Annotated in this window: 52 protein-coding genes and 1 tRNA gene (2 of these 53 only partly in view); 43 read left to right on the top strand and 10 right to left on the bottom strand. The window is 70.8% G+C overall.

Annotated elements, in window-relative coordinates; translation table 11 throughout:
* Positions 1-77, top strand: partial view of a DEAD/DEAH box helicase gene (locus AC3DE3_RS02485; RefSeq protein WP_488368839.1) — the 3' portion only. Its footprint begins 1,975 nt before the window's first position; 77 of the gene's 2,052 nt are visible here — the last part of the coding sequence; its start codon lies off the left edge, out of view; the stop codon is at positions 75-77.
* A gap of 12 nt (positions 78-89) precedes the next feature.
* Here the strand turns inward: AC3DE3_RS02485 and AC3DE3_RS02480 are convergent, their stop codons facing one another.
* On the bottom strand, positions 90-851 hold the full coding sequence (locus tag AC3DE3_RS02480) for an HNH endonuclease family protein (RefSeq protein ID WP_488368838.1): 762 nt from the start codon (positions 849-851) through the stop codon (positions 90-92).
* Positions 852-1,006: 155 nt separating this feature from the next.
* On the opposite strand from AC3DE3_RS02480, the gene AC3DE3_RS02475 reads away from it, so the two are divergent.
* The 5 genes from AC3DE3_RS02475 (at position 1,007) to AC3DE3_RS02455 (ending at position 9,075) form a co-directional block, all read left to right on the top strand.
* A complete protein-coding gene (locus AC3DE3_RS02475) occupies positions 1,007-3,895 on the top strand; it encodes a DEAD/DEAH box helicase (RefSeq protein WP_488368837.1) in 2,889 nt (962 codons plus the stop codon).
* Positions 3,892-4,647: a hypothetical protein gene (locus AC3DE3_RS02470; protein WP_488368836.1), complete on the top strand. Its 756-nt coding sequence runs from the start codon at positions 3,892-3,894 to the stop codon at positions 4,645-4,647. The genes AC3DE3_RS02475 and AC3DE3_RS02470 overlap by 4 nt, the downstream gene beginning before the upstream one ends.
* 50 nt (positions 4,648-4,697) lie before the next feature.
* On the top strand, positions 4,698-5,885 hold the full coding sequence (locus tag AC3DE3_RS02465; protein WP_488368835.1) for a metallophosphoesterase family protein: 1,188 nt from the start codon (positions 4,698-4,700) through the stop codon (positions 5,883-5,885).
* Positions 5,882-8,518, top strand: a complete 2,637-nt coding sequence (locus AC3DE3_RS02460) for an AAA family ATPase (RefSeq protein WP_488368834.1) — start codon at positions 5,882-5,884, stop codon at positions 8,516-8,518. The genes AC3DE3_RS02465 and AC3DE3_RS02460 overlap by 4 nt, the downstream gene beginning before the upstream one ends.
* Positions 8,519-8,595: 77 nt before the next feature.
* Positions 8,596-9,075, top strand: a complete 480-nt coding sequence (locus AC3DE3_RS02455) for a MarR family winged helix-turn-helix transcriptional regulator (RefSeq protein ID WP_260487823.1) — start codon at positions 8,596-8,598, stop codon at positions 9,073-9,075.
* A gap of 65 nt (positions 9,076-9,140) precedes the next feature.
* Here the strand turns inward: AC3DE3_RS02455 and AC3DE3_RS02450 are convergent.
* A tRNA-Arg gene (locus AC3DE3_RS02450) sits at positions 9,141-9,213 on the bottom strand.
* Positions 9,214-9,405: 192 nt separating this feature from the next.
* Here AC3DE3_RS02450 and argS point away from each other — a divergent pair.
* Genes argS through thrB form a run of 5 tightly spaced genes read left to right on the top strand, consistent with a single transcriptional unit; the run spans position 9,406 to position 15,860 of the window.
* A complete protein-coding gene (gene argS / locus AC3DE3_RS02445; RefSeq protein WP_488368833.1) occupies positions 9,406-11,058 on the top strand; it encodes an arginine--tRNA ligase in 1,653 nt (550 codons plus the stop codon).
* Positions 11,055-12,473, top strand: coding sequence for a diaminopimelate decarboxylase (lysA, locus tag AC3DE3_RS02440; protein ID WP_260487821.1), 1,419 nt, complete (start codon positions 11,055-11,057; stop codon positions 12,471-12,473). The genes argS and lysA overlap by 4 nt, the downstream gene beginning before the upstream one ends.
* A complete protein-coding gene (locus AC3DE3_RS02435; protein ID WP_260487820.1) occupies positions 12,470-13,822 on the top strand; it encodes a homoserine dehydrogenase in 1,353 nt (450 codons plus the stop codon). The genes lysA and AC3DE3_RS02435 overlap by 4 nt, the downstream gene beginning before the upstream one ends.
* Positions 13,819-14,901, top strand: a complete 1,083-nt coding sequence (thrC, locus tag AC3DE3_RS02430) for a threonine synthase (protein ID WP_260487819.1) — start codon at positions 13,819-13,821, stop codon at positions 14,899-14,901. The genes AC3DE3_RS02435 and thrC overlap by 4 nt, the downstream gene beginning before the upstream one ends.
* A complete protein-coding gene (thrB, locus tag AC3DE3_RS02425) occupies positions 14,898-15,860 on the top strand; it encodes a homoserine kinase (RefSeq protein WP_260487818.1) in 963 nt (320 codons plus the stop codon). Before thrC ends, thrB begins: the two co-directional genes overlap by 4 nt.
* A 97-nt stretch (positions 15,861-15,957) precedes the next feature.
* On the opposite strand, the gene AC3DE3_RS02420 is transcribed toward thrB, so the two are convergent.
* The gene (locus AC3DE3_RS02420; RefSeq protein ID WP_260487817.1) at positions 15,958-17,619 is read right to left on the bottom strand and encodes an AMP-binding protein; all 1,662 of its coding nucleotides are present in this window, start codon (positions 17,617-17,619) and stop codon (positions 15,958-15,960) included.
* 436 nt (positions 17,620-18,055) lie between these two features.
* On the opposite strand from AC3DE3_RS02420, the gene rho reads away from it, so the two are divergent.
* The 17 genes from rho (at position 18,056) to AC3DE3_RS02335 (ending at position 33,380) form a co-directional block, all read left to right on the top strand.
* Positions 18,056-20,086, top strand: coding sequence for a transcription termination factor Rho (gene rho, locus AC3DE3_RS02415; RefSeq protein ID WP_488368832.1), 2,031 nt, complete (start codon positions 18,056-18,058; stop codon positions 20,084-20,086).
* The gene (prfA, locus tag AC3DE3_RS02410) at positions 20,083-21,168 is read left to right on the top strand and encodes a peptide chain release factor 1 (protein ID WP_488368831.1); all 1,086 of its coding nucleotides are present in this window, start codon (positions 20,083-20,085) and stop codon (positions 21,166-21,168) included. The genes rho and prfA overlap by 4 nt, the downstream gene beginning before the upstream one ends.
* Positions 21,169-21,171: 3 nt before the next feature.
* A complete protein-coding gene (prmC, locus tag AC3DE3_RS02405) occupies positions 21,172-22,164 on the top strand; it encodes a peptide chain release factor N(5)-glutamine methyltransferase (protein ID WP_488368830.1) in 993 nt (330 codons plus the stop codon).
* On the top strand, positions 22,161-22,814 hold the full coding sequence (locus AC3DE3_RS02400; RefSeq protein WP_260487813.1) for an L-threonylcarbamoyladenylate synthase: 654 nt from the start codon (positions 22,161-22,163) through the stop codon (positions 22,812-22,814). The genes prmC and AC3DE3_RS02400 overlap by 4 nt, the downstream gene beginning before the upstream one ends.
* 3 nt (positions 22,815-22,817) lie before the next feature.
* Positions 22,818-23,978 carry a glycosyltransferase family 4 protein gene (locus AC3DE3_RS02395; RefSeq protein ID WP_488368829.1) on the top strand — a complete coding sequence of 387 codons (1,161 nt, stop codon included), beginning with the start codon at positions 22,818-22,820 and terminating at the stop codon, positions 23,976-23,978.
* Between the two features lie 10 nt (positions 23,979-23,988).
* The gene (locus tag AC3DE3_RS02390) at positions 23,989-24,435 is read left to right on the top strand and encodes a Cg1360 family ATP-synthase-associated protein (protein ID WP_260487811.1); all 447 of its coding nucleotides are present in this window, start codon (positions 23,989-23,991) and stop codon (positions 24,433-24,435) included.
* A gap of 209 nt (positions 24,436-24,644) precedes the next feature.
* Complete coding sequence (gene atpB / locus AC3DE3_RS02385; RefSeq protein ID WP_260487810.1) at positions 24,645-25,430, top strand: F0F1 ATP synthase subunit A; 786 nt, start codon at positions 24,645-24,647, stop codon at positions 25,428-25,430.
* Positions 25,431-25,531: 101 nt separating this feature from the next.
* Positions 25,532-25,771, top strand: coding sequence for an ATP synthase F0 subunit C (locus AC3DE3_RS02380; RefSeq protein ID WP_106386252.1), 240 nt, complete (start codon positions 25,532-25,534; stop codon positions 25,769-25,771).
* Positions 25,772-25,802: 31 nt separating this feature from the next.
* Positions 25,803-26,375: a F0F1 ATP synthase subunit B gene (locus tag AC3DE3_RS02375; protein ID WP_132060949.1), complete on the top strand. Its 573-nt coding sequence runs from the start codon at positions 25,803-25,805 to the stop codon at positions 26,373-26,375.
* A gap of 14 nt (positions 26,376-26,389) precedes the next feature.
* Positions 26,390-27,208 carry a F0F1 ATP synthase subunit delta gene (locus AC3DE3_RS02370; RefSeq protein WP_488368828.1) on the top strand — a complete coding sequence of 273 codons (819 nt, stop codon included), beginning with the start codon at positions 26,390-26,392 and terminating at the stop codon, positions 27,206-27,208.
* Positions 27,209-27,313: 105 nt separating this feature from the next.
* Positions 27,314-28,954: a F0F1 ATP synthase subunit alpha gene (gene atpA / locus AC3DE3_RS02365; RefSeq protein WP_488368827.1), complete on the top strand. Its 1,641-nt coding sequence runs from the start codon at positions 27,314-27,316 to the stop codon at positions 28,952-28,954.
* A gap of 55 nt (positions 28,955-29,009) precedes the next feature.
* The gene (locus AC3DE3_RS02360) at positions 29,010-29,996 is read left to right on the top strand and encodes a F0F1 ATP synthase subunit gamma (RefSeq protein WP_260487807.1); all 987 of its coding nucleotides are present in this window, start codon (positions 29,010-29,012) and stop codon (positions 29,994-29,996) included.
* Positions 29,997-29,999: 3 nt separating this feature from the next.
* Complete coding sequence (gene atpD / locus AC3DE3_RS02355; RefSeq protein ID WP_132060961.1) at positions 30,000-31,448, top strand: F0F1 ATP synthase subunit beta; 1,449 nt, start codon at positions 30,000-30,002, stop codon at positions 31,446-31,448.
* 9 nt (positions 31,449-31,457) lie between these two features.
* Positions 31,458-31,829 (top strand): F0F1 ATP synthase subunit epsilon, encoded by a 372-nt coding sequence (locus tag AC3DE3_RS02350; RefSeq protein ID WP_259822485.1) that lies wholly within the window; start codon positions 31,458-31,460, stop codon positions 31,827-31,829.
* Positions 31,830-31,877: 48 nt separating this feature from the next.
* Positions 31,878-32,336 carry a DUF2550 domain-containing protein gene (locus AC3DE3_RS02345; RefSeq protein ID WP_259822487.1) on the top strand — a complete coding sequence of 153 codons (459 nt, stop codon included), beginning with the start codon at positions 31,878-31,880 and terminating at the stop codon, positions 32,334-32,336.
* Between the two features lie 46 nt (positions 32,337-32,382).
* Positions 32,383-33,063, top strand: coding sequence for an endonuclease NucS (gene nucS / locus AC3DE3_RS02340; RefSeq protein WP_260487806.1), 681 nt, complete (start codon positions 32,383-32,385; stop codon positions 33,061-33,063).
* Between the two features lie 14 nt (positions 33,064-33,077).
* Positions 33,078-33,380, top strand: coding sequence for an ATP/GTP-binding protein (locus tag AC3DE3_RS02335; RefSeq protein WP_488368826.1), 303 nt, complete (start codon positions 33,078-33,080; stop codon positions 33,378-33,380).
* On the opposite strand, the gene AC3DE3_RS02330 is transcribed toward AC3DE3_RS02335, so the two are convergent.
* Together AC3DE3_RS02330 and mce are read right to left on the bottom strand one after the other, a co-directional pair.
* On the bottom strand, positions 33,361-34,239 hold the full coding sequence (locus AC3DE3_RS02330; RefSeq protein WP_260487804.1) for a hypothetical protein: 879 nt from the start codon (positions 34,237-34,239) through the stop codon (positions 33,361-33,363). The two genes, AC3DE3_RS02335 and AC3DE3_RS02330, sit on opposite strands and share 20 nt — an antisense overlap.
* 35 nt (positions 34,240-34,274) lie before the next feature.
* Positions 34,275-34,745 carry a methylmalonyl-CoA epimerase gene (mce, locus tag AC3DE3_RS02325; protein ID WP_260487803.1) on the bottom strand — a complete coding sequence of 157 codons (471 nt, stop codon included), beginning with the start codon at positions 34,743-34,745 and terminating at the stop codon, positions 34,275-34,277.
* 76 nt (positions 34,746-34,821) lie between these two features.
* On the opposite strand from mce, the gene AC3DE3_RS02320 reads away from it, so the two are divergent.
* Positions 34,822-36,021, top strand: a complete 1,200-nt coding sequence (locus AC3DE3_RS02320; RefSeq protein ID WP_260487802.1) for an acetyl-CoA C-acetyltransferase — start codon at positions 34,822-34,824, stop codon at positions 36,019-36,021.
* Between the two features lie 35 nt (positions 36,022-36,056).
* On the top strand, positions 36,057-37,016 hold the full coding sequence (locus tag AC3DE3_RS02315; RefSeq protein ID WP_488368825.1) for a tetratricopeptide repeat protein: 960 nt from the start codon (positions 36,057-36,059) through the stop codon (positions 37,014-37,016).
* Between the two features lie 87 nt (positions 37,017-37,103).
* Here the strand turns inward: AC3DE3_RS02315 and glgB are convergent, their stop codons facing one another.
* Together glgB and AC3DE3_RS02305 are read right to left on the bottom strand one after the other, a co-directional pair.
* Positions 37,104-39,467 (bottom strand): 1,4-alpha-glucan branching protein GlgB, encoded by a 2,364-nt coding sequence (glgB, locus tag AC3DE3_RS02310; protein WP_488368824.1) that lies wholly within the window; start codon positions 39,465-39,467, stop codon positions 37,104-37,106.
* An 11-nt stretch (positions 39,468-39,478) separates the two neighbouring features.
* Positions 39,479-41,497, bottom strand: a complete 2,019-nt coding sequence (locus AC3DE3_RS02305) for a maltotransferase domain-containing protein (RefSeq protein WP_488368823.1) — start codon at positions 41,495-41,497, stop codon at positions 39,479-39,481.
* Between the two features lie 151 nt (positions 41,498-41,648).
* On the opposite strand from AC3DE3_RS02305, the gene AC3DE3_RS02300 reads away from it, so the two are divergent.
* From AC3DE3_RS02300 to AC3DE3_RS02290, 3 genes are read left to right on the top strand one after another with little or no spacing between them, the layout of a single operon-like run.
* Positions 41,649-42,500, top strand: a complete 852-nt coding sequence (locus AC3DE3_RS02300) for an ABC transporter ATP-binding protein (protein ID WP_260487798.1) — start codon at positions 41,649-41,651, stop codon at positions 42,498-42,500.
* A complete protein-coding gene (locus AC3DE3_RS02295) occupies positions 42,497-43,279 on the top strand; it encodes an NUDIX hydrolase (RefSeq protein WP_488368822.1) in 783 nt (260 codons plus the stop codon). The genes AC3DE3_RS02300 and AC3DE3_RS02295 overlap by 4 nt, the downstream gene beginning before the upstream one ends.
* 10 nt (positions 43,280-43,289) lie before the next feature.
* Complete coding sequence (locus AC3DE3_RS02290) at positions 43,290-44,504, top strand: THUMP-like domain-containing protein (protein WP_488368821.1); 1,215 nt, start codon at positions 43,290-43,292, stop codon at positions 44,502-44,504.
* 16 nt (positions 44,505-44,520) lie between these two features.
* On the opposite strand, the gene AC3DE3_RS02285 is transcribed toward AC3DE3_RS02290, so the two are convergent.
* On the bottom strand, positions 44,521-45,891 hold the full coding sequence (locus AC3DE3_RS02285) for an outer membrane protein assembly factor BamB family protein (protein ID WP_260487795.1): 1,371 nt from the start codon (positions 45,889-45,891) through the stop codon (positions 44,521-44,523).
* Positions 45,892-46,076: 185 nt separating this feature from the next.
* Between AC3DE3_RS02285 and AC3DE3_RS02280 the strand changes: the two genes are divergently transcribed.
* From AC3DE3_RS02280 to AC3DE3_RS02255, 6 genes are all read left to right on the top strand, one after another.
* Positions 46,077-47,708 (top strand): AMP-binding protein, encoded by a 1,632-nt coding sequence (locus AC3DE3_RS02280; RefSeq protein WP_488368819.1) that lies wholly within the window; start codon positions 46,077-46,079, stop codon positions 47,706-47,708.
* Positions 47,709-47,870: 162 nt separating this feature from the next.
* The gene (locus AC3DE3_RS02275) at positions 47,871-48,656 is read left to right on the top strand and encodes an electron transfer flavoprotein subunit beta/FixA family protein (protein WP_260487793.1); all 786 of its coding nucleotides are present in this window, start codon (positions 47,871-47,873) and stop codon (positions 48,654-48,656) included.
* Between the two features lie 52 nt (positions 48,657-48,708).
* Positions 48,709-49,659 carry an electron transfer flavoprotein subunit alpha/FixB family protein gene (locus AC3DE3_RS02270; RefSeq protein ID WP_260487792.1) on the top strand — a complete coding sequence of 317 codons (951 nt, stop codon included), beginning with the start codon at positions 48,709-48,711 and terminating at the stop codon, positions 49,657-49,659.
* A gap of 94 nt (positions 49,660-49,753) precedes the next feature.
* Positions 49,754-50,950, top strand: a complete 1,197-nt coding sequence (locus tag AC3DE3_RS02265; protein ID WP_260487791.1) for a cysteine desulfurase family protein — start codon at positions 49,754-49,756, stop codon at positions 50,948-50,950.
* On the top strand, positions 50,947-52,077 hold the full coding sequence (gene mnmA / locus AC3DE3_RS02260) for a tRNA 2-thiouridine(34) synthase MnmA (protein WP_488368818.1): 1,131 nt from the start codon (positions 50,947-50,949) through the stop codon (positions 52,075-52,077). Before AC3DE3_RS02265 ends, mnmA begins: the two co-directional genes overlap by 4 nt.
* Positions 52,074-53,156, top strand: coding sequence for a cobalamin-independent methionine synthase (locus AC3DE3_RS02255; RefSeq protein ID WP_488368817.1), 1,083 nt, complete (start codon positions 52,074-52,076; stop codon positions 53,154-53,156). Before mnmA ends, AC3DE3_RS02255 begins: the two co-directional genes overlap by 4 nt.
* Before the next feature lie 28 nt (positions 53,157-53,184).
* On the opposite strand, the gene AC3DE3_RS02250 is transcribed toward AC3DE3_RS02255, so the two are convergent.
* Positions 53,185-53,880 carry an exonuclease domain-containing protein gene (locus AC3DE3_RS02250; RefSeq protein ID WP_488368816.1) on the bottom strand — a complete coding sequence of 232 codons (696 nt, stop codon included), beginning with the start codon at positions 53,878-53,880 and terminating at the stop codon, positions 53,185-53,187.
* Positions 53,881-53,938: 58 nt separating this feature from the next.
* On the opposite strand from AC3DE3_RS02250, the gene ligA reads away from it, so the two are divergent.
* Positions 53,939-56,095 (top strand): NAD-dependent DNA ligase LigA, encoded by a 2,157-nt coding sequence (ligA, locus tag AC3DE3_RS02245; RefSeq protein ID WP_488368815.1) that lies wholly within the window; start codon positions 53,939-53,941, stop codon positions 56,093-56,095.
* A 7-nt stretch (positions 56,096-56,102) separates the two neighbouring features.
* Entirely contained in the window at positions 56,103-56,510 is a 408-nt protein-coding gene (locus tag AC3DE3_RS02240) for a hypothetical protein (protein WP_488368814.1), read from the top strand.
* On the opposite strand, the gene AC3DE3_RS02235 is transcribed toward AC3DE3_RS02240, so the two are convergent.
* Positions 56,476-57,132, bottom strand: coding sequence for an ACT domain-containing protein (locus tag AC3DE3_RS02235; protein ID WP_260487785.1), 657 nt, complete (start codon positions 57,130-57,132; stop codon positions 56,476-56,478). The genes AC3DE3_RS02240 and AC3DE3_RS02235 overlap by 35 nt on opposite strands.
* A 77-nt stretch (positions 57,133-57,209) precedes the next feature.
* Here AC3DE3_RS02235 and gatC point away from each other — a divergent pair, with 77 nt between their 5' ends.
* Both gatC and gatA read left to right on the top strand, forming a co-directional pair.
* Positions 57,210-57,509 carry an Asp-tRNA(Asn)/Glu-tRNA(Gln) amidotransferase subunit GatC gene (gene gatC / locus AC3DE3_RS02230; protein WP_067718272.1) on the top strand — a complete coding sequence of 100 codons (300 nt, stop codon included), beginning with the start codon at positions 57,210-57,212 and terminating at the stop codon, positions 57,507-57,509.
* Positions 57,506-57,671 carry the 5' portion of an Asp-tRNA(Asn)/Glu-tRNA(Gln) amidotransferase subunit GatA gene (gene gatA / locus AC3DE3_RS02225; RefSeq protein ID WP_488368813.1) on the top strand. Its footprint extends 1,289 nt past the window's final position, so 166 of the gene's 1,455 nt are visible here — the first part of the coding sequence; its start codon is at positions 57,506-57,508; the stop codon falls past the right edge of the window. The genes gatC and gatA overlap by 4 nt, the downstream gene beginning before the upstream one ends.

Raw genomic sequence — 57,671 nt, 5'->3', positions numbered from 1 at the left:
GCTTCCGCCGTGGTGAGGACGACCGCCGAGGTGGCGGGTTCCGCGGGCGTTCCGCTGGTGGTCCCGACCGTCACTGATTCCCCGCGCTGCTAGGGGCGGTCCGGGCATCTCCGGACCGCCCCCGCGAGCGCCCTGTGATCCGCCGCCGTCACCGGCAGGCCGTAGGCGACGGCGGCGGTCAGGTACCGGGAAGCGTAGAAGCAGTGACGACCGGGGTCGGGCGGTAACCAGTCCGCCGGCGTCGAATCGCTCTTGCCGGTGTTGACCGAGGCGGAGACCGCGAGGAGATTCCGGTCGACGTCATTGGCGAACGCTGCGCGACGAGCCGGTGGCCACGCCCGGGCTCCCAGGTCCCACGCTGCCGAGAGCGGATAGACATGGTCGACGTGGATGCCGCGTAGCCCCACGGTGCCGGCGTCGATGACCCTGCCGGTGTACGGATCGGTCAGGACTCCGCCGGATACCTCGCACCCCGCCCCGTCCTCCCGAGTTCCGCCGACGAGGTCCCGGGACAGGACGTCGTGGCGGGTGGAGCACCCGTTCGCGGCCCCGGGGGCACCGGTGGTGTCACTCCAGGCCGGACCGAACACACAGGCCGAGTTCCCCGAACACTCTCTTTCGTATCCGGGCGCACGAGTCCGTTCGTCCACCACCTCGACCGCATCGAGAAGCGCGGCCACGTCGACCCGCACCGGGCTACCGGGAACGGAGCGACGCGGCTGCCCTAACCACGAGACCGCCGCGAGCACGACGAGCACACCGAGTGCCAGGACGAGCGCACGGGGCGCGAGAGGCGGCACGACCCGGCCGGCAGGGGACGTCGACACCGGGTTGCGGTACACGCGGAACACGGATCGAGTCTGAACCGCGACCTCGCCGGTGGTGGCCCGGGCAGCGGGTGTGGCGGTGAAACTGTGGAGCGGCGCGGCACCTGTGGATGACGCGCCGCGAACCCCGGCGGGGGCATGCCCGACCCGCTGTCGGACCGGCGTGCTTTCATGTGGGCGTGAGCCCGTCCGCCGAACCCCGTCTGCACGCCGTCTGGCAATCAGGGGTCGTCGGCCTGTGGTGTGAGACGGGACTGCGCAGGCCGGAGTCCATCGCCCCCGCCTCCACAGTGACGGCCGTGGGCCGGGCGGGTGCCCCGCCGGAGGTGGTCCGGTCCCTCGAGCGGTTCTCGCTGACGCACCGGATCGGGGTCCGTGTCCCGGTCGAGGGCAGGGTCCGGTCGGCGACGGTGCCGGGCATCCGGGTCTCGGTCGGATCGGCGGTCGATCTTTGCGGCATGGTCGACGCCACCGATCACTGGGTCGGTCCCGGCCTGCGCGCACTGGCGGCTCTCTCCGACGGTGTGGCGGCGTTCGTCAGTGCCGGGCACGTCGTGCCCTCGCTCGGTCGTGCGGAGGGCGGGTGGGATGCCTCCTGGGCCCTCGCGGCGTCTCCGGTGGTGTCGGCGTGGACCGCGGAGAGTCTGTCCCGCTGTCACGGGCTGGTCGAGAACCGTGAGGAACTCGGCAGGTTGCTCGCCGCTCTGGCGGATCAACACGCTCGGATGGCGCTGGCGCCACTGGCCGCCGACCGGAGGAGCGACCTCGGAACGGCGTTGATCACGGGCGGCGGCGTGAGCTCCGGTGGGCAGGCATTGGCGGACGCGATCCACGAGTTCGGGCGGGCCGCCGCCGCGCGGGACGTCGAGGTCGTGCTCCGGATCGTCGAACCCTCCGGCGGCGATTCCGGGGACGGGGAGGAGTCCGGGGACGAGGGCGGGCAGCCGGCGGGTGCGGAGATCCTGTGGCGATTGGAAGTCCTCGTACGTACCGGGATCGACTCGCTGCGCCCGTTCACCGAACTGCCCGATGGCTCGGCCGTGGGGGACGCCGTACGCGATGTCGTCGACCGGGCGGTCCGGTCATGGCCCCCGCTGGGACGCGCCGTCCCTGCTGCCGGTAGCCCGGACCTGCTGCTCCCCGTGGACCTCGTGGTCCGGTTGGTCGACGAGGGAGTGGAGGCCCTGCGGGGCCGGGGAGTCGAGGTCCTGCTGCCGCGGGCCTGGACCAGGGTGAGGACGGCCGTCAGGGTCGCGGTCAAGGACCCCGGTACCGAGAACGTCGACTCCGGTCGCCGCCTGGGCCTCGACCAGTTGGCGGACGTCGACTGGGAGATGGTCGTCGACGATGTCCCGCTGGACGCGGCGGAGGCACAGATGCTCCTCGACGCGGCGTCCGACCTGGTGAAGCTCCGCGGGCAGTGGGTCCGGGCGGATCCCGGTGCACTCCGACGGGCAGCCCGTTTCCTCGCGGCCCGGCGGGGAGAGCGGGTCTCGGCACCCGCACTCGTCGCCGCGTTGATGTCCGAGGAGGGCGAGGGAGTGGAGATCGAGGCGCCCACGACCCTCGACTGGATCCCCTCGTCGTCGTCGATCACCGTCCACCTCCCGACGTGGTTCCGCGCCACACTCCGCCCCTACCAGCTGGAGGGGGTGCGGTGGTTGACCGCCCTGTCCGACGCGGACGTCGGGGCCGTCCTCGCCGATGACATGGGTCTCGGGAAGACGATGCAGGTGCTCGCCCTGACCGCGTCCGAACATGTGCGTGGTCGCACCGGACCCACCCTGGTGGTGGCACCGCTGACGCTGGTGGCGACGTGGGCCCGGGAGTCGGCGACGTTCGCCCCTGAATTGCGGGTTCACGTCCATCACGGCCCGGCGCGGGAACGGGGCGACGACGCCGCTGCGCTGTTGGCAGCGGCCGATCTCGTCCTGACCTCGTACGGGACCGCCACCCGGGACACCGAGCTGCTCGCCCGGGTGGCGTGGCGACGTCTGGTCGCGGATGAGGCGCAGACCGTCAAGAACCCCACCACCGCCGTGGCGCGCGCCGTCGGGGCCATCCCCGCGGAACACCGGATCGCGCTCACCGGCACACCGGTGGAGAACCGGCTGGATGAGCTGCGGGCGGTGCTGGACTTCGCCAACCCGGGCATGCTGGGGTCGGCGAGTACCTTCCGCGCCAGGTTCGCGGTTCCGATCGAGTCCCACCGCGACGAGGCCGCGGCGTCGAGACTGCGGGCACTCGCGGCCCCGTTCGTGCTGCGTCGCCTCAAGTCCGATCCCAGGGTCGTCGCCGACCTGCCGGCGAAGCAGCACATCCGTGTCGACGCACCCCTGACCCGGGAGCAGGCGACCCTGTACCGGGCGGTGGTCGAGGACATGATGGAGCAGGTCAAGGATTCCGAGGGGGCCGCCCGCAAGGGCGCCATCCTGTCCGGCCTCACCGCGCTGAAGCAGGTGTGTAACCACCCCGCCCATTACCTCGGCGACGGTTCCGCACTCCTCCGCGGCGGCCGCCACCGTTCGGGCAAGCTGGCGGCACTCGACGAGGTCCTCACCGAGATCCTCGACGCGGGGGAGAAGGTCCTGCTGTTCACGCAGTACCGGGCGTTCGGCGATCTCATCCTGCCCCTGCTGGAGAGGCGGGCCGCGGCCACGGTGCCGTTCCTCCACGGCGGGGTCCCCGCGGCCGGACGGGCGCAGATGGTCGAGCAGTTCCAATCACCCCAGGGCCCGCCCGTCATGCTCGCGTCCCTCCGCGCGGGAGGGACCGGTCTGACCCTGACGGAGGCCAACCACGTCGTCCACCTGGACCGCTGGTGGAACCCGGCGGTGGAGAACCAGGCGACCGACCGGGTGCACCGCATCGGGCAGACCCGGGTGGTGCAGGTACGTACGCTCGTCGCGCCGGGGACGGTCGAGGACCGCATCGACGAACTCCTCGAGGCCAAGCGGGATCTCGCCGAACTGACCCTGGGTCCGCTGGCCGGCGCCCTGACCGAGCTGGACGACGCGGACCTCGCCGCGCTCGTCGAACTCACCGACGAGGGGAGGGACGAACCGTGAGCGGTTCCGTGGGTATCCCGGCCCGGTCGCGGGCCGGGCAGTTCGGCGCGCACATGTGGAGCCGTCGGTGGGCGGGCGACATCGAGTCCGGGGTCTCCCGCGGCGACGTGTACATGGCCCGCCAGGACGCCCGCAAGGACAAAGTCCTGTCCCTGGACCACACGGGCCGCACCGTGCGGTGCGATGTCGATGGCAGCAGACCGCAGCCGTTCACTGTGGAGTTCACGTTCGCCCCGCTCGACGGCACCGACTCGGACGCCCTGCGCACCGCGCTCAGGCGGGAGGAACGGGGCGTGCTCGGTGCCCTGGCCGGGGACTTCTCCGACACCGTCGGGTTCCTCCTGCTCCCGGCGGTCAACGGGGCGACCACCTTCTCCTGCCACTGTCCGGTCCAGCCCGGCCCCTGTCGCCACGTGCTGGCCGCGGCGTACATCATGGTCGAGTGGTGGGACTCCCACCCGGAGGTCCTGTTCGCGTTGAGGGGCCTGCGACCCGACCAGCTCGGTGCCGTACTCCGGGGGGCGGGGGACGACGACGAGGTCTCCGTCGACGTGGAGGTGGCGCTGTGGGGTCGGGATCCGATCCTGCCGACGGAGCCGTCTCCCGCGCCGGCCGGCCTCGAAGACCTCCTGGACGCGCCGGTGACCCGGAGACTCGCGGCCGCGGCGACGAACGATCCGCTCGAGCAACTGCGGGTGGTGGCGGATCTCGAGGACTTCCTCGACGCGTTCAGCCGGTACCGGCCGCGGTGACCCGGGCCGCCGGTGGGGGGAGTGTCGGACCCGCGACCTACGATGCGGCCATGACCAACCCACGGGACGGGGACACCATCCGATTCCTCCACTCGGCCGACTGGCAACTCGGGATGACCCGGCGGTTCCTCGGCGACGAATCGCAGGCCGTCTTCACGGCCGACAGACTCGCGGCCGTGGAGGCGCTCGGCGCCCTGGCCGCGGACCACGGCGCGCAGTTCGTGGTCGTCGCAGGTGACGTCTTCGAGGACAACGCCGTGCCCCGTTCGGTCGTCCTCCGCGCGGTGGAGGCGTTGTCCGCATTCCCGGTTCCGGTGCTGGTGTTGCCCGGGAACCACGATCCGCTGGACGTGTCGTCGGTGTTCCGGTGCAGGGACTTCTCCCCGGCACTCGAGAGCGGAGCGGTCGTCGTCCTCGACGGCTCCGGTCCGATGGAGGTCGTGCCAGGGGTGGAGGTGGTCGGCGTCCCGTGGACCTCCAAGCGCCCGGACCCCTCACGCCTGCCGGCGCTGCTCGCGTCGCTCGACCCCACGGACGGCGTGCGCGTCCTCGTCGCGCACGGGGGCACCGACGAGGTCTACGGCGGACACTCCCCGACGGTGGAGGCGATCCCGGTGGCGTCACTGGAGGAGGCGATCGGGGCCGGGCACCTGGACTACGTGGCGTTGGGGGACCGGCATTCGGTGACCCGGGTGGGCTCCGGCGACCGGATCTGGTTCTCGGGCAGCCCCGAGACCACGGATTACGACGACGTGGAGACGGACTCCGGCCACGTACTCCTCGTCGAACTCGGACGGCGGGCACCATCGGGAGACAGGGGCCCCTGCCACGTCACGCCGTTGCGGACGGGACACTGGACCTTCCTGGCGCTGGACGCCCAGATCGAGACGGACGGGGACCTCGACTCCCTCGCCGAGCGGATCGAGGCCGTGCAGGACAAGTCCCGCACCGTGCTCAAGCTCGGGCTGACCGGCACCGTCGGGGTGGCCCTGCGCGCGAGGATCGACGCGCTCCTGGAGACCTGGGACGCGCTGTTCGCCTCCGCCTATCTGCGTCAGTCGCGTACCCATCTCGTCGTGCGCGCCGAGGATTCCGACTTCACCGACCTCGTGGACGGGTACGCCGGTCGGGCGGTGGCGGATCTGGTCGCCCTGGCCGGCGCCGGCGGCACCGATGCCGAAGACGCCGGGCACGCGCTCAGTCTCCTGTACCGGCTCGTGGACGGGGGAACTAGATGATCCTGCACCGACTGATGCTCGAGGACTTCCGCGGGGTGGTGCGAGAGGAGGTGGACCTACCGCCGCGGGGCGTGCTCGTGATCGAGGGCCCCAACGAGTCGGGCAAGACCAGCCTGATGGACGCGTTGGAGATGCTCCTCGAGCACAAGGCGTCGTCCGGCCGCGCCGAGATCAAGGCCGCTAGCCCGGTCGGCAGGGACGTTCCCGTGATCGTGGAGGCAGACTTCACCGTCGACGGGGAGCGGATGCGGTACCGGAAGGAGTTCGTCCGCGGGAAACGGACGTCCCTCGAGTTCCCCGACTCGGCGCGCACCGCGATGTCGGGGGACGACGCACACGACTATGTACGTGACCTCCTGGACCGCCAGGTCGACCGCTCGTTGTGGCGGGCCCTGCGGATCGCCCAGGACGAACCGGTGGGGCAGGTCGATGCGGCCAAAGGGATGGACTCCCTCCGCCGTGCGCTCGACACCGCCGCAGGCGGCGAGGATCCGACCGGAGACGACTCGCTGGTCGAACGCGTGGCCGAGGAACGCAACAGATATCTGACGGCACGGCGGGGCGAGCCCACCGGTGACCTCGCACGGTCGGAGTCCAGACTGGCCGAGGCCGAGGCCGCGCTGTCCGAGGCACGGGCCCGGCACGCGGAGCTCGACTCCGCGGTGGCGGACCACGAGGCCCGGTCCGCCGTCCACCGCGCCCGGCTCGAATCGCTGGCGACACTCGAGGCGGAGGTGGCGCGCCTCGAGGCCGCCGGTCGTGCCGTGGCGGATCTCCGCGGAGCATGCGCGTCCGCGGATGCCGAGGTGGACCGCGCGGTGGCGGCACACGATGCCGCTGTGCGTGAGCTCCGGGAACGCCGCGAGCTCGTCGACAGGGTGGCCACGGAGCACCGGAGGGAATCCGAGCTGCGGTCGACTGCGGCGGTGGCCGCCGGGAGACTCGACCCGGCCCAGGAACGGGCTCGGCGGGCCCGGGCCGAGCTGGAGGCCGCGGAGGAGCGGGTCACCCGGGCTAGGACGCGGCTCGACGCCGTACGCGCGGTCGAGGAGGACGAGCGCAGGCGCGCGGATCTCGAGCACCTGGACCGGTTGCTCGAGAACCTGGCGGAGGTGGGCGACGAGCTCCGCCGCACGAAGGCGGAACTCGCAGAGGTGGAGATCGCCGATGATGACGTCGACGCTCTCCGCCGCGCGGACGAGATGTTGCGGGAGGCCGTCGTCCGGTCCGCCGCGAGCGCGCCCCGGGTCGAGATCGGCGGAGAGGGAGACGTCCGTGTGGGTGGGGACGCCCTCGATGCGTCCGCGGGGTGGACGCGGGACATCGTCGAGGACACCGTCTTCGAGATCGGCACGGTGACGTTGACCGTCGTGCCCGCGGGTGACACCGACGCGGTGCGACGTGACGAGCAGGTCGCCCGCGCCCGGTTGGAGGGTCTCCTCGCCGATCTCGGCGTGGAGTCCCCGACGGAGGCGGAGGGACGCGCCCGCCGTGCGGAGGCGCTCCGCGCGGAGATCGCGGCCCTGCGTCGCCGGCGGACGGATCTCCTCGGTGGGGATTCCTCCGAGGACCTCGCGGCGAGGCGGGAGGAACTGAGTTCCCTCGTCCTCTCCGGTCCGTCGGCGACCGGCGGGTCCACGGATGACCGGGCGGGCCGGACGGACGTCGAGACGTCGGACGATCCGGTGGCCGAGGCCGCGGCCGCGGAGGGCGAGCTCAGCCGTTGCCGCGCGGAGGACCGGGCCGCCTCGGCCGAAGCCGAGACGCTGCGCACCGAGCATTCGACCCGTACCGCACTGGCGGACGAGGCGGCTCGTCGCCACAGCGAATGCAGCGCGGCGTTGGCGGCCGCGCGCGAGGACGTCGCCGATCGCCGCTTGGAGGAGGCGGGGGAGGAGACACGCCTCCGTGCGGAGGCCGCCCGCGAGAAGGCACGGCAGGCGAAGGCCAGACTGGACGATGCGCTCGCCGACGCCCCACCGGGACTGCTGGACAACGCCCGGGCCTCACTCGCCTCACTCGCCGCCGAGGAACGCGATTCCGCGGCAGCGGTCGCCACGTCCCTGGGCAGGGTCAACGCGATCGGTGATCAGGGGCGCCTCGAGGGCGTCGCCGCCGCGGAACGCGAGCTCGAGTCCGCGGCGAGGGAGAACTCCGCGCTGTGGCGCCGCGCCCGTGCAGCCGATCTGCTCCACCGCACCCTCACCGCCCGGCGCGCGGAGGCCCTGCTCGCCTACCAGGCGCCGTTCCACCGTGCGGTGGTCGAACTGGGCACCCTCGTGTACGGACGGGACTTCGACGTCCGTCTAGGGGAGGACCTGACGATCCTGTCAAGGAGGATCGGGAACGTCTCCGTCGACTACGAGTCCCTGTCCGGAGGGGCGCGAGAGCAGCTGGCGGTCATCGTCCGGATCGCCTGTGCGCGGTTGGTGGGTGACGACGGCGTCCCGGTGTTCCTGGACGACACAATGGGGTACACGGATCCGTCCCGCCGCCTCACGATGGGAGCCGTCATCGCCGCCGCCGCCGCGACCTCCCAGGTGATCGTCCTGACCTGCGACCGTGCACGGTTCGCCGGCATCGGGGGCGCCCACACCCACGTCATGCAGCGGTCCGGCGCGGAACGGGAGTAGACGCTGTCGACCACACCGGGCCCGTTCGGGCGGTAGGGCAGGACGAGTGCAGGGGATGGTCGTGCTGTAATAGCCCCATGACAGAGACACGCTGGTTGAGTGACGATGAGCAGCGCATGTGGCGGCGGTATCGAGAGGTCAACCAACTGCTCGAGCTCGCGATGGAGCGCCAGCTACAGCGGGACGCGTCGATGTCTCAGTCCGACTACTCCGTGTTGGTGAGCCTCAGCGAGGCCGATAACCGGGGACTCCGGGCGCGCGAACTGGGCGCGGCTCTCGGCTGGGACCGCAGCCGGGTATCTCACCAGGTCAGGCGAATGGAGGGCCGCGGCCTCGTCGCCAAGGGGGAGTGCGCCGAGGACGGACGCGGGACCGTGGTCACCCTCACGGAGGCGGGCGCACAGGCCATCGCCTCGGTGGCGCCCAAGCATGTGGAGAAGGTCCGCGAGTTGTTCATCGACGTGCTCAGTGAGCACGAGGTGCAGACCCTGACCGACATCTACGAGCGGGTCGTCGACCGAATCGAAGAGGTGGACGGAATAACCCGTCCGAGCTGACGAGTTCCGCGTGAGACGAGTGAGGGGCCCGGGCTTTCGCCCGGGCCCCTCACTCGTCTCACCTGTGCCCCCGAAGGGAATCGAACCCCTGACCTTTGGTACCGGAAACCAACGCTCTATCCCCTGAGCTACGAGGGCGGGATACCGACCCTCACGGGCCGGAGGCCGCTCCGGGCGGCGTCCCGTGACCGGGGTGCCGCTCGAACAGCGAGACTGATCGTAGCACCGGCATTCGGATGGGGCCGCATCGGGCCCGCCGGGGTGTGGGCGGGGAGGTCGGCCGGACGGCCGATTCCCGCCGCGACGTGCCGACACCTAGGATACGAAGACGTGACTCCCGCCGATCTCGCCGCCGTTATCCGCGCAGCCCTCATCTCCGTTCTCGCCGAGCGCGGGGCCGACACGTCGGTCGTTCCGGAGACGGTGACGGTCGAGCGGCCCCGCAACCCCGAACACGGGGACTACGCGACGAATGTCGCCCTCCAGTTGGCGAAGAAGGTCGGATCGGCGCCCCGGGATCTGGCGCAGGACCTCGCGACCGCGTTGGTACAGGACCCGGGCGTCGCGTCGGCCGAGATCGCCGGACCGGGGTTCCTCAACATCCGTCTCGACTCGGGAGCGCAGGGCTCGCTCGTCGCGACCGTGCTCGACAAGGGCGAGGAGTACGGCAACGGTGACGCCATGGCCGGGCGTCGGGTGAACCTGGAGTTCGTGTCGGCCAACCCCACCGGGCCCATCCACCTCGGCGGGACCCGTTGGGCCGCGGTCGGTGACGCACTGGGCCGTGTGCTCGAAGCCTCGGGTGCAGCGGTCACACGTGAGTACTACTTCAACGACCACGGCGCCCAGATCGATCGGTTCAGCCGGTCGCTGGCGGCGGCCGCCCGTGGGGAGGCGACCCCCGAGGACGGGTACGCCGGTGCGTATATCCAGGACATCGCGTCGACCGTGCTCGCCGAGCACCCGGACGTGCTCGAGAAGCCGGATGCAGAGGCCCTGGAGACGTTCCGTGCCACGGGCGTGGACCTGATGTTCACCCACATCAAGAATTCGCTCGCCGAGTTCGGGACCGTCTTCGACGTCTACACCCACGAGAACTCGATGTTCACCTCCGGCGCGGTGGACCGGGCGATCGAGACGCTCAAGGGCAACGGGAACCTGTATGAATCCGATGGTGCCTGGTGGCTCCGGTCCACCGACTTCGGGGACGACAAGGACCGCGTCGTGCTCAAGTCCGATGGCGATGCGGCGTATATCGCCGGCGACATCGCCTATTTCCTCGACAAGCGCGAGCGTGGCTTCGACCTGTGCATCTACATGCTGGGTGCGGACCACCACGGGTACATCGCCCGACTCAAGGCGGCGGCGGCCGCCTTGGGCGACGACCCCGCGACGATCGAGGTCCTCATCGGGCAGATGGTCAACCTCGTGCGGGACGGGGCCCCGGTCAAGATGAGCAAGCGGGCCGGGACCGTCATCACGCTCGACGACCTCGTCGACGCGATCGGGGTCGACGCAGCGCGGTATGCGTTGATCAGGTCCTCGGTCGACCAGACGATGGACATCGACCTGGCGCTGTGGACGTCCGCGACCAACGACAACCCCGTCTTCTACGTGCAGTACGCCCACGCCCGCCTCTGCTCCCTGGCGCGCAACGCCGCAGATCTGGGGGTCACGACCGAGGGTGCGGACCTCGCGCTGCTCACCGAGGACCGGGAGGGTGCGCTCATCCGCACCATCGGCGAGTTCCCCCGGGTCGTCGCCAGTGCGGCCGACCTTCGTGAGCCCCACCGCGTCGCGCGGTACCTCGAGGAACTGGCCGCCGCCTACCACCGGTTCTACGACACCTGCCGGGTCCTGCCGATGGGTGACGAGGAACCGGGGCCCCTGCACGCCGCCCGGCTCGCGCTGAGCTCTGCCACCAGGCAGACGCTCGCCAACGGTCTGCGCCTGATCGGCGTCACCGCGCCGGAGAAGATGTGAGCGCCCACCCCGCCGGGGCCCGCCACGAGGTCCCGCACGCGCCGGGAATCGGCGAGCGACCCGCTGACGCGGACGACATCATGGCGCTGGCACCGGCCGTGTGGCCGCGCGGCTCCGAACGCCGCCACGACGGCGTCGTGGAGTTCGCGGGTGTGACCGCGAGCGATCTCGCCGCGGATTTCGGAACTCCGCTATTCGTCATCGACGAGGACGATTTCCGGTCCCGCTGCCGCGAGATGGCGGAGGCGTTCGGCGGTGCGGACCGGGTCCACTACGCGTCCAAGGCGTTCCTGAGCATGGAGACCGCTCGGTGGGTCGCCGAAGAAGGGCTGGGGCTGGATGTCGCCTCGGGCGGCGAGCTCGCGATAGCGCTGAAGGCGGGGTTCCCGCCGGAGCGGATCACCGTCCACGGCAACAACAAGTCGACGGACGAGTTGCGACTCGCCGTGCGCAGCGGCGTCGCCCACGTGGTGATCGACGCGATGTCGGAGATCGGGTTGCTCGATCGGATCGCCGGCGAGGAGGGCGTCGTACAGGACGTCTTCATCCGGGTCACGGTGGGCGTCGAGGCACACACCCACGAGTTCATCGCGACCGCCCACGAGGACCAGAAGTTCGGCTTCTCGTTGGCGGGAGGCGCGGCGATGCAGGCCGTGCGCGCGGTGTTCGATGCGCCGAACATCCGGCTGACCGGGCTGCACAGCCACATCGGGTCGCAGATCTTCGACATCGACGGGTTCGAGCTCGCGGCCCGACGGGTGATCGGTCTCCTGCGCGACATCGTCGACGAGTTCGGTACCGAGCGGACCGCCCAGCTCGACCACCTCGATCTGGGCGGTGGCCTCGGCATCAGCTACGTCTCCTCGGATGACCCGCCGCCGGTGTCCCAGTTGGCGGCGTCCCTGCGGGAGATCGTCGAGGGGTTCGCCAGGGACGCGGGACTCGATCCGCCGACGCTGGTGGTCGAGCCCGGTCGCGCGATCGCCGGTCCGGGGACGATCACGCTCTACGAGGTGGGCGTGGTCAAGGACGTGCAGCTCGCGGGCGGGGAGAGCCGTCGTTACATCAGTGTGGACGGCGGGATGAGCGACAACATCCGCACCGCCCTGTACGACGCCGTCTACGACGCTCGACTCGTGAGCCGATCCTCGGCCGCAGACCCGGTGGTGGCGAGGCTCGTGGGTAAGCACTGTGAGAGCGGCGACGTGGTGGTTCGCGACCTGTGGATGCCGGAGGACACCGGAGCCGGCGACCTCGTGGCCGTCGCGGCCACGGGTGCGTACTGCTACTCGATGTCGAGTCGGTACAACATGATCGGACGACCCGCCGTCGTGGCGGTGCGCGACGGGCGGGCACGATTGGTGCTACGTCGTGAGACCCTTGACGATCTGACGAGCCTGGAGGTGGGACAGTGAGCGACGCAACCGCGTCAGGCGTGCGACCCGTGGGGGTGGCGGTGCTCGGTATGGGCACCGTCGGCACCGAGGTCATCCGCTACATGACCGAGAACGCCGACGCACTGGCGGCCCGCATCGGCGCGCCCCTCGTCCTGCGTGGTGTGGCGGTCCGCGACCTGGGCAAGGACCGCGGGGTCGACCCGGACCTGCTGACCGCCGATCCGTCATCACTGGTCACCCGCGACGACGTCGATGTCGTCGTCGAACTCATGGGGGGCATCGACGTCCCGCGTCCCCTCCTGCTCGAGGCGCTGCGCCACGGCAAGTCCGTGGTCACCGCCAACAAGGCGTTGCTGGCGGAGTACACGGACGAGCTCGCGGCGATGGCCGACTCGACGAACACCGACCTGTACTTCGAGGCGGCGGTGGCCGGTGCGATCCCGGTCATCGGACCGTTGCGCAGGTCGATGGCCGGCGACCAGGTGGAGCGGGTCCTGGGGATCGTCAACGGGACCACCAACTACATCCTGTCGGAGATGGGGTCGACCGGCGCCGACTATTCGGAGACCCTGGCGGAGGCCTCCCGTCTCGGATACGCCGAGGCGGATCCGACAGCGGACGTGGAGGGCTACGACGCCGCCGCGAAGGCCGCGATCCTCGCCTCGATCGCGTTCCACAGCCGCGTGACGGCCGGGGACGTCTACCGCGAGGGCATCTCGCGGATCTCGCCGGACGACTTCGAGTCCGCCCGCGACATGGACTGCACGATCAAGCTGCTCGCGATCTGCGAGAAGCTGACCCAGTCCGACGGCTCCGAGGCCGTCTCCGCGCGCGTGTACCCGGCGCTACTGCCCAACAGTCATCCGCTGGCCACGGTGAACGGCGCGTTCAACGCGGTCGTCGTCGAGGCGGAGGCCGCCGGCCGGCTCATGTTCTACGGGCAGGGCGCGGGCGGTGCCCCTACCGCGTCCGCGGTCCTGGGCGACATGGTCGCCGCCGCCCGCAACAAGGTCGGTGCCGGCCGCGCCCCGGGGGAGTCCACGTACGCGGCCCTGCCGGTGGCGTCGATGGACGAGATCTCCACGCGATACCACGTCCGCATGCGGGTCGCCGACAAGCCCGGCGTGCTCGCCCTGGTCGCAGCCGAGTTCTCGCGGCACGGCGTCTCGATCGCCCAGGTCCGACAGACCGAGGTCGAGGTGCCGGAGACCGGGTTCGACGACGTCGAGCCGTCGGCAGAACTCACGGTCCTGACCCACCGGGCGTCCGAGCGCGCACTCGCCGACACCGTGGCCGCGTTGTCGGACCAGGACGCCGTCACGGCCATCACCAGCGTCATCCGTCTCGAGGGAGTGGACACCGAATGAGCAACACCCACCAGCCCGTGCACACCCGGTGGCCCGGCCTCATCGAGGCCTACCGCGATCGTCTCCCGATCGGCTCCGACTGGGAGCCGGTGACGCTCTACGAGGGCGGCACCCCGCTCATCCGCGCGACGTACCTCTCCGAGGTCACCGGGTGCGAGGTGTACCTCAAGGTCGAGGGCCTCAACCCGACCGGGTCGTTCAAGGACCGCGGTATGACGATGGCCGTGACGGACGCGAAGGCGCGTGGTCAGAAGGCCGTGCTCTGCGCCTCCACGGGCAACACGTCCGCGTCGGCCGCCGCGTACGCCACGCGTGCCGGGATGGGCTGTGCGGTGCTGATCCCGCAGGGCAAGATCGCCGCCGGCAAGCTCGCGCAGGCCGTGATGCACGGGGCGACCATCATCCAGGTCGACGGTAACTTCGACGACTGCCTGGAGCTGGCTCGCAAGACCACCGCCACCTATGCCGAGATCGGGCTGGTCAACTCGGTCAACCCGGTCCGGATCGAGGGTCAGAAGACCGCGGCGTTCGAGATCGTGGACGTCCTCGGCCGCGCGCCCGACCTGCACTTCCTGCCGGTGGGCAACGCGGGCAACATCACCGCGTACTGGAAGGGCTACACCGAGTATCACGCCGACGGAGTCATCTCGGCGCGCCCACGGATGATGGGCGTGCAGGCCGCAGGCGCCGCGCCGCTGGTCGACGGTGCCCCCGTCAAGAACCCCGAGACCATCGCCACCGCCATCCGGATCGGCGCCCCGGCGTCGTGGGACGGCGCCGTGACCGCCCGCGACGAGTCCGGTGGGACGTTCCGCAAGCGCACCGACGAGCAGATCCTCGAGGCCTACCGGATCGTCGCGGGCAAGGACGCCGTCTACGTCGAGCCTGCCTCCGCGGCCTCGGTGGCCGGACTGCTCGACGCGCATGCCGGCGGCGAGCTCGAAGCGGGGCAGACCATCGTGTGCACCGTGACAGGCAACGGTCTGAAGGACCCGGACACCGCGCTGCTCGGCATGCCCGAGGTCGAGGCCATCCCCGTGGACCCGTCGGCTGTCGCCGGCGCGCTCGGCCTGGAATGAGCGACGTGAACGGACCCGGCCCGGAGGTCTTCGGTAGCTCGGGTGGCCGCATCCTGCCGGTCGGTCGGACCGTCACGATCGAGGTTCCGGCGTCCAGCGCGAACCTCGGCCCCGGTTTCGACGCGTTGGGAGTCGCCCTGGGGCTGTACGACTCGGTCACGGTGACCACCATCGACTCCGGTCTCGAGCTGGAGGTGTCGGGCGAGGGCGCCGGTCAGGTGCCCGAGGATGCCTCGCACCTGGTCGCCAAGGCCGTCGAGGCCGGCCTGCGCGCCGGCGGGGTCGGGGTGCCGGGCGTCCGGATCTCGTGTCGGAACGCCATCCCGCACTCGCGGGGTCTCGGGTCGTCGGCCTCCGCCGCGGTCGGGGGACTGGTCGCCGCGAACGGGCTGATGGGCGGCGTGTTGACCGACGAGCACCTGGTCCAGCTGTCGAGCGAGTTCGAGGGGCACCCGGACAACGCCGCGGCCAGTGTCCTCGGTGGGGTCGTGGTCTCGTGGACGGAGCGTTCCGCCACCGGCGTGCACTACCGTGCGGTCCGGATGGAGGTCGATCCCTCGATCGTCGCGACCGTGCTCGTGCCGTCGGAGACGTCCTCCACCGCCCAGACCCGCGGTCTGCTCCCGGCCACGGTTCCGCACGAGGACGCGGCCTTCAACGCCAGTCGTGCTGCGCTCATGTCGGTCGCGCTGGCGGCCCACCCGGAGTTCCTCCTGGCGGCGACCGAGGACCGGCTCCACCAGTCCTATCGGGCCCCCGCGCTGGTCGCGACCACCGAGTGGGTGACCCGACTGCGCGAGAGGGGCCTCGCCGCGACGGTCTCCGGCGCCGGCCCGACCGTGCTGGTGCTGGGAACCGACGGGTTGCCGGCGGATCTGCGTGCGGACGCCGAGAATCAGGGCTGGACGGTGCTGGACCTGCAGATCGCGGACGGTGCCCGGGTCGTGGCCGCCGACTGATCACCGGACCGACCGGTCACCCGACCGACTGATCACCGGACCGACCGGTCGCCGGACCGACCGGTACTGCGTCCGGCCCGCACCCTGCCGCGGGGGTTCAGTCCGGCGCCGCCGGGGCGATCGTCGTGACCTCGTACCCCCCGGCGGCATGGCTCGCCCGGATCCTGATCTTGTCGAATTTGCCCACCGTGGTCTGCGGGATGCTGTCGACGAAGGCCCAGTGATCCGGGCGTTTCCAGTTCTCGATGATGCCGTCCAGCCCCTCCCAGAGGGAGCGGGCCGTCGCGGTGGCACCGGTCTTGAGCTGGACCAGGACGAGTGGGCGGTTCCCCCAGCGTTGGTCGGGTACGCCCACGACGGCCACCTCGGCCACGCGGTCGTCGAGGAGCACCGCGTGTTCCAGTTCTATGGTGGAGATCAGTTCTCCGCCGGAGGCGATGATGTCGTCCACCCGGTCCACCACGTCGAGGTAGCCCTTGGGGGAGATGCTGGCGACATCACCGGTACGTAGCCAGCCGTCGACGAACCTGTCGGAGGCCTCGTTCCCGAGGTACCGGGCGGTCACCCACGGGCCGCGGATCTGGAGTTCGCCGACGGACCACCCGTCGCTGGGCTGGACCCGGCCGCCGTCGACGATGCGTGCCTTCACCCCGGCGGGGAACCGTCCCTGCCCGAGGATCTGCGAGCGTCGGCGGGTCGCCGAGGAGTGGGGGTCGGGGCGGGCGAACGTCGCGATGGGGCTGGATTCGGTGAGTCCGTAGGCCTGCATGATGGTGACCCCGTGACGCTCGACGAACGCGTCGAACAGGGCCTCGGGAACGGGGGAGCCGCCGACGAGGATCTCGCCGAGATGGCCGATCGGCTGCGGGTGGGTCTCCAGCCGCCGGAGGAGTCGTTGGAGGGTCGCCGGCGTGGTGGCCATCTTGTTCGGCCGGAACTCGCGGAGGAGGTCGGCCATGTCATGCCCTGTGTTGATCACCCGACCCGGGCGGGGCCGGGCGGTGATGAGGCCGGCGCCGGTCATGAAGGCGGCGTACGGCAGTCCCCAGGACATGACGTGATACATCGGGACGGTCGTCAGGACGGTGTCGCCACTGCGCAGGGCGGCGCTCTCGGCCATGGACATCTGCATCGAGTGGAGCCAGATGGACCTGTGGGTGTAGGCCACGCCCTTGGAGGCGCCCGTGGTGCCGGAGGTGTAGGCGATCGCGGCGGCGGAGCGTTCGTCGAGGTCGGGCCACGGGTAGGTGGTGGGCTGGCCGTCGAGGAGGGCCTCGAGGGCGTGGACCTCCGCGCCGACGTCACCGCAGTCGGTGGGTATCCGACTGTCGACGACGACGAGGTGGCGCAGCGACTCGACCTGTGCGGCCACCGGGAGGACCGCGGGGAGCAGTTCGGGGTCCACGAGGACGACTCCGACCCGGTTGTCCCTCAGGACGGAGACCATGAACTCCACCGATCGGAGGACGTTCACCGGGAGGGCCACGGCGCCCATCGAGGGGAGGGTGAACATCGCCTCGACGACCTCGGTACGACTGCCGGAGAGGATCCCCACCACATCACCGGGCCGAACCCCGAGGTCGGTGAGCGCGTTCGCGGTCGCGGCCGCACGTGAGGCCACGACGTCGTACCTGACCGGGCGGGGTTCCATGTCACCGACGAACCCGGTGACAGTGGAGCCGCCGTGGCGTTCCGCCGCGTGCTCGAGGATCCGGGACACGAGCAGTGGCGTGTCCAGCATCGTTCCGAACACGGTCACCTCCGGGGTCGAGTGGCCCTTGCCGTGGGCTTCACGTTACCGCCCGCGGACGGCGGAGTGAGACCGGAGTCGGGACTCGCGGGAGGGGGAGCTGCGCGCGATCGGCCGACGGGTAGTATGCTTGCACTCAGCCACGGGCGCCCGGTCGTCCCAGCATCCCGAGTCATTCCACGCACTACCCTCCGCAGTCGGTCGGTATCGCGCGGACGGACCTCGGTGGGAGCGGTCGAACGGCGAGTGGCGCACCAGGGATCCTCATCATCGAGCGGTTCTCCCCCTCTTGAGGATCCCCCTCAGACGAAAGATCCGTGTCCGGCCACGTCGCCGCCACGGAAGGCCCCAGCGGCCACCCCGGGACGCCGAGTCCGCTTCCCGGACACCTGCTCGATGCGAGGCGGAGTACACCGCCCCGGCCCCGGGCCCAGAAAGGATCCCCGTGACCTCGACGGACACCACTTCCACGCCAGCACAGGGTGCCTCGCTGTCTGCGATGCGCCTGACCGATCTCAAGTCGCTGGCACAGCAGATGGGCCTCAAGGGCCTGTCGGGTAAGCGCAAGGGCGACCTCGTCGCGATGATCGAGGGTGCCCGCGGCGGGCGTCCCGCCCAGACCCGCGAGTCCGCCCCGAAGAACGAGCCCGCCCCGAAGGCCGAGCCCGCCCCGAAGGCCGACTCTCCGAAGGCCGACCCCCGGAGAGCAGAGTCCGAGGCCGCCTCGAATGACCCCTTCGCACGGCCCGACGCCGATGCCGACACCCAGCAGGGTCGGTCCGGCAGGCGGGACCGCGGCGCCCGGGCGGACGGGGGTGCCGAGAACCCACAGGGTGGATCCGACGACTCCGACTCCGGCCGCTCCGGTGGCGACGATCGCTCGCGGGACGATGGTCGCGGTCAGGGTGACCGGAAGCGCGACGAGGGAAACCGCGGTGGCGGGCAGCGTCAGGGGCGCAATCAGCAGAACCGGGACCAGCAGGGCGGACGTAACCGCGACCAACAGGGTGGCGGACGCAACGACCAGGGCAACCAGGGTGGCAACCGGGACCAGCAGGGCAACCGCGACCAGCAGGGTGGCGGTCGCAACGATCAGGGCAACCGCGACCAGCAGGGTCGCGCCCGCAACGACCAGTCCGACCAGGGCGGGGACAACGGTCCCCGCGACGACGGTTCCAACCGTGACGACGACGGCGGGGGCCGCGGTCGTCGCAGCCGTCGCCGCCGCGAACGCAATCGTGGTGGGGGACGCCCGGTCGAGGGCGAGACCGAGGTGCGGGAGGACGACGTCCTCCAGCCGGTCGCTGGCATCCTCGACGTGCTGGACAACTACGCGTTCGTCCGCACGTCCGGTTACCTCGCCGGGTCGAACGACGTCTACGTGTCCATGAACATGATCCGTCGGCACGGTCTGCGCCGCGGTGACGCCGTCACCGGCGCGGTCAAGATGCCGCGCGACGGCCAGAGCGAGGGCCAGGGTGGCGGAGGCCAGGGTGGCGGGCAGGGCGGCAAGAACCGCCAGAAGTTCAACCCGCTGGTCCGCATCGACTCCGTCAACGGTGGGCCGGTCGACCAGGTCCGCAATCGACCGGACTTTTCCAAGCTGACCCCGCTGTACCCCAATCAGCGGCTGCGGCTCGAGACGGAGAAGAACATCATCTCCACCCGCGTGATCGACCTGATCATGCCGATCGGTAAGGGTCAGCGCGCGCTCATCGTGTCGCCGCCCAAGGCCGGTAAGACGACGATCCTGCAGAACATCGCCAACGCGATCGCGATCAACAACCCGGAATGCCACCTCATGGTCGTCCTCGTCGACGAGCGACCGGAGGAGGTCACCGACATGCAGCGGTCGGTGAAGGGCGAGGTCATCGCGTCGACCTTCGACCGTCCGCCGTCAGATCACACGCAGGTCGCCGAACTGGCGATCGAGCGGGCCAAGCGCCTGGTGGAGATGGGGCAGGACGTCGTCGTCCTCCTCGACTCGATCACGCGTCTCGGCCGCGCGTACAACAACTCCTCTGCCGCCTCCGGCCGCATCCTCTCGGGCGGTGTCGACTCCACGGCGCTGTACCCGCCCAAGCGGTTCCTGGGTGCGGCGCGCAACATCGAGAACGGCGGGTCGCTCACGATCATCGCCACGGCGATGGTGGAGACCGGCTCGGCCGGTGACACGGTGATCTTCGAGGAGTTCAAGGGCACCGGCAACGCCGAGCTGAAGCTGGACCGCCGGATCGCCGAGCGACGCGTCTTCCCCGCCGTCGACGTGGGCCCGTCCGGCACCCGCAAGGAGGAGCTGCTCATGAGCCCCGAGGAGGCGGGCATCATGCACAAGCTCCGTCGGGTGCTCTCGGGTCTGGATTCGCACCAGGCCATCGACCTGCTCATGTCGCAGTTGCGTAAGACCAACACCAACTACGAGTTCCTGCTGCAGGTGGCCAAGACGACGCCCACCCTGCCGCAGGACGAGGAGTGAGCGGGGCCGAGGGGCGATCGCCGTCCTCCGTCGACGACGTCCTGGCCGAGTACGACGGGCTCGAGGCGCAGCTGTCGGACCCGGCCCTGCACGAGGACGCCTCCGCCGCCCGGCGGGTGGGCAAGCGTTTCGCCGAGCTCACGCCGATCGTGCAGTGTCACCGCGCGCTGGTGACCACGCGCGATGACGCCGCCGCCGCACGGGAACTGTCGGACGAGGACTCCTCGTTCGCCCGCGAGGCCGAGCGTCTGGAGACCGAGGCCGCCGAACTCGAGACGAGACTGGCCGACCTGCTCGCGCCCCGAGACCCCCATGACGCCGACGACGTGGTCATGGAGATCAAGTCGGGGGAGGGCGGGGAGGAGTCCGCGCTGTTCGCCGCCGACCTGGCCCGCATGTACACGCGGTACGCGGAGAAGCACGGGTGGGTCGTGGAGGTGCTCGGCCTGACCGAGTCCGACCTCGGCGGCTACAAGGACGCCTCCTTCTCCATCCGCGCCCGCCAGCCGTCGCGGGACGGCGTGTGGTCGCGACTCAAGTTCGAGGGCGGGGTGCACCGGGTACAGAGAGTGCCGGTGACCGAATCGCAGGGCCGGGTCCACACCTCGGCCGCCGGCGTGCTCGTCTTCCCGGAGCCGGAGGACGTGGGGCCGGTCGAGATCGACGAGTCCGATCTGCGTATCGACGTCTACCGTTCGTCGGGTAAGGGCGGGCAGGGCGTCAACACCACCGACTCGGCGGTGCGGATCACCCATCTCCCGACCGGCACGGTCGTCACGTGTCAGAACGAGCGCAGTCAGTTGCAGAACAAGCAGCGCGCGCTCCAGGTGCTCGCGGCGCGGCTCCAGGCCGCCGCCGAGGAGACCGCCAACGCCGAGGCGTCCGAGGGGAGGGCCACCCAGGTCCGCACGGTCGACCGCTCGGAGCGCATCCGCACGTACAACTTCCCCGAGAACCGGATCGCCGACCACCGGGTGGGTTTCAAGGCGCACAACCTCGACGCCGTTCTGGACGGGGACCTCGACGCGGTGCTCGACGCCCTCGCGGCCGAGGAGCGACGCCGCCGCATGGAACAGGCCTAGGCCGTGGACCCCCACCCGGGCCGGGTGACCGGGGTCGTGCGCCGGGCCGCGCAGACACTCGCCGCGGCGGGCGTGGACTCGGCACACGCCGAGGCGCAGCTCATCTGCGCCCACGTGCTCGGCATCGAGCGCCACCGGCTCATGCTCGCCGACGACCTCGACGCCGCCGCGAGGGGCGAGGTCGAGCGGATCGTCGCCGCCCGGGTCCGCGACCGCACCCCGCTGCAGTACCTGCTCGGCCGCGCGGTCTCCGGCCGGCTCGAGCTGGCCGTGGGGCCGGGGGTGTTCATCCCGCGGCCGGAGACCGAGCTGCTGGTCGAGTGGACGCTCGCGACCCTGCCCGCGCCGGGCTCCGTCCCCGGCCCGCTCGTGGTGGACCTCTGCGCGGGCAGCGGCACCCTGGCGTTGGAGATCGCCCACGCCCGGCCCGACGCCCGGGTGCACGCGGTCGAACTGCACGAGGCCGCGCTGGAGTGGCTGCGCCGCAACGCCGCCGAGCGCGCCGCCGCAGGGGACACCCCGATCGAGGTCCACCACGCCGACGCCACCGACCCCGACGCTCTCGGGCACCTGGGCGGACGCGTCGCGGCCGTGGTGTCCAACCCGCCGTACATCCCGGTCACCGACGACCTCCCCACGGACGTCCTCGCGCACGAGCCGGCCACCGCGTTGTTCGGGGGACGGGACGGCCTCGTCGTCGTCACCCCCCTCGTCGACGTGGCCGCCACCCTCCTCGCACCGGGAGGGCACCTCGCCGTCGAGCACGACGACACCACCGGCGCCGCGGTCGCCGCGGTCGTGTCCGCGCAGGGGGCCTTCGGTACCGTGGAGCAGCACACCGACCTCGCCGGCCGACCGCGGTTCGTCACCGCGATGCGACTCGACGCGGCTCGCGAGGACAGGGCCGACAACGAGCCCGACGACAACGAACCAGACGACGACGAACCCGACGACGACGAGGTCGTCACGACCGCCCGGAAGGGGATCACCCGGTGACCATCACCTACGACTGCACCGAGGACACCGGCCGCGAGGTCGGCCTCAGTTCCGCGGCCGGCGCCCTGCGCGCGGGCCGGCTGGTCGTGACCCCCACCGACACGCTCTACGGCATCGCCGCCGACGCCTTCGACCCTGACGCGGTCACGCTCCTGCTGTCCGCCAAGCGCCGCGGCCGCGACATGCCGGTTCCGGTCCTGGTGGGTTCGTGGGAGACCATCGACGGACTGGTGGTCAGCACCCCGGCCGCCGCCCGCGACCTCATCCGGGCCTTCTGGCCGGGCGGGCTCAGCCTCATCGTCCACCAGGCGCCGTCCCTGGGCTGGGACCTCGGCCACACCCGCGGCACAGTCATGCTCCGTATGCCGCTGCACCCCGTGGCCATCGAGCTCCTCCGCGACGTCGGTCCGCTCGCGGTGTCCAGCGCCAACGTCTCCGGGCAGCCGCCGGCGACCACAGTCGCCCAGGCCCGCGAGCAGCTCGGCGACTCGGTGGCCGTGTATCTCGACGGCGGTCCCTGCGCAATCGGGCAGCCCTCCACGATCGTCGACCTCACCGGACCCGGTCCCCGCATCGTGCGCGAGGGCGCGGTGACCGCAGAGCGCGTCGGCGAGGTCCTCGGCGTCGACCCCGCGGCCCTGCGCGGCTGAGCCGTGGGCGTCGGGATCCCGTTCCGGGAGCTCCTGCTCATCGCGGTCACCGCCGGGCTGGTCACCTTCGTCGTCACCGGGCTGGTCAGGGGAGTGGCGCCCGCCATCGGTGGGCTCGCGTACCCGCGCGAGCGCGATGTGCACAGCGTCCCCACCCCCCGGCTCGGCGGGGTGGGGATCTTCACCGGGATGCTCGTCGCCATCTACCTCGCCGCCCAGCTCCCGGCCCTGAACAGGGCCTTCCCGCCCTTCGCGCCCGACGTCGAGGCGACCATCATCGCCGGCGGTGTGATCGTGCTGGTGGGGATCGTCGACGACATCCTCGGACTCGGAGCGGTCACCAAGCTCGCGGGTCAGGCCGCCGCCGCCGGAGTGCTGGTGGCCATGGGGGTGTCCTGGACCCTGCTGTACATCCCGTTCGGTGACGGCAACATCCTCGTCCTCGACCAACTCCAGGCGGGACTGCTCACCGTGGTGTTCACGCTGACGATCGTCAACGCGTTGAACTTCGTGGACGGACTCGACGGACTCGCCGCCGGACTCGGGGCGATCGCGGCGACCGCGATCTGCGTGTTCTCCGTGGGCATCATGATCGACCAGGGCGGCACGGTCGGTGCCTATCCACCCGCGCTCGTCACGGCGGTGCTCGCCGGGGCCCTCCTCGGGTTCCTGCCCCACAACTTCCAACCCGCGCGGATCTTCATGGGTGATTCCGGGTCGATGCTCATCGGTCTGGTCCTCGCGGCGGCCTCGACCAGCGCGTCCGGAAAGATCTCGCAGAGCCTCTACGGGCCGCAGGACATGATCGTCCTGCTCTCGCCGGTGATCGTGGTGGCGGCCGCGATGTTCGTGCCCATGCTCGATCTGGTGATGGCCGTGGTGCGTCGGCTCGGCGCGGGCCGCAGCCCGTTCGCGCCCGACAAGATGCACCTGCACCACCGACTGCTCGCGCTGGGGCATTCCCACCGGCGCGTCGCGCTGGTCATCTACGCGTGGGTCTCGCTCATCGCGTTCGGCGCGGTCGGGGCGACGATGCTGCCCACCGAGGTGGTCGTCCCGCTGGTCGCGGCAGGTCTGATCTCGGTTCTCACCGCGACGCTGGTGCCCCGGTTGCGCAGCGCGCGGACCGATGACCGCGTGGGGGACGACAACCCGCCCCGCTAGGCTGCACGGCATGACAGACACCCCCACGTCCCCAGAGCAGCCCGCCGAGAGTCCCCACACCACCGCCCTGCGGAAGGCCGTCAGGCTCGGCACCGCGGCCCTGGTGGTGCTCGCCGTGGTCAGCGCGGCCGGGTGGACCCTCGTCGACGGCACACCGGGTCTCTGGGGCGCGCTCATGGGGGCGGGTATCGGCGGCGCGTTCGTCCTCACCACGGCGATCGTCGTGATCGCCACGGCTCACTCCGCGCCGCAGACCACCGCGGCGGTCCTGCTGGGGACCTGGCTGCTCAAGCTCGTGGTGGCGATCGGTGTGGTCGCCGTGCTCGACCGCTTCGACTTCTACTCGAGGCCGGCCTTCGCCGTCACGATCATCGCCGCACTCATCGTGGTGCTGGCGGGGGAGACGTGGGCCATCCTCAAGACCCGCGCGCCGTACGTCGAACCGACCGTCCCCTGAGCAGTCCCCCGGTGACGCCGCGCCGAGACCGAGGTGTTATTCTCTTCCACGGTGAGACGAGCACGTCACCGGGCTGCCACGTGGCCTGACGACGTTCGCGCGCTGACCCGACCCGGCCGCGAACTCCGGGCCGCTCGTACCGAACGCGCTGGGGCGCCCGTCGCCCGACACGACCAGGGGAGAACACACTGAGTACCACGCTTCTGGCCTTGAAAGGCGAGTTCCATCCCCCGAACATCGACAAGGAGTTCTTCCCGGCCCAGCAGTGGCTGACGGACTTCGCAGGCGGTGCCTTCACCCTCGACCGGCTCATGATCGTCCGCCTGCTCATGGCGGTCGTGCTGCTGACCTTCTTCGCGATCGCCATGCGCAATCCGAAGCTGGTTCCGCGCGGGGTCCAGAACGTCGCGGAGATCTGCCTCGACTTCGTCCGGGTGCATATCGCGGAGGAGATCCTCGGTAAGGATCAGGGACGTCGCTTCCTCCCGATCATCGCCACGATCTTCTTCGCGGTGGTGGCGATGAACCTCCCGGCCATCATCCCGGGCCTCAACATCTCCCCGAACGCCCGGATCGGTTTCCCGCTGGTCCTCGCACTCCTGGGATACGTGACCTTCATCTACGCCGGTTCCAAGCGCTATGGCTTCGCCCGGTTCATCAAGGCGAGCGTCGTCATCCCCAACCTCCCGCCGGCCCTGCACCTGTTGGTCGTGCCGATCGAGTTGGTCTCGACGTTCATCCTGCGCCCCGCCACGCTGACGATCCGTCTCATGGCCAACATGCTCGCGGGTCACCTGATCCTCGTGCTGCTCTTCAGTGCGACGAACTTCTTCTTCTGGCAGCTCAACGGCTGGACCCTGCTGTCCGTCGGAGTCTCCGCGCTGTCGATCGCGTTCACGCTGTTCGAGCTGCTGGTGATCTTCCTGCAGGCGTACATCTTCGCCCTGCTGGTCGCCGTCTACATCGACAGTGCGCTCCACGCGGAGAACCACTAAGAACCCGGGCCGTCAGGCCTGACCCGACCACCTGTCAATCAGACAACCCACGTCCGACCGGAGCGGAACCACCCGCGCCGGCCATCTGAAAGGGAAACCCCATGGACATCGTCACTCTCGCCCAGGCCACCGAGCAGACCGTCACCGGCTACGGCGCGATCGGCTACGGCCTCGCCGCCATCGGCCCCGGCATCGGCATCGGCATCCTCGTCGGTAAGACCGTCGAGGGCATGGCCCGTCAGCCCGAGATGGCCGGCACCCTCCGTACCACGATGTTCCTCGGCATCGCCTTCACCGAGGCGCTCGCCCTGATCGGTATCGTCGCCGGCTTCCTGTTCTGATCGCGACACACCGACCTCTTAGGGACGCACCATGAACAACGTCATCGCCTTCTTGGCGGCCGAGGGGGAGTCGCTCCCCCTGGAGGAAAGCCCCAACCCGCTCATTCCTCCGCTGTATGACATCGTCTGGTCGCTCATCCCGCTCGCCGTCATCCTCTGGCTCTTCTGGAAGTTCATCCTTCCGAAGTTCCAGCAGGTTCTCGATGAGCGAGAGGAGCGAATCGAGGGTGGTCTGCGTCGTGCCGAGCAGACCCAGGCCGAGGCGAAGGAGGAGCTCGCCAAGTACAAGGCGCAGCTCGCCGAGGCGCGCAGCGAAGCGGCCAAGATCCGCGACGACGCGCGAGCCCAGGGTCAGCAGATCCTCGCCGACATGAAGGCCGAGGCCCAGTCCGAGAGCGACCGTATCGTCGCCGCCGGCAACCAGCAGCTCTCGGCCCAGCGCCAGCAGATCATCGCGGAGCTGCGCACGGATCTCGGTCGGCAGTCCGTCGACCTGGCCGAGCGGCTCATGGGTGAGCAGCTGTCGGATTCGGTCCGCCGTTCCGGCACCATCGACCGCTTTCTGGCAGACCTCGACCGGGTCCCCGGCGCGGGCAAGAACTAAGGGAAGTGGAGTCCATGCACGCAGCGAGTCGCGATGCGCTCGACCAGACCCGTGACGATCTGAAGTCCGCACTGGCCTCGAACCCGGCCGGCGGTGCCACCGGTGCCAAGGTGGGCCAGGAACTCTTCCAGGTCGTCGACGTCCTCGAGGACAACCGGTCACTGCGGGTCGCCGTGGCCGACACCTCGGCCTCGGTGGAGGCCCGGCAGGATCTGGTCCGCGGGGTGTTCGGGTGGAAGGTCGACCAGGCCACACTCGACCTCCTGCTCGCTGCGGTCGCCCGGGACTGGTCCAATCCGCGCGAACTGCGGCAGGGCCTGATCCTGCTGGGTCGCGAGGCCCTCATGCGTTCCGCGGAGGAACAGGGTCAGCTCCAGACCGTTGAGGACGAGCTGTTCCGGCTCGGCCGCATCATCGCCGGCGACGCCGAGTTCGAGCAGACCCTGGCCGACCGGACCGCGGACACGGGCGCCAAGCGGGCCCTCCTCGCCCAGGTGCTCTACGGCAAGGTCACCGCGGTGACCGAGGCGCTGGCCTCCCAGGCCGTCGCGCGGCCCGTCGGAATGCCCGCGGACGACATCATGGAGATCTCGCGGCAGGCCGCTGAACTCCGTGGCCGCACCGTGGCCGTGGTGACCAGTGCCGAGTCGCTCTCCGAGCAGCAGGCCGGCGATCTCCGCGACCGACTCGCGTCGATCTACGGACGAGAGATCGCCATCCACAACGACGTCGATCCCGCCCTCCTGGGAGGGGCAGTCGTCCGCGTGGGCGACGAGATCATCGACGGCAGCGTGGCGGGACGGCTCGACGCGATGCGTCGAACCCTCCGCTGACCGGCTGGTCCGGCACAAGACGAGCTGCGACTCGGCCGTATCCCAGCGGTAGTGGCTCACGCAATAACCCATAAAGCACATCCCGACTTTGAGAGCAGGAATGACATGGCGGAGTTGACGATCTCCTCCGATGAGATCCGCAGCGCGATTGCGAACTACACCTCGACTGTTTCGACCGACGCGACCAAGGAAGAGGTCGGCCTCGTCGTCGACACCAGTGATGGTATCGCGCACATCAGTGGCCTCCCCTCGGCGATGGCGAACGAGTTGTTGGAGTTCCCCGGCGGCATCCTCGGTGTGGCACTGAACCTCGAAGACCGCGAGATCGGCGCCGTCATCCTCGGTAACTTCGAGGAAATCGCCCAGGGCCAGGAGGTCCGCCGCACCGGTGACGTCCTCTCGGTCCCGGTCGGAGACGGCTTCCTCGGACGCGTCGTCAACCCGCTGGGTCAGCCGATCGACGGCCTCGGCGACATCGAGTCGGAAGGTACCCGCGCCCTCGAGCTGCAGGCCCCCTCCGTCCTCGAGCGCCAGCCGGTCGAGGAGCCGATGCAGACCGGTATCAAGGCGATCGACGCCATGACGCCGATCGGTCGCGGCCAGCGCCAGCTCATCATCGGTGACCGCAAGACCGGCAAGACCGCGGTCTGCATCGACGCCATCCTCAACCAGAAGGCCAACTGGGAGTCGGGCGACAAGACCAAGCAGCTGCGGTGCATCTACGTGGCCATCGGTCAGAAGGGCTCCACCATCGCGGGCGTCAAGGCGACCCTCGAGGAGCACGGCGCGATGGAGTACACCACCATCGTGGCGGCCCCGGCCTCCGACTCCGCCGGCTTCAAGTGGCTCGCGCCGTTCACCGGCTCGGCCATCGGCCAGCACTGGATGTACGACGGTGCCCACGTTCTCGTGGTGTTCGACGACCTGTCCAAGCAGGCCGACGCCTACCGCGCCATCTCGCTCCTCCTGCGCCGCCCGCCGGGCCGCGAGGCCTACCCGGGTGACGTCTTCTACCTCCACTCCCGTCTGCTGGAGCGGTGTGCCAAGCTCTCGGACGAGATGGGCGGCGGCTCGCTGACCGGTCTGCCGATCATCGAGACGAAGGCCAACGACGTCTCGGCCTTCATCCCCACCAACGTCATTTCCATCACCGACGGTCAGGTCTTCCTCGAGTCCGACCTGTTCAACCGGGGTGTCCGCCCCGCGGTCAACGTCGGTATCTCCGTCTCCCGAGTCGGTGGCGCCGCCCAGACCAAGGGCATGAAGAAGGTCTCCGGTTCGCTGCGTCTCGACCTGGCCGCCTACCGCGACCTCGAGTCCTTCGCGACCTTCGCCTCCGACCTCGACGCCGCCTCCAAGGCCCAGCTCGAGCGCGGCCAGCGTCTGGTGGAGATCCTCAAGCAGGACCAGAACTCGCCGGTGGCCGTCGAGGACCAGATCGTGTCGATCTACCTCGCGGGCGAGGGCTTCTACGACTCCGTTCCGGTGGAGGACGTCCGCCGGTTCGAGACCGAGCTGCTCGAGCACCTGCACCACTCGGCCTCGGACGTCTACTCGCAGATCGACGGTGGTGGCGCGCTCTCGGACGAGTCCAAGTCGACCCTCGAGGCCAAGACCAACGAGTTCAAGGAGGGCTTCCAGACCACCGACGGCTCCAGCGTGGTCAACGAGCCCGAGGCCGAGGCGCTCTCCGAGGACGAGATCGACCGGGAGACCCTCACGGTCACCAAGAAGAAGAAGGCCTGAGGCCTCGAGATGACAGCCATCCGATACTCGGGCGAGAGGAGCGTGATCTGAGACCATGGCGAATTTGCGTGAACTGCGCGACCGGATCAAGTCGGTCAACTCGACCAAGAAGATCACCAAGGCCCAGGAGCTGATCGCGACGTCGCAGATCTCCAAGGCCCAGGCACGGGTCGCGGCGGCCAAGCCCTTCGCGGACCAGATCACGGCGATCCTGACCGACCTCGCGAGTGCGTCGTCGATCCAGCACCGCATGCTCAACGAGCCGGAGGACGCCAAGCGTTCCGCCGTGCTCGTGGTGACGTCCGACCGCGGTATGGCCGGCGGATACAACCACAACGTCCTCAAGGAGGCGTCCGAGCTCATCGCGTACCTCGAGGGTGAGGGCCGCGAGGTCGACATCTACGTCCTGGGCAACAAGGGCATCGTGTACTACACGTTCCGCGAGATCGCCCTCGCCGGGTCGTGGCACGGGCACTCCCAGAAGCCCGTCTACCAGGAGGCTCGACCGGCGTTCCAGCTCTTGTCGACCGCCTTCGCGGTCGGCGGGGACGGGACGTTCGACGCCGCGGAGTTCCTCGGCGAGAACCACGAGGGGGACACCACCCGCAAGGGCGTGGACGAGGTGCACATCGTTTACACCCAGTTCGTCTCGATGCTCACCCAGACCCCGCGGGCGCGTCGTCTCGCCCCGATCGAGACGCAGGTCGAGATCGAGGAGCTGGATCTCGGCGAGGACCTGCTCGACACGACGAAGACGGACTTCAAGCCCGAGGTCTCCTTCGAGCCCGACGCGGACACCCTGCTCGACAACCTCCTCCCGAGGTACATGTCGACACGGGCTTTCGCGGCGCTGCTCGAGTCAGCGGCATCGGAGTCGGCGGCACGTCGTACCGCGATGAAGTCCGCCACGGACAACGCGACCGAACTGGTCGAGGGCCTCAGCCGTGAGGCCAACCAGGCACGTCAGGCACAGATCACCCAGGAAATCAGCGAGATCGTCGGCGGCGCCGGTGCGCTCGCCGCGAGCGCAGGAAGTGACTAGACAATGACCACAGCTGTAACCGATCAGAGCACGACGGGCACGGCCGGTCTCACCGGCCGGGTCTCCCGTGTCCTGGGTGCGGTCGTCGACGTGGAGTTCCCGCGCGGCGCCCTCCCGGCCCTCTACAACGCCCTCACGGCCGAGATCTCCCTCGCGGCCGTCGCCAAGACGGTGACCTTCGAGGTCGCCCAGCACCTCGGCGACAACATGGTGCGCTGCATCTCGATGCAGTCCACCGACGGACTCGTCCGTGGTGCCGAGGTCGTCGACTCCGGCAAGCCGATCTCGGTGCCGGTCGGCGACGTCGTCAAGGGCCACGTCTTCAACGCCCTCGGCGACTGCCTCGACGCCCCGGGAACCGGCCGCGACGGCGAGCAGTGGGGTATCCACCGCGAGCCGCCGGCCTTCGACCAGCTCGAGGGCAAGACCGAGATCCTCGAGACCGGTGTGAAGGTCATCGACCTGCTGACCCCGTACGTCAAGGGCGGCAAGATCGGCCTGTTCGGTGGTGCCGGTGTCGGCAAGACCGTGCTCATCCAGGAGATGATCACCCGTATCGCACGCGAGTTCTCCGGCACGTCGGTGTTCGCCGGCGTCGGTGAGCGCACGCGTGAGGGCACCGACCTCTTCCTCGAGATGGAGGAGATGGGCGTGCTCCAGGACACCGCGCTGGTGTTCGGTCAGATGGACGAGCCGCCGGGGACGCGTATGCGCGTCGCGCTGTCGGCCCTCACGATGGCCGAGTACTTCCGCGACGTGCAGGGCCAGGACGTCCTGCTGTTCATCGACAACATCTTCCGTTTCACCCAGGCCGGTTCCGAGGTCTCGACGCTGCTCGGCCGTATGCCGTCCGCCGTCGGTTACCAGCCGACCCTGGCTGACGAAATGGGCCAGCTGCAGGAGCGGATCACGTCGACCCGTGGCCGTTCGATCACCTCGCTGCAGGCGATCTACGTTCCCGCCGACGACTACACCGACCCGGCACCGGCGACCACCTTCGCGCACCTCGACGCCACCACGGAGCTCTCGCGCTCCATCGCGTCGAAGGGCATCTACCCGGCCGTCGACCCGCTCACCTCGACCTCGCGGATCCTCGAGCCCGGCATCGTCGGCGAGGAGCACTACCGCGTCGCGCAGGAAGTCATCCGGATCCTTCAGAAGTACAAGGAGCTCCAGGACATCATCGCGATCCTCGGTATGGACGAGCTGTCCGAGGAGGACAAGGTCACCGTTCAGCGCGCCCGTCGTCTCGAGCGCTTCCTGGGCCAGAACTTCCTCGTCGCCGAGAAGTTCACCGGCCAGGTCGGCTCGGTCGTCCCGCTGTCCGAGACCATCGAGGCCTTCGACAAGCTGGTCAAGGGCGAGCTCGACCACCTGCCCGAGCAGGCGTTCAACGGTATCGGCGGTCTGGACGACGTCGAGAAGGCCGCCAAGAAGCTCTCGGGGAAGTGACCGTAGACAATGGCTGACATCGAAGTCGAGTTCGTCACGGTCGAGCGCCGCTTCTGGTCCGGGACCGCGACGATGGTGGTCGCGAAGACCACCGAGGGCGAGATCGGTATCCAGGCCGGGCACGAGCCGTTGCTCGGAGAACTGGACGCCGGTGGCACCGTGACGGTCTACACCGACGAGGGCAAGAAGGTCGCCGCGGTACAGGGCGGCTTCCTCTCGGTGACCGCGAACAAGGTCAGTATCCTGGGTGAGGCGGCGGAGTGGTCGGATGCCATCGACCGTGCCGCAGCCGAGCGGGCACTGTCCGAGGCCGGCGATGACGCCGCCGCCGCGGCCACCGCCCGCGGCCGTCTTCGCGCCGTCGAGAAGGCCGGCGCCTAGTACGACCACGGTCCGTCCGTCACACACGGCCGCGGCCGCCGGAAGGGGATGAGCAGATTGACGGCTCCCATCGAGATCATTCTCGGTGTCGTCATCCTGCTCGTCCTCGTCCCGGTGGTCGCGGCCGTCGTGTATCGACTGGTCGTCGTTCGTCGCAACTCCACATCGGTTCTCGTCCGTCGGGCCGGTGAGGACGCGTGGGGATACGGCGCTGTCCGATATTCCGACACCGAGGTCGCCTTCTACCGTCTGATGAGCGTGAAGTTCGGGGCGGACGTGCGCCTGGACAGGCGGACCCTCGTCCTCGGCCCGCGGCGGCAGCCCACCGGCCCCGAGCTCGACGTGGCCGAGGAGGGTGAGATGATCGTCACCTTCTCGGGGCAGGATCGGCGCGGGCGCCCGGTCGAGGGTGAACTGTGCGTGGCGCCCGCCAAACTGACCGGGATGCTCGCGTGGGTGGAGGCATGCTCCACCGAGCAGATCCGTCCCCGTCGTCCCCACCGCTGACTCCTCGCCACGCGTCCGAGTGCGGCGCCCTACCCAGGAGGAACCGTTGCGACTCGTCGTTGCCACGTGTCAGGTCGACTACGTGGGTCGCCTGACCGCGCACCTGCCGTTGGCCCCACGGCTGCTGCTCGTCAAGGCTGACGGGTCGGTGAGCGTCCACGCCGACGACCGCGCCTACAAACCGCTCAACTGGATGACACCGCCCTGTTCGCTGACCGAGCAGGACCATCCCGAGAATCCGGATCATCGACTGTGGGTCGTGGAGAACAAGGCGGGGGAGCAGCTGCGGATCACCGTCGCCGAGGTCCACCACGATTCCCACCATGAGCTGGGCGTGGACCCGGGGCTCGTCAAGGACGGCGTCGAGGCGCATCTGCAGGAGCTGCTGGCCGAGCACATCGAGACACTCGGTCGGGGGTACACACTGGTGCGCCGGGAGTACATGACGGCGATCGGACCGGTGGACATACTCGGACGGGACGCGGACGGGACGACCGTGGCGGTGGAGATCAAGCGCCGCGGCGAGATCGACGGTGTCGAGCAGCTCACCCGCTATTTGGAGCTGCTCAACCGCGATCCGCTGCTCGCGCCGGTCAGTGGCGTCTTCGCCGCCCAGATCATCAAGCCGCAGGCGAGGACTCTCGCCGAGGACCGCGGGATCCGTTGCGTGACCCTGGATTACGACTCGCTGCGCGGGATCGAGTCCACGGACCTCCGGCTCTTCTGACCACCGACCGCCTCGTGCCCAGACGACACCGACGCGGCGACGCGGACCGGCCGCTACCCGGGCGCGACGGTCTCGGCGGAGGGGCGCTCGAGTCCGGGCCATCCGGTGACCCCGACATGTACCGCGTCCGTCGGATACCCGGGTCCCGTGCAGGTAAGGACTACCGGTGTCCGGGGTGTGATCACGTCGTGTCGGCCGGTACCGCGCATGTCGTGGCGTGGCCGGATCGGCCGCGCGGGGACGAGGAACGCCGCCACTGGCACTCCGGTTGTTGGTCCGGTCGCGGCCGGCGTGGTCTCACTCGGCGATGGAGCTGAGGTCCGGTTCCTCGGGCAGGTCGTACTGACCGCCCCTGCGGCGCCCGGGGACCGGTTCGAGCGTCGCCCGGATGGCGGCGAGCTCGTCGAGTACCCGCTCCCGGAGGGTCCGCAGTTCGTCCGCGTGCTCCCGGGCCACGGAGATGATCCGATCGGCCCTGGCGTGGGCGGCGTCGACGATCCGACCCGCTTCCCGCTCCGCCTCGCGGCGCAGTGACGCCGCCGCCGCCTCCGAAGCGTCGTGCCGTTCCGCCTCGTCGCGCAGCGCCTCACTCCGGCGTCGGTCCGAGGCGAGTCGGTGGTCGTCGTCGATCTGCTGGCGGCGGCGTGCGGCCTCGTCGTCCAGCCGGCGGGCCTCGCGTTCCGCGGCGAGGACGATCTCCCGGGCCCGGGCCCTGGCCGCGGTGAGGACGGTGGTGTGCTCGGCGCGGACCGACTCCGCCCTGCCGCGGGCCTCGGCCAACTCGGTTGCCGCCGCCTCCCGCAGGCGCCACGCCTCTTCCTCGGCCTCCGTGCGGATGCGGTCGGCGACGGTATGGGCGGAGTCGCGGATGGACTCGGCCTCCGCGGTGGCCAGGGACAGCATCGTCGACAATCGGTCCGACATCTGTTCACTGGTGACGGGGGTACGGCCGAGTTCGACGATCCTGGCCTCGAGTTCGGCCACCCGTCGGCGTGACCGGTCGGCGTCCGCCGCGGCCCGGTCGGCCCGGTCGACGGCGGCGTCCCGGTCGGCGCGCAGCAGATCCGTCTCGGTCTCGAGACGGCTGAGGGCGCTCATCACCTGCTCACGGTCAAAACCCTTGCGCACCACCGCGAAAGCCTCCGTGGTGGTGGGTGACGTGTGCATGCTCGACATGGCCCCCACCCTAGCGGCGGGGGCCGACCGGGCGACTAGTGATGTCCGTCCGCGGGCTCGACGAGCTCGAGGAGCACACCGCCCGCGTCCTTCGGATGGACGAAGTTGATGCGCGAGTCCGCGGTGCCCCTCTTGGGCGCCGGGTAGAGAACCCGGACTCCGCGGCCGGTGAGGTGAGCGGTGATCGCATCGATGTCGGTCACCCGGACGGCCATCTGCTGGATGCCGGGACCGTTCCGGTCGATGAACTTCGCGATGGTGGAGGACTCGTCCAAGGGGGCGAGGACCTGGAGCAGGGCGCTGCCCTCGGGGCGACCGGGGGAGCCGAGCATCGCTTCGCGCACCCCCTGCTCCTCGTTGACCTCCTCGTGGAGGTTCTCCATACCCAGGTTGTCGCGGTACCAGGCCACGGCGGCGTCGAAGTCGGGAACCGCGACACCGACGTGGTCGATCGCCACGACGAGCTCGGAGGGCAGTAGGGGCTGGCCTGCTGGGGTAGTGGTCATACCTGCCACGCTAGTCGGTCGCCTCTCGCGGTAGTTTGGCGAGTACAGTCTCATCCCCTCCACCGGAAGGTGTCCCATGACCGCCGACCCCACCCGCACCGTCATCGTCTCCGGGGCCCGCACCCCGTTCGGCCGCCTGCAGGGCGGACTGTCGTCCCTCTCCGCCCCCGAGTTGGGCGGCATCGCCATCAGCGCCGCGCTCGAGCGCGGAGGCGTCTCGCCGGAGGCCGTCGACCAGGTGATCATGGGGCAGGTTCTCTCCGCCGGCAACGGCCAGATGCCCGCGCGCCAGGCCTCGCTCGCCGCCGGTCTGCCCAAGCGTGTCGACGCATTGAGCATCAACAAGATGTGCCTGTCCGGACTGACGGCGATCGCCCTGGCCGATCAGGCGATCCGCTCCGGTTACTCCGAGGTCGTCGTGGCCGGCGGTCAGGAGTCGATGTCCCAGGCTCCCCACCTGCTCCCCAAGAGCCGTGCCGGGTACAAGTACGGATCGATCGAGGTGCTCGATCACATGGCGTACGACGGCCTGCACGACGTCCCGACCGACCAGCCGATGGGTGCGCTCACCGAGGCCCGCAACGTCGAGCTGGAGATCACCCGCGAGCACCAGGACGAGTTCGCGGCGATCTCCCACCAGCGCGCCGCCGCGGCCGCGAAGGAGGGCCGGTTCGCCGACGAGATCGTGCCGGTCACGGTCAAGGGCCGCAAGGGTGACACGGTCGTGGACACCGACGAGGGCGTGCGTGCCGACTCGACCCCCGAGTCGATGGGCAAGCTCCGTCCCGCGTTCGCCAAGGACGGCACCATCACGGCCGGTTCCTCGTCGCAGATCTCCGACGGCGCCTCCGCGGTCATCGTGACCTCCGCTGCCCGCGCCGAGGCCGAGGGGTGGCCCGTGCTCGCCGAGATCGTCGGCTACGGCACCGTCGCGGGCCCGGACTCGACCCTGCAGCACCAGCCCGCCGACGCGGTGCTGGACGCGTGCAAGCGGGCGGGCGTGGAGGTCTCCGACATCGACCTGTTCGAGTTCAACGAGGCCTTCGCCTCGGTCGGCCTGCACTCGACCCGCATGCTCGGCCTGAGCTCCGACAAGGTCAACGTCAACGGCGGTGCCATCTCGCTCGGTCACCCGATCGGGGTCTCCGGAAACCGCGTCGTGCTCACCCTCGCCCTCGAACTCGCCCGCCGCGGCGGAGGGCTCGGCGCGGCCGCGCTGTGCGGTGGCGGCGGCCAGGGTGACGCCCTGATCATCCGGGTGCCCGCGGCCGGCTGACACCCCCACGCGCCCGCCGTGGCAGGATCGGAACCGTGACGAGACCAGGTAACCGACCCCCGTCCGCCGCCGAGCAGAAGCTCGCGGCGTCGCTCGCCGGCGCCGTCGACCTGTCCGGATTGAAGAAGCGGGCCGAGACCCGCCGGGGCGCGACCGACACCGGTCGCGCCCCCGGGCCGGGCGGCCCGCCGCCGGGCCCGGGTCCGGATGGTTCGGGTCCCGCGGTTCTGGTGGAGGTGGACGAGACCTCCTTCGAGCAGGAGGTACTGGTCCGTTCGAGCCAGGTTCCCGTGATCCTCGAACTGGTCTCGCAGCGGGCACCGACCGCGTTGACGAGCCTGTTGGACGCGTTGGCGCTGGAGGCCGGTGGCCGGTGGGTCCACGCGACGGTGGACGTCGACGTCTCCCCGGGCATCGCCCAGGCCCTGCAGGCCCGCGCCGTCCCGACGGTCTACGCCGTGGCGGCGGGTCGCCCACTCGCCGATTTCGAGGGCGAGCAGCCGGAGGACGCCCTGCGGCAGTGGCTCGACGCCGTGCTCCAGGCGACCGAGGGCAAGCTGAGCGGTCCCGCCCCGGACACCGGCGACGCGGAGCCCGAGGAACCCACGGACCCCGAGCGGGACGCCGCCGAGGACGCGCTCGCCGACGGTGACCTCGTCGCGGCGGAGGAGCGTTTCAGTGCGCTCGTGCAGTCCCGCCCCGGCGAGCACTCCCTGGTCGAGGCGTTGCGCTACGTGCAGGCCACCCGCCGTGTGGCGGAGGGGACCGATGTGGGCGAGGGGGCCGTCCCCGACGCGTTGCGGGCGGCGGATGGTGCGCTCGTGGGCGGCGAGTACGAGGCGGCGTTCACGACCCTGGTCGACGCGATCCGTGTCCACTTCGGGGACGACCGCGCCACGCTGCGTGCACGCCTGCTGGAGCTCCTCGAGGCACTGCCGGTGGACGACCCGCGTGTCCTCGCCGGACGCCGTGACCTCGCGAGCGCACTCTACTGACGATCCGCGACCGAGCTGGTCGGCGGGCGTCCGCCGACCGGCCGTGCGCCGACCGGCCGCCCGCCATCGGGCGGGCGGCGGCGCAGATCAGGCGTCCGACGCCTCGACCGACGCCCCGACCGACGTGTCCGTCGCGTGCCGGAACCACACGGTGGCCCGGGGACCGACCGTGATCGCCGCCGAGTAGGGCCGCCCGTGGTGGGGCGTGTTCTCGGCGTCGACCCCGCCCAGGTTGCCCGCGCCCGAACCCTCGTAACCCGACGCGTCGGTGTTGAGGATCTCCTCCCAGTACCCGCCCTCGGGCAGCCCGATGCGGTAGTCGCCGAGCGGGGCGCCGGAGAAGTTGACCACGCACGCGATCGTGTTGCCGGCGTGGTCCGTCCTCAGGAAGGACAACGTGTTGTGGGCGGCGTCGTTGGCGTCGATCCACGAGAAGCCGGAGGGCTCGTCGTCGAGCGACCACAGGGCGGGGTTGTCGGCGTAGCGGGTGTTGAGGTCCCGCACGCAGGCGAGGATGCCGCGATGGTACTCGCCTTCCCAGCCCTCGAGGTTCTCCCAGGCGACACCCTTGTCGGCGTCCCACTCGGTGGTCTGGCCGAACTCGAGCCCCTGGAACAGCAACTTCTTCCCGGGGTGCGCCCACATGTAGGCGTAGAGACTCCGGATGCCCGCCGCCCGGTCCCACGAGGTGCCGGGCATGCGTTCCCACATCGACCCCTTGCCGTGGACCACCTCGTCGTGGCTCAGGGGGAGGACGAAGCGCTCGCTCCAGGCGTACATCATCGAGAAGGTGATCTCGCCGTGGTGGAATCCGCGGTAGATCGGGTCGAGTCCCACGTACCGCAGGGTGTCGTTCATCCACCCCATGTTCCACTTCATGGAGAACCCGAGGCCGCCGGTGTAGGTGGGCGAGGTGACGCCACCCCAGGACGTGGACTCCTCGGCCACGGTGAGGAAGCCGGGATGCTCCCGCGCCAGGGTCGCGTTGACCTCCTGGAGGAACGAGATCGCCTCGAGGTTCTCCCGGCCCCCGTAGATGTTGGGGGTCCACTCGCCGGCCTCGCGGGAGTAGTCCAGGTAGAGCATCGAGGCCACGGCGTCCACTCGTAGGCCGTCGACGTGGAACTCCTCGGCCCAGTAGAGGGCGTTGGCGACGAGGAAGTTGCGCACCTCGTGACGGCCGAAATCGAACACGTAGGTGCCCCAGTCGGGCTGCTCGCCGCGGCGGGGGTCGGCGTGTTCGTAGAGCGGGGTGCCGTCGAACCGGCCGAGTGACCACTCGTCCTTGGGGAAGTGCGCGGGCACCCAGTCCACCAGGACGCCGATGCCGCGCGAGTGCAGGTGGTCGATGACATAGCGCAGGTCGTCGGGGGAGCCGAACCGGCTGGTCGGGGCGTAGTAGGAGGAGACCTGGTAGCCCCACGAACCGCCGAAGGGGTGCTCGGCGACGGGCATGAGCTCCACGTGGGTGAACCCGGTCTCGGCGATGTGGTCGGCGAGCTCGTGCGCGAACTCCCGGTAGTCGAGTCCGGGTCGCCAGGATCCGACGTGGACCTCGAGGACGGTCATCGGGGAACGCGAGTGGTCGCGGGTCGCGCGGGCGGCGATCCACTCGTCGTCGTTCCACTCGTATCCGGACGTGAACACCCTGGACCCGGTGGCGGGGGGCACCTCGGTGGCCACCGCCATGGGGTCGGCGTGGTCGATGGTCCGGCCGTCGGCGCCGCGGACGCAGTACTTGTAGACCGCGCCGTCGGCGACGTCGGGCACGAACAGTTCCCAGACCCCGGAGGATCCGATCGAGCGCATGGGCAGCGAGGTGGGGTTCCATCCGCAGAAGTCGCCGACCACGCTCATCCCGCGGGCGCCCGGCGCCCACACCGCGAAGGAGGTGCCGGTGACCGGCCCGCCCGGGGTGTCGTAGGTGCGCACGTGGGCGCCGAGGACGTCCCACAGTCGTTCGTGGCGTCCCTCGCCGATGAGGTGCAGGTCGATCTCGCCGAGGGTGGGCAGGAAACGGTAACCGTCCGCGACGGTGCGGGTGTGGCCGTCGGGGTAGCGGACCCGGTAGCGGTAGTCGGGAACGTCGGGGTCGGGCAGCGCCGCGTGGAACAGTCCGTCACCGATCGGGCGCATGGGGACGGTGCGGTCGCCGATGACGACCTCCACCTCCACCGCGCCCGGCTGGACGGTGCGCACGACGGAGCCGTCCCCGTCCCGGTGCGCGCCGTAGACCGAGTGGGGGTCGTGGTGGGTTCCGGACCGGAGCCGACCGAGTACCTCGTCGGGGATCGGCGTGGGCTCGGCGGCGATGGCCGGCTCAGGGGGCGCGGGGGGAGTGGTGGGCACGGCAGGCGTCGCCGGAGCCGCCGCGGGCGCCGATGACGACGACGAGGTCTGCTCCGGTCCGAGCCGGTCGGTGGAGCGGATTTTCTTCTTGTGCTTTGCCATGGCCGTTCGCCTCAATCCACGGTGTGCGTGCGGTAGGTCAGTTCGACCCTACGTGCTTCGTCGCAGGGCGGGATGGCGATGATGTGGGCGACGGCGGTCCAGGGTTCGAGCCGGATGTAGTTGCTCGACCCCCAGTGGAACTCGGAGCCGGACACCTCGTCGCGCACGCTGAACCGGGCGTCGTCGTCGTACCCCAGGGCCGCCATGTCCAGGTGCAGGGTGCCCTCCTGGACACCGAGGGAGTCCAGGGAGACCACCGCGAGCACGCAGTCCCCGGTGGCCGGATCGATCTTGGAGTAGGCGATGATCTGGTCGTTGTCCACGTCGTGGAACCGCAGGGTGCGCAACTGCTGCAGGGCGGGGTGTTCGCGGCGGACCCGGTTGAGGGTGCGCAACCACGGGGCCAGTGACTGCCCGGCGGCCTCCGCGGCGGCGAAGTCGCGGGGGCGGAGCTCGTACTTCTCCGAGTCCAGGTACTCCTCGCTGCCGTCGGCGACGGGCTGCCACTCGTAGAGTTCGTAACCGGAGTACACGCCCCACGAGGGGGAGAGCGTCGCGGCGAGCACCGCCCGGATCGCGAACATCGCCGGGCCGCCGCGTTGGAGCGACTCATGCAGGATGTCCGGGGTGTTGGTGAACATGTTGGGGCGGGCCTCGTCGACGTGGGCCAGCAGCTGCTCGCAGAACTCCACCAGGTCGGACTTCGTGGTCTTCCAGGTGAAGTAGGTGTACGACTGCGAGAAGCCGCGCTTGGCCAGGCCGAACAGCCGCGCCGGACGGGTGAAGGCCTCGGCGAGGAACAGCACGTCCGGCGCCGTCCGCTTGACCTCGCTGATGAGGCGGTTCCAGAAGTCGGCCGGCTTCGTGTGCGGGTTGTCGACCCGGAAGATCCGGACCCCGAGCGAGGTCCACAGCCGGACCACGCGCAGCACCTCGGCGTAGATGCCCTCCGGGTCGGTGTCGAAGTTGACCGGATAGATGTCCTGGTACTTCTTGGGCGGGTTCTCGGCGTAGGCGATGTGCCCGTCGGGCAGCACGGTGAACCACTCCGGGTGCTCGGCGGCCCACGGGTGGTCGGGCGCGCACTGCAGGGCCAGGTCCAGCGCGACCTCGACGCCGCGTTCGCGGGCGTGGGCCACCAGCTCGCGGAAGTCCTCGATGGTGCCGAGGAGAGGGTGGACCGCGTCGTGCCCACCCTCGGCGGAACCGATGGCCCACGGGGACCCGACGTCGCCGGGCCCGGGGGTCAGCGTGTTGTTGCGGCCCTTGCGGTTGATCTCGCCGATGGGGTGGATCGGCGGCAGGTACACGACGTCGAACCCGAGGTCGGCGGCGTGGTCCACGTAGGAGCGCGAGGTGGCGAACGTTCCGTGGACGGGGCGTCCCTCGTCGTCCCAGCCGCCGGTGGAGCGGGGGAAGAACTCGTACCAGGAACTGAACTGCGCCTCGCGGCGGTCCACCCACACGCGATGGGTCTGGCCGACGGTGACCAGCTCGCGCACGGGGTCGTCCGCCAACGCGTCGGCGACCTCGTCCGACAGTGCCGGGGAGGTGCGGGTGGCCGCGTCACCGGAGCCGCGCAGCGCGGCCGCGGCGGCGGTCAGCAGGTCGACGCGGTCGGCGACGCCGGCGACGGTCGCCCGGGCGATCGCCGTGTCGAGCACCCGGGCGCCCACCTCGAACTCGTTGCCCAGCTCATCCGAGTCCTGGCCGGCGGCCATCTTCTTGACGATCCCGCTACGCCACGTGGCGTAGGGGTCGGACCACGCCTCCACGCGGAACGACCACATCCCCGGCACGTCGGTGGGCAGCAGCGCGTGGAAGGTGTCCGGCTCGGTGCCGGGCACCATCGTGGCCCGGGACGAGGCGCCACCGGGCCGTCGGACCACCAGGCTGGCGGACAGCGCGTCGTGGCCCTCGCGCCACACGATCGCCGAGACGGGCAGGATCTCCCCGACCACGGACTTGGACGGGAACCTCCCGCAGGAGACGAGGGGACGGACCTCATCGATGGCCAGACGGTCGTTCACGTCGGTGCTCCTCTCGGCGGGCGGGCGCCGCGGTGGACGGCGTCACCCCCACGACGCTATCGAAGTCGGGACGATCCTTCAGGGCCGCACGAGTCGGCGTTCACCTGCGGGGCCGTGTTCCTGGCCACCCGGCGACCCGATAACCGGTTAGATGGGCGACGTGAGCACCCTGATCGACAGCGACCCCGACCTCGTCCTCGACCTCCGTGACGTCTCGCTCCGGCGGGACGGCAAGACCCTTGTGGGGCCCCTGTCCTGGCAGGTGGAACTGGATGAGCGGTGGGTGGTGCTCGGACCGAACGGCGCGGGGAAGACCTCGCTGTTGCGGATCGCATCGGCGCTCGAGTACCCGAGTACCGGGACGGCCGTGATCCTCGGCGAGCAGCTGGGGCGGACGGAGGTGACCGAGCTGCGGAGCCGGGTGGGTCTGTCCTCGGTGGCGGTGGCGGGCCGCATCCCGGGTGACGAGGTGGTGCAGGACCTGGTCGTCTCCGCCGGGTACGCCGTGCTCGGCCGATGGCGGGAGCGGTACGACCCCGAGGACTTCGCCCGCGCCGCGGACACCCTCGAATCGATCGGGGCCGAGCACCTGGCCGAGCGCACCTGGGGCACCCTCTCCGAGGGGGAGCGCAAGCGCGTCCTCATCGCCCGCGCCATGATGACCGACCCCGAGCTGCTCCTGCTGGACGAGCCGGGTGCCGGCCTGGACCTGGGAGGCCGTGAGGATCTCGTCGCCCGTCTGGGGGACATGGCCATGGACCCGGACGCCCCCGCCACGGTCCTGGTCACCCACCACGTGGAGGAGATCCCCCCGGGTTTCACCCACGCGATGCTCCTGGCGGAGGGAGAGGTCACCGCGATGGGACTCATCGACGAGGTGATCACCTCGGACAACCTCAGCCGCGCGTTCGCCCAGTCGATCGTGGTCGACTCGATCGACGGCCGCTACTTCGCGCGTCGTGCACGGCGCTCAGGTCGGCACCGACGGGCCCCGCGGGCGTGAGCGGCGGACCGGGGCGCGAGGCGCCCGCGATCGTCGCGCCGGGATCCGTGCCGATCCGCGAGGCCGCCACGGTCGCCCTCATCCGCGACGCACGGGTCGGCGGGGGTGTCGAGGTCTTCCTCCAGCACAGGGTCGCGACCATGCAGTTCGCCGCCGGGATGTCGGTGTTCCCCGGCGGCGGCGTCGAGCCGCGGGACTACCACGGCACCCGCCCGTGGCGCGGGCCCGGACCGGCGTGGTGGGCGGAGCGGTTCGGGATCGACACCGACCGCGCCGCCGCCGCCGTGCGCGGGGTCGCCCGGGAGTTGTTCGAGGAGACCGGGGTGCTGCTCGCCGAACCGGAGGGCGCGTCGGGGTCCGGGGCGGGTGTCGGCGGCTTGGCCGCGACGGCACCGGCCGGACCGCCGGGACCCGACGAGCGGCGCGCGCTCGACGCGGGGGAGGGGGACCTGGACTCGCTGCTCGCCGCGCACGGGCTGGTGCTGGCCGCCCACCTGCTGCGCCCGTGGGATCGCTGGACCACCCCGGTCGGGCCCCCACGCCGCTACGACACCCTGTTCTTCGTGGCTGCCCTGCCGGCGGGCGTCGACCCGGACGGCGGCACGACCGAGGCGCGCGCGACCGAGTGGATCCGCGCCGACGACGCCGCCCAGGCGGGGATCCTGGGTCGGCTCGGCATGCTCCGTCCCACCCTCGACGTGCTGTCCGACCTGGCGGGGTCCGCGGACGTCGCCGAGGTCCTGGCCACCCCGCGAGCCATCGCGCCGGGCGGGAACTAACGTTGCGGCGGTGACCCCCGAGGACCTGGAGTTCCTGCGCACTCCCGCCGGACGCGACCTGCTCGACCTCGCGGCGGGCCTGGAGTGGTCCCGCGCCGGCCTCGTGGCCTCGACCGCGGCCGTCCGCCGCGCCGATCCCGTGCATGCGGCGGCGGCTATCGACGTCGTCACCGCGCGGGCCCGTGCTCACGGTCGGATCCGGGGCTCCGGGGCGATGCTCCTCACCGACGAGGCGGTCCAGCAGGCCACGGCGTGGCCGGTCGCGGCGCTGCGGGCGGGCCGTCTGGCCGGCCGGGACGTCCACGACGTCACCTGCTCCGTCGGCGCCGAACTGAACGAGCTGGTGCGCACCGCCGACCGGGTTATCGGCTCCGACCTGGACCCGGTCCGCGCCCGGATGGCCGCCCACAACGTCCCGGACGCGCTCGTGTGTGTGGCCGACGCGCTCGCCCCGCCCAGCCGCGGCGCCGTCCTGGTGGCGGACCCCGCGCGCCGCTCCGCCGGCCGGCGCGTCCACGACCCGGCCCGGCTCAGCCCGCCGCTGCCGGACCTGCTCACCGTCGCCGCCGACCGCGATCACGTCATCAAGTGCGCCCCGGGCCTGGACACCTCGCAGCTCGACCATTCCGGGGAGGTCGAACTGGTGTCCCTCGACGGCTCGGTGCGGGAGGCGTGCCTGTGGTCGCCGGGCCTGTCGGCCGGCGTGCGCCGTCGGGCCACGGTGCTCCGCACGACCGCCGCCCACGCGCCGGGGCCGTGGGGGCCACCGCGCCTCGTCGCGGACGGTGTCGCGGTCCACGTGGAGGAGGTGACCGACCGCGACGACGACGAGGTCGACGCCCACGAGGAGGCCGAGCGGTTCATCGTGGATCCCGACGGGGCGGTCGTCCGCGCTGGTCTCGTACGTCACTGGGCCCGCCGTCACGGGCTCCGTCAGCTCGACCCGAGGATCGCCCACCTGACCGGCCCACGGGTCCCGGACGGCTACACCGGGTTCGAGGTCCTCGAGAAGTGCAGGCTGGACCGCAAGCAGCTGCGCCGCGTGCTGCGGCAGCGCGACTGCGGGTCGTTGGAGATCCTCGTGCGCGGTGTCGACACGGATCCCGACGTGCTGCGGCGATCGCTCGCCCTCAGCGGGTCACGGCCGCTGGCCCTCGTCGTGACCCGGATCGGCAGCTCCGCGGTGGTGTTCGTGTGCGGGCCGCGCTCCGCCCGACGGGACTGACCGCCCGACCACCCGGTCACTCGAACACGTACACCGCGCCCACCGCGGTCGTCAGCGCGATCCGGCCGTCCGAGTCCACGCTGAGCCCCGAGACCGGGCCCGTCGCCGCGGGTACCTCGATCCGGTGGAGGGTGGCCCCGTCGTCGCCGTCGAGCAGGTGGACCGCGATCCCGGGCTCGTCGTCGGTACCGCCCGAGCGCACGGCCACAAGCACCCGCCCGTCGGCCGTCGCGGCGGGGTTGGTGAGCTGACGCAGGTCGTCCCGGCGCCAGACCTCCCGGCCGGTTCCGTCCTCCCCGCGGACGGCCACCACGGGCGCCGGGCCCGCGTCGTCGTCGTGGTCGTCGTCGGGTCCCCTCCACACGGTGGTCGTGCGACCGCCGCTGACCAGCGTCCCGTCGGGCAGCAGGGCGGGGGGCGTGTCCGGCCGGTAGCCGACCGGGGCGGACCACCGAACCGCGCCGTCCGACGTCGAGTACGCGCCCAGGGTGCCGTCGGCGGCGTGGACGTAGACCTCGTCGCGGTCGTTCGACAACACCACCGGCGTGCCCAGGCGACCGTCGGGCAGGGGCACGCGCCACACTTCTTCGAGGGCCGTGAACTCGCCGGGGACCAGCCGGACCGCGACCAGTTCCGGGTCGTCGGCGCCCGGCGTCCATGCGGTGAGGTAGGCCGTCGCCGTGTCGGTGTCCACGGCGGCGGGGGAGGGCGCCGGGCAGCCGCGCTCACCGGTGGCGCACCACGGGAGGCCGTAGGCCCGGTCATCGGTCGCGATGTTCCCGGTGAGCCGCAGTTCGGGAGTGGCGTCCAGACCGGTGTGGGCGTTGACCACCCGCGCCACCCCGAGATGCGACACGAGCAGCAGGTGACGGCCGTCCAGCAACGTCACGGTGGTGGGCACGCCCTTCGTCGCGGCGAACCAGCGGTTCTCGCCTTCGGCCGCCAGCGCGCCCACCCCGCCGTACATCGGGACGAACAACGACCCGCGTGCGTCGACCGTCGCGGTGATGCGCGGGCCGTCCGTCGGCAGTCGTAGACACCAGCGCTTGCGGCCGTCCTCGGCGGTCAGTGCGAAGAGGTTGCACCCGCGCTCGGAGACCGTGGCCTGGAATGACGTGCCGATGCCGTCCGAGGAGGCCACGCCGATCGCGGGCGCCCCCAACGCACGGGACCACAGCAGTTCGGGGGCGTCCGTGACCGCGGAGTGGGCACGACCGGAGTTGGGCGGCCCGCCGGCGACCGAGGACCAGCTCGCGGCCTGGCCCAGGCGGGCACCGCCGCTCTCGGTGTCCGAGGCGCACCCGGCGAGCACTCCCGCCGCGAGCGCGACGGCGACCAGGGACCGCGCGGTGCGCGGTGTCAGTGCCGGTGTCGATGCCGGTGCCACAGGTCCCCCCGTCGAGTCGAGACAGTCACACGAGAGAGTAGTCCGCCGCCCGCCCCTCACCTGACCGGCGCTCCCCGAAGCCGCCCGGGGCAGGGGTGCGGGAGGGGGAATCGCGGATCGCGGAGTGCACTCCGCCGCTACCGTGACGGGCATCACCCGTGCCCACGAGAGGCGGCTACACCCCGATGACAGCGAACTCCGGACTCGACACCGCGCTCACCCCGCTGAGCTTCCTCGAGAAGGCCGCGCGCGTCTCACCCGACGCCACCGCGGTCGTCGACGGCCCGCGCCGTCAGACCTACGCCGAGTTCGCCGACCGGGCCACCCGGCTGGCCTCCTTGTTGAAGATGCGTGGCGTCGCGCGCGGTGACCGGGTGGGCGTCCTGGCGCCGAACTCGGCCGAGGCACTGCTCGCGCAGTTCGGCGTTCCGCTCGCGGGCGGCGCCGTGGTCGCCCTCAACACCCGCCTCGCCCCTGCGGAGATCGCCTACATCGTCGAGCACGCCGGGATCGCCGTCCTCATCGCGGACGCCGACCTCCTCGCGGGGCTGGGCGACGAGGTCCCGGATGCGCTGCGCCTCGTCCTGGTCGCCCCGGACGCGGACGGCTCGCAACCCGACCCGGCCCGGTTCGGCCCGCGCGCCGAGTCCCTGGAGGACGCCCTCGCGTCCGCCTCGCCGCAGCCCGTGTCGTGGACTGTCGCCGACGAGGACTCCGTCATCGCGGTCAACTACACCTCCGGTACGACCGGCCGACCCAAGGGCGTCATGTACACGCATCGGGGCGCCTACCTCAACTCCCTCGGCGAGATCATCACCCAGGGCCTCGACGCCGACTCGAAGTACCTGTGGACGCTGCCGATGTTCCACTGCAACGGGTGGTGCACCACCTGGGCCCTGACCGGTGCGAGGGGGACCCATGTGTGTCTGCGCGCCGTCCGCGGGGACGAGATCTGGCGACTGTTCGACGACGAGGGGGTCAACCGCCTGGCCGGTGCACCAGCCGTGTTGTCCACCATCGCCGACGACCCGGCAGCCCGGCCGATCGAGGGGATCCGCATGGTCACCGCCGGGGCCCCGCCCTCGCCGACCATCCTGCGGCGCTTCGAGGACCTCGGAATCGACGTCACCCAGGTGTACGGGTTGACGGAGACCTACGGCCCGTTCACGGTCTGCACGCCGCAGCCGGGGTGGTCCGGGTTGGATCCCGACGAGCGCGCAGGGCTGAAGTCGCGGCAGGGGGTGGCGATGATCCACGCCGACACCGTGCGCGTCGTCGAACGCACCTCGCCGGGGGAGAGCCATCTGGTCGACGTGCCCGCCGACGGAGTGACCATGGGCGAGGTCGTCATGACCGGCAACGGGGTCATGAAGGGGTATTTCGGCGACCCCGAGGCCACGGCCACCGCGTTCGCGGGCGGCTGGTTCCACTCGGGTGACCTGGGCGTCATGCATCCGGACGGCTACGTGCAGCTCCTCGACCGGGCCAAGGACGTGGTGGTGTCGGGCGGCGAGAACATCTCCACGATCGAGGTCGAGCAGGCGATCGTCTCGCACCCCGACGTCGTGGACTGCGCCGTGGTCTCCATGCCCGACGAGAAATGGGGCGAGCGCCCCAAGGCCTACGTCGTGGTCAGGCCGGGCTCGGCCCTCGACGCCGACGGCGTGGTCGAACACTGCCGGACCCGGATCGCGCGCTACAAGGTACCGGGCGCCGTGGAGCTGACCGAGGCGCTGCCGCGGACGTCCACGGGCAAGGTGCGCAAGAACGAACTGCGCGACGCCGCGTGGTCCGGCTGGGAGAAGCGCATCAACTGAGCCGCCGACCGCGGCCACCGACCGCCGGCGGCCACCGACCGGCCCCGGCCCCGTCACCGCGGGCGTGGCCGCGTTATTGTGTGTGGCAGGACCACAATCCGGTGCGCCCGGTCATGACGGGGGCGCACCCCGCCCCGACTCGCAGGAGGTCGACGCAGGCCCATGACGAACATCGTCGTACTGATCAAGCAGGTTCCCGACACCTATTCGGAGCGCAAGCTCTCGGACGGGGACTACACCCTGGACCGCGAGGCCGCGGACGCGGTCCTGGACGAGATCAACGAGAAGGCCGTCGAGCAGGCTCTCCAGATCAAGGAGGCCCACGGCGGCGAGGTCACCGTCCTGTGCGCCGGCCCGGACCGCGCCACCGAGGCCATCCGGAAGGCCCTGTCGATGGGCGCCGACAAGGCCGTGCACCTCAACGACGAGGCGCTCCACGGCTCCGACGTCGTCCAGACCTCGTGGGCCCTGGCCAACGTCCTGGGCACCATCGAGGGCACCGAGCTGGTCATCGCCGGTAACGAGGCCACCGACGGGCGCATGGGTGCCGTCCCGGCCATCCTCGCCGAGTACCTCGGCCTTCCCCAGCTGACGCACATGCGCACCCTGGAGATCGCCGACGGCGTCGCCAAGGGCGAGCGCGAGACCGACGAGGGCATCTTCGAGGTCGAGGCGCCCCTGCCGTGCGTCGTCTCCGTCGGAGAGAAGATCAACGAGCCGCGGTTCCCGTCCTTCAAGGGCATCATGGCCGCCAAGAAGAAGCCGGTCGAGAACCTGACCCTGGCCGACGCGAACGTCGAGGCCGGACAGGTGGGCAAGGACAACGCGGCGTCGAGTGTGACCTCCGCGAGCCCCAAGCCGCCGCGCGCCGCCGGTGAGAAGGTCACGGACGAGGGCGAGGGCGGCAACGACGTCGCCAAGTACCTCGTGTCGCAGAAGCTCATCTGACGCGAACTCACCCCGACCGACTCATCCCAGTCTTTTTCAAGGAGAATCCACCATGGCTGAAGTCCTCGTCGCGGTCGAGCACGTCGACGGCGAACTCAAGAAGGTGTCCCTCGAGCTGCTGACCGCCGCTCGTGCACTCGGAGAGCCCTCCGCGGTCGTCTTCGGTGAGACCGGCACCGCCGCCGCGCTCACCGAGGCCCTCAAGGAGGCCGGCGCGGAGAAGATCTACGTCGCCGAGGGCGACGCGGTCCAGAACTACCTCGTCACACCCAAGGTCGACGTCCTGGCTGGCCTCGCCGAGCAGGGCGCCGCCGCGATCGTCCTGGCCGCCACGTTCGAGGGCAAGGAGGTCGCGGGTCGTCTCGCGGCCCGCACCGGGTCCGGCACCCTCTGCGACGTCGTCGAGATCAAGTCCGACGGCTCGGCCGTCCACTCGATCTTCGGTGGCGCCTTCACCGTCGAGGCGACCGTCTCCGGCGAGACCCCGATCTACACGCTGCGTCCGGGCTCCGTCGAGGCGGCCCCGGCCGCCGGCGCCGGAGAGGTCGTAGAGGTGCAGGTTCCCGAGCCCGAGAACGCCGCCAAGGTCATCTCGCGCAACCCGATCGTCGGTGGCGACCGTCCCGAGCTCACCGAGGCGACCGTCGTCGTCTCGGGTGGTCGTGGCGTCGGCTCCGCGGAGAACTTCGAGAAGGTCGTCGAGCCCCTCGCCGACTCCCTCAAGGGTGCGGTCGGCGCGTCGCGTGCGGCCGTCGACTCGGGTTACTACCCGGGCCAGTTCCAGGTCGGCCAGACCGGCAAGACCGTCTCGCCGCAGCTGTACATCGCCCTGGGTATCTCGGGCGCGATCCAGCACCGCGCCGGTATGCAGACGTCGAAGACCATCGTCGCCGTGAACAAGGACGAGGAGGCCCCGATCTTCGAGATCGCGGACTACGGCATCGTCGGCGACCTGTTCAACGTCGCACCGCAGCTCACCGAGGCCATCAACGCCCGTAAGTGAGTCGGGACGCACACCGCGTCCACCAGCGTCCCCGGACCCCGGCACCCCTGCGGTGCCGGGGTCCGGCGCGTTCGGGCGTATCCTTGCCAGCGATATGCCCACCACCCGCTCCGTGCACTATCTGGACCACGCCGCGACCACCCCGATGCGTGAGGCCGCCGTCGCCGCCTACGCCGAGGCGGCCTCCGCGGTCGGTAACGCGTCCTCGCTCCACGGCTCCGGACGCCGTGCCCGCCGCCGTGTCGAGGAAGCCCGCGAGTCGCTCGCGCACCATCTCGGCTGCCGACCGTCCGAGGTCGTGTTCACCTCCGGGGGGACCGAGTCCGACAATCTCGCCGTCCTGGGTCAGGCCGGCGCCGCGGCCGGCGACGTGGTGGCCGTCGGGGCGACGGAACACCACTCCGTCCTCGACGCCGCCGCGCACCTGGCCACCGACCGCGGCGGGCGGAAAGACGTCCGCGTGCTGCCCGTGGATTCCCGAGGTGCCGTCACCCCGGGCACGGTCCGCGACCTCGCCGACGAGGTCGGGTCCCGGCTCGCCCTCGTCGCGACGATGCTCGGCAACAACGAGATAGGCACCCTCACCGACGTCGCGGCGACGGCCGGCCCGGCCCGCGCGGTGGGTGCGGCCGTCCACACCGACGCGGTCCAGGCCGTCGGGCACGTCCCGGTCGACTTCTCCGCCCTCGGCGTGACCTCCCTCAGCCTCTCCGCGCACAAGTTCGGTGGCCCGCTCGGTGTCGGCGCACTGCTCCTCGACCGAAGTGCCGACTGCCTGCCGATCGGGTACGGGGGCGGCCAGGAGCGGGACCTGCGGTCCGGGTCCGTGGACGTCCCCGGGGCCGTCGCGATGGCCGCCGCGCTCGAGGAGGCGGTAAGGGAGATGGATTCCGAGGCCCTGCGCCTCAGCCGGCTCCGCGATCGACTGGTCGCCGGTGTGCTCGCCGAGGTTCCCGGCGCGATCGCCAACGGCGGAGGCCAGCGCCTGCCCGGGATCGCCAACCTCACGTTCCCGGGTTGCTCCGGCGAGTCGCTCATCCTGCTGCTCGACGCCGCCGGGATCGAATGCTCCACCGGGTCGGCCTGCACCGCCGGCGTGGCCGAGCCGAGCCACGTTCTCCTGGCCCTCGGGGCCGACGACGCCGCGGCCCGCAGCAGTCTGCGTCTGAGTCTGGGGCACACCACCACCGAGGCCGACGTCGACGCCGCGATCGCCGCTCTCGGACCCGCAGCCGAACGAGCCCGCGTGGCCGGCCTCGGGCTCGCCCGCGCCGGAGTGGCCGCGTCATGAGGGTTCTCGCCGCCATGAGCGGGGGAGTGGACTCCGCCGTCGCCGCCGCCAGGGCCGTCGCCGCCGGACACGATGTCGTCGGTGTCCACCTCGCGCTCAGCGCCGATCCGGCGACCCTCCGTACCGGGTCACGCGGATGCTGCTCCCGGGAGGATGCCGGTGACGCCCGCCGTGTCGCCGACCTGCTGGGCATCCCGTTCTACGTCTGGGACTTCGCCGAACGCTTCCGTGCGGACGTGATCGACGACTTCGTCGAGTCCTACGCCCGGGGCGAGACGCCCAACCCCTGCCTGCGGTGCAATGAGCGCATCAAGTTCGAGGCACTCCTCGAACGGGGGGTTGCGCTCGGCTTCGACGCCGTCGCCACCGGCCACTACGCACGGCTGTCGACCGAGGAACTGCCCGACGGCTCCCACCGGCCGGTTCTCCGTCGCGCCGTGGACGACGCCAAGGACCAGTCGTACGTCCTCGGCGTGCTCACCCCGCAACAACTCGCGCACTCGATGTTCCCGCTGGGGGACTCGCTCAAGTCCCAGGTCCGAGCGGAGGCCGAGACCGACGGGCTGCCCGTGGCCTCCAAGCCCGACAGCCACGACATCTGCTTCATCCCCTCCGGAGACACACGCGCGTTCCTCGGGGCGCGCATCGGACTGCGTCCCGGAGCGCTCGTCGACGCCGACACAGGCGACGAGCTCGGGCGCCACGAGGGCGTGCACGGGTTCACCATCGGCCAGCGAAAGGGCCTCGGGGTCCGGGGCCCCGCCGCGGACGGCCGTCCCCGCTACGTGACCGCGATCGACGCCGACACCGGTACGGTGACCGTCGGCGGCGCGGATCATCTGCTCTCCGTCGCGATGACTGCGACCTCGCCCTACTGGCTGGTCGACGACGACATCCGCGAGACCGATTGCCTCGTGCAGATCCGGGCCCATGGTGAGGCGACACCGGGCCACGTCCGGCGGGTTGGCGACGGCGCGCAGGCCCTCCTCGAGATCACCCTCGACGAGCCGATCCGTGGTGTGGCCCCGGGGCAGGCGGCCGTGCTGTACCGGCCCGAACCGGATGGCGACCGCGTGCTCGGCAGCGGGACCATCTCCGCATCACGACCGGTGACGGAGTCCGCGTGACCCCGGTGGCACCGGCCGGTACCGGGCCCGGACCCATGCCCGGGACCGACCCTCGGGAGTCGGCCCGGGTCGTGATGGGGGAATGCCACGCGCTGCCCTTCCTGCCGGAGCTGCCGGAACGCGGCCCGGGCGCGGACCAGATCGGACGCACGCTGGCTCTGCTCGCGGACCTTCCGGTCGACGTCTCGCCGCGTGGATGGAGACTCGCCGATTCCCCGGGCCGCCTCGCCCGTCGGGCCACCGACTTCCTCGACCGGGACGCGGACGCGCTCGAGGAGGCCGACGAGCAGGCCAGGGATCCCGAGGCGGACCCGTCGCCGGGGAGCCGCCGCCTGCAGGTCCGTGTGGTGGGCCCGTGGTCCCTGGCCGCCGGGATCGAGCTTCCCGGTGGGATGCCCGTCCTCAGCGACCGCGGGGCCCGACGAGACCTCGCCGCCTCCCTCGCGGAGGGGGCGAGCGCGCGAGCCGCGCAACTGGCACGCCGCATCGGAGCGGGCGCCCGCATAGTGCTGGACGAGCCGCTGCTCTGGCACGTCGCTGCCGGCACCGTCCACTCGCCCAGCCGATTCGATCCCATCGCGGCCGTGCCGCCGGATCGACTCGCCGTGTCGCTGTGCCGGTTCGGCGACGCACTGCGTCGCGCGGGGGCAGCCGAGGTCCTGATTCGCGTCCCGGTCATCTCCGATCCCGGGGCACCCCCGGCCTGGTCGGTCGTCACCGAGACACCACGTGACGAGACGCCACTCGACGGGGTGTGCCTGACCGCGGCCCCGCTCCACTCCGCCCAGTCGCACGACGCACTCGACGCCGCCGGCACGGTGCTCGGCAACGGCGGGATCCTCCATCTGGAGGGGCTTCCCGGTGCTGCCCGTCCGCCGCGCACCACGGCCGAGGCGGAGCAGACGGCGGTGAGTCTGCTCGCACTGCTCGACCGCCTGAGCGCACCCAGGTATTCGAGCCTGGGTCGGGTGGTGCTCTCGCCGACCCCCGAAGAGACCACCTCCGGTGCCGCACAGGCCACGGCCGCTCTCCGTCGAGCCCGGCTGGTGGCCGAGACGGCCCCGCGGGTGGCGGAGTGACCGACGGTGACGGCGCCGCGCGACGCGTCTACACCGCCGCCAGGGGCCACAGCAGGTTGACGTCGGAGGAATCCTTGCCCGAGCGCTCCAGATAGTCGACGAAGTCACGTTGCCGCGTCTGGTGCCAGCGCGACTGCTGCGCGTTGACCTCCCGCCAGTCGGACCCGGACAGTTCCTGTTGGACGCCCAACATCTTCCATGCCAGCCGTGCGGCGGCGAGCGCGTCCGCCGCGGCCTCGTGAGCGGAGTCCAACGCGATTCCGTGGACCCCACACACGGCCGCGAGAGTCCTCTTGCCCTTACGGTAGGGGTCGACAGCCCGGTCCACGACATACGGATCGACCACGGGCCCGAGGATCTCGAATGACGGGTCCCACCGGCGCAGGATCGTCAGGTCGTAGCACGCGTTGAACACCACGAGGGTGCGGCCCTCGCGCCAACCGCGCCGGATGGCCGCCACGGTCTCTGTCACCACCTCGGCGTGGGGGCGACCGTTCTCCCGTGCGTACGCCGTGGTGATGCCGTGGACCGCCGTCGCCCCCTCGGGTATCTCTATCCCCGGGTCGGCGAGCCAGTTCCGTTCCTTCTTGTCTGCCCCGTCTATCGCGATGAGCGCCGAGGACACGATGTGCGCGGTTCGTGGATCGGGGCCGGTGGTCTCCAGATCGAAGGCGAGAAGTCGGTTCCGGTCGATGGCGGCGGGGTGCTGGATGTCGGTTGTCATGGGCTCACCGTAGGGCAGCGCTCCGACATCGAGGTCCGCTCGGCATTACCCTGTCCACGTGAGCCATCCCGATGACAGCAGTGAGCCGGTCGGCACAGGGGACATCCCGCCGGAGGTGCGGCAGGAGTGGACCGTACTCGCGGAGACCGTCCGCGATCACCAGTTCCGCTATTACGTCAAGGACGCGCCCATCGTCTCCGACGCCGAGTTCGACCGGCTCTTCACCGAGCTGCAGGCGCTCGAGGAGCAGCACCCGGGACTGCGGAACGCGGACTCGCCCACGCAGCTGGTCGGCGGCGGGTTCTCGACGGAGTTCACCCCGGTCGAACACCTCGAGCGGATGACCAGCCTGGACAACGTCTTCTCCGAGGAGGAGCTCCGGGACTGGGTCGCCTCCGCCGTCGAGCAGGCGGGCGTACCGGAGGACAGGCTGCCGTTCCTGTGCGAGGTCAAGATCGACGGCGTCGCACTTGATCTGGTGTACCGCGACGGCAGACTGGTCAGCGCCGCGACCCGCGGAGACGGTCGCACCGGCGAGGACGTCACCCTCAACGCACGGACCATCGATGACATCCCGGTCACCCTCACCTCGTCGGACGACCGACCGGTGCCGTCGCTCCTCGAGGTCCGGGGGGAGGTCTTCTTCCGTCTCGAGGACTTCGCCGACCTCAACGCCCGCTTGGTGGCCGAGGGCAAGCCGCCGTTCGCCAACCCCCGCAACAGTGCGGCCGGATCACTGCGTCAGAAGAACCCGGCCATCACGGCCCAGCGTCGACTCGGCATGTACTGCCACGGACTGGGCGCAGTGGAGGGCGCGACCTTCGAGAGCCTCCACGACGTCTACCTCGCACTGGCGGAATGGGGACTGCCGGTCTCACCGCACACCGCTCCCGCCACCGGGGTGGAGGAGGTGGTCGAGCGGATGCGGTACTGGGGCGAACACCGCACCGATCCGGAGCACGAGATCGACGGTCTGGTCGTGAAGATCGACGACCGTGCGGTCCAACGCCGGCTCGGTCAGACCTCGCGCGCGCCGCGGTGGGCCATCGCCTACAAGTACCCACCCGAGGAGGTCATGACGGAACTGCTGGACATCCGGGTCTCCGTCGGACGCACCGGGCGTGTCACCCCGTTCGCCCACATGGCGCCCGTCACCGTCGCCGGGTCGACGGTCTCGCTGGCGACCCTGCACAACCAGACGGAGGTCATCCGCAAGGGCGTGCTCATCGGCGACACGGTGGTGATCCGCAAAGCCGGTGACGTGATCCCCGAGGTGCTGGGCCCGGTGGTCGAGCGGCGCGACGGCACCGAGCGCGAGTTCGTCTTCCCCGAACGCTGTCCAGAGTGCGACACCGTCCTGGCCCCGGCCAAGGAGGGCGATGCGGACTGGCGCTGCCCCAACCAGCGCTCCTGCCCCGCCCAGCTGCGGGAGCGGCTGTTCTACCTGGCCTCCCGCAACGCCCTGGACATCGAGGCGCTCGGATACGAAGGTGCCTCGGACCTGCTCGCCAGCGGGGTGCTCGAGAACGAGGCAGGGTTGTTCGACCTCTCCGAGTCCGACCTGCTCAGAACGGACCTCTACACCCGTATCGACAAGGCGACCCGCAAGCAGATCGAGGCGGGGGCCGACGCCGAGCGCACCGTGCTCACCGAGAACGGCCGCAAGCTGCTGGCCAACCTCGCCACCGCGAAGGACAGGCCGCTGTGGCGGGTGCTGGTCGCCCTGTCGATCCGGCACGTGGGCCCCACGGCCGCGCGCGCCCTGGCGACCAGGTTCGGGACCATGGAGGCCATCCGCGCCGCCTCCGAGGAGGAGCTGGCGGAGACGGACGGTGTGGGGTCGGCCATCGCGGCCTCGGTGGTCGAGTGGTTCGACGTCGACTGGCACCGGGAGATCGTCGACCGCTGGACCGCCGCCGAGGTCTCGATGGCCGACGAGCGGGACGAGTCGATCCGCCGGACCCTGGAGGGTCTGACGATCGTCGCCACGGGTTCGCTGGAGGGCTTCACCCGGGACGGGATCAAGGAGGCGATCATCGCCCGCGGCGGCAAGGCCTCCGGCTCGGTGTCGAAGAAGACCGACTACGTGGTCGTGGGGGAAAATCCGGGGTCCAAGGCGGCCAAGGCCGAGGAACTCGGGCTGACGATCCTGGACGAGGCCGGCTTCGTGGACCTGATGGAGAACGGTCCGGCCCCGGCCCCGGTCGACGAGTAGGCAGCCCGTGGAGCCGATCCTCGAGATGCCGATGTATCTGCCCTGGCGCTCGGGGTGGCCGGTCTACTGCGGGGCGCTGGCGGGCGTGATCGTGACCGCCGTGGCGGGCGGTCGCCGGTGGGCCGCCCGTCCGGCGTTCTGGACGGCGACGGCGATCGCCGCGTCCGCGGCCTCAGCGTTCCTCGGACTGCTGTGGCTGCGGGAAACCTACCGGGCGACGGATGGCGTCGGGGTGCTCGAGCATCTCGTCGGCATCTGGTCGCCGGGGACCCAGTTCCTCAGCAACGAGCAGTTCTCGATGTTCGCGACCCTCTGGCGGCTCGCGTGGATCCTCCCCGCGGTCGCGATCGTCTCGGCCCTGGTCGCGGCGGGGCTGCGCCTCAGCCCGCGTCGAGGGTCCGGAGGATCCCCGTGAGATATCCCAGGCGGGCGATCTCGGACGGCCGGAACGAGGGACCGCCCGGTCGGCCCACCACGAGGACGTGCCCCGAGTTTAACGGCGCCGCGGCGAGCGAGGTGTCCATGGCCCTCCACTCCGCCGGCACGCCGTCGTCGTCGTCATCCAGTGCGGTGACCCGGTCCAGGCCGCACAACACGGACACCTCGCCACCGTCCCACATCGGCGCGGATTCGCCCCGCGCGGCCAGCCGGCACACCGCGTCCCCGGTCACCTCCACCACCAGGGCCCAGCCGACGCGCAGCGCGGCGGGGAGTTCGTCCGCGAGCATTTGCGCGGCCCCTGCACCCGCCCCGGCGACGGCGTCGATGAGTTCGAGTTCGCGGTGGGCGTCGAGGATCCCGCCGAACGGACGAAGGGAGTCGACGTGCACGCCGTCCAGTCGCTCCGCCGCGGTGATGAGGGCGTCGGGGAAGGTGCCGTGGGGGACCTCCACGACGATGTCGTCCACGGCGACCCCGTCGAAACGGTCGACCACGTCGAGGCTGATGATGTCCGCGTCCACGGTCCCCAGCGCCACCGCGAGGGAACCGAGACTGCCCGGTCGGTCGGGCAGCATGACACGGAGAAGATAAGACATGACGCCCATTGTGCCGCACGCATATGGGCTGACTAGGCTGGGCCGGTACCGACCACGTCACGGAAAGGGGCAGGCACGTGACCTCGATCTCACGCGGGGACGTCGCGCATCTGGCCAGGCTCTCCCGCCTGGAACTGAGCGACTCCGAGCTGGACTCGTTCGCACAGCAGCTCACCGACATCCTCGACCACGTGCAGGCGGTGTCCGAGGTCGCCGCGGAGGACGTGCCCGCGATGAGCCACCCCACCGCTATCACCAACGTGTACCGGGACGACGTGGTCACCCCGGGCCTCACCCCGGAGCAGGCCCTCGACCAGGCCCCGGCCGCCGACGAACAGCGCTTCGAGGTTCCGCAGATCCTGGGGGAGGACGCATGACCGAGCTCACCACCGCCACCGCCGCCGAGCTGGCGGGCCGGATCGCCGCGCGGGAGGTGTCCTCGGAGGAGGTCACCCGTGCGCACCTGGACCGGATCGACGAGGTCGACGGCCAGATCAACGCGTTCCTCCACGTGGGCGCGGACGAGGCCCTCCGGGCGG

The organism is Dietzia sp. IBK-p2-16D (assembly GCF_057773085.1).
Note: the sequence above shows the minus strand (reverse complement) of the source record. Positions and strands in the feature narration are given on the sequence as shown.

Bases quoted from the DNA above. Each gene is read 5' to 3' on its own strand.
- AC3DE3_RS02465 (WP_488368835.1), top strand. From the start codon at position 4,698: ATGACCAACCCACGGGACGGGGACACCATCCGATTCCTCCACTCGGCC.
- AC3DE3_RS02460 (WP_488368834.1), top strand. From the start codon at position 5,882: ATGATCCTGCACCGACTGATGCTCGAGGACTTCCGCGGGGTGGTGCGA.
- AC3DE3_RS02455 (WP_260487823.1), top strand. From the start codon at position 8,596: ATGACAGAGACACGCTGGTTGAGTGACGATGAGCAGCGCATGTGGCGG.
- thrC (WP_260487819.1), top strand. From the start codon at position 13,819: ATGAGCAACACCCACCAGCCCGTGCACACCCGGTGGCCCGGCCTCATC.
- thrB (WP_260487818.1), top strand. From the start codon at position 14,898: ATGAGCGACGTGAACGGACCCGGCCCGGAGGTCTTCGGTAGCTCGGGT.
- AC3DE3_RS02390 (WP_260487811.1), top strand. From the start codon at position 23,989: ATGACAGACACCCCCACGTCCCCAGAGCAGCCCGCCGAGAGTCCCCAC.
- AC3DE3_RS02380 (WP_106386252.1), top strand. From the start codon at position 25,532: ATGGACATCGTCACTCTCGCCCAGGCCACCGAGCAGACCGTCACCGGC.
- AC3DE3_RS02375 (WP_132060949.1), top strand. From the start codon at position 25,803: ATGAACAACGTCATCGCCTTCTTGGCGGCCGAGGGGGAGTCGCTCCCC.
- AC3DE3_RS02370 (WP_488368828.1), top strand. From the start codon at position 26,390: ATGCACGCAGCGAGTCGCGATGCGCTCGACCAGACCCGTGACGATCTG.
- atpA (WP_488368827.1), top strand. From the start codon at position 27,314: ATGGCGGAGTTGACGATCTCCTCCGATGAGATCCGCAGCGCGATTGCG.
- AC3DE3_RS02360 (WP_260487807.1), top strand. From the start codon at position 29,010: ATGGCGAATTTGCGTGAACTGCGCGACCGGATCAAGTCGGTCAACTCG.
- atpD (WP_132060961.1), top strand. From the start codon at position 30,000: ATGACCACAGCTGTAACCGATCAGAGCACGACGGGCACGGCCGGTCTC.
- AC3DE3_RS02350 (WP_259822485.1), top strand. From the start codon at position 31,458: ATGGCTGACATCGAAGTCGAGTTCGTCACGGTCGAGCGCCGCTTCTGG.
- AC3DE3_RS02345 (WP_259822487.1), top strand. From the start codon at position 31,878: ATGAGCAGATTGACGGCTCCCATCGAGATCATTCTCGGTGTCGTCATC.
- AC3DE3_RS02330 (WP_260487804.1), bottom strand. From the start codon at position 34,239: ATGTCGAGCATGCACACGTCACCCACCACCACGGAGGCTTTCGCGGTG.
- mce (WP_260487803.1), bottom strand. From the start codon at position 34,745: ATGACCACTACCCCAGCAGGCCAGCCCCTACTGCCCTCCGAGCTCGTC.
- AC3DE3_RS02320 (WP_260487802.1), top strand. From the start codon at position 34,822: ATGACCGCCGACCCCACCCGCACCGTCATCGTCTCCGGGGCCCGCACC.
- glgB (WP_488368824.1), bottom strand. From the start codon at position 39,467: ATGGCAAAGCACAAGAAGAAAATCCGCTCCACCGACCGGCTCGGACCG.
- AC3DE3_RS02300 (WP_260487798.1), top strand. From the start codon at position 41,649: ATGGGCGACGTGAGCACCCTGATCGACAGCGACCCCGACCTCGTCCTC.
- AC3DE3_RS02280 (WP_488368819.1), top strand. From the start codon at position 46,077: ATGACAGCGAACTCCGGACTCGACACCGCGCTCACCCCGCTGAGCTTC.
- AC3DE3_RS02275 (WP_260487793.1), top strand. From the start codon at position 47,871: ATGACGAACATCGTCGTACTGATCAAGCAGGTTCCCGACACCTATTCG.
- AC3DE3_RS02270 (WP_260487792.1), top strand. From the start codon at position 48,709: ATGGCTGAAGTCCTCGTCGCGGTCGAGCACGTCGACGGCGAACTCAAG.
- AC3DE3_RS02265 (WP_260487791.1), top strand. From the start codon at position 49,754: ATGCCCACCACCCGCTCCGTGCACTATCTGGACCACGCCGCGACCACC.
- mnmA (WP_488368818.1), top strand. From the start codon at position 50,947: ATGAGGGTTCTCGCCGCCATGAGCGGGGGAGTGGACTCCGCCGTCGCC.
- AC3DE3_RS02250 (WP_488368816.1), bottom strand. From the start codon at position 53,880: ATGACAACCGACATCCAGCACCCCGCCGCCATCGACCGGAACCGACTT.
- AC3DE3_RS02235 (WP_260487785.1), bottom strand. From the start codon at position 57,132: ATGTCTTATCTTCTCCGTGTCATGCTGCCCGACCGACCGGGCAGTCTC.